Annotated in this window: 41 protein-coding genes (1 of these 41 running past the window's edge); 25 read left to right on the top strand and 16 right to left on the bottom strand. The window is 63.0% G+C overall.

The window, feature by feature from the left end; genetic code table 11:
• The 5 genes from mnmE to rpmH form a co-directional block, all read right to left on the bottom strand.
• On the bottom strand, positions 1 to 1,116 hold the 5' portion of the coding sequence (gene mnmE / locus ACVOLL_RS13775; RefSeq protein ID WP_481513407.1) for a tRNA uridine-5-carboxymethylaminomethyl(34) synthesis GTPase MnmE. Its footprint begins 234 nt before the window's first position; the window shows 1,116 of its 1,350 coding nt (coding positions 1–1,116); the start codon lies at positions 1,114 to 1,116; its stop codon lies beyond the left edge, outside the window.
• 3 nt (positions 1,117 to 1,119) lie between these two features.
• The gene (locus ACVOLL_RS13770) at positions 1,120 to 3,801 is read right to left on the bottom strand and encodes a polysaccharide deacetylase family protein (protein ID WP_481513406.1); all 2,682 of its coding nucleotides are present in this window, start codon (positions 3,799 to 3,801) and stop codon (positions 1,120 to 1,122) included.
• Between the two features lie 259 nt (positions 3,802 to 4,060).
• Complete coding sequence (gene yidC, locus ACVOLL_RS13765) at positions 4,061 to 5,770, bottom strand: membrane protein insertase YidC (RefSeq protein ID WP_481513405.1); 1,710 nt, start codon at positions 5,768 to 5,770, stop codon at positions 4,061 to 4,063.
• Positions 5,770 to 6,273, bottom strand: coding sequence for a ribonuclease P protein component (gene rnpA, locus ACVOLL_RS13760; RefSeq protein ID WP_481513404.1), 504 nt, complete (start codon positions 6,271 to 6,273; stop codon positions 5,770 to 5,772). The genes yidC and rnpA overlap by 1 nt, the downstream gene beginning before the upstream one ends.
• Complete coding sequence (gene rpmH / locus ACVOLL_RS13755) at positions 6,270 to 6,410, bottom strand: 50S ribosomal protein L34 (protein WP_006404565.1); 141 nt, start codon at positions 6,408 to 6,410, stop codon at positions 6,270 to 6,272. Before rpmH ends, rnpA begins: the two co-directional genes overlap by 4 nt.
• 252 nt (positions 6,411 to 6,662) lie before the next feature.
• Here rpmH and dnaA point away from each other — a divergent pair, with 252 nt between their 5' ends.
• The 11 genes from dnaA to ACVOLL_RS13700 all read left to right on the top strand — a co-directional run bounded on the left by dnaA (position 6,663) and on the right by ACVOLL_RS13700 (position 19,995).
• A complete protein-coding gene (gene dnaA, locus ACVOLL_RS13750; RefSeq protein WP_296247335.1) occupies positions 6,663 to 7,991 on the top strand; it encodes a chromosomal replication initiator protein DnaA in 1,329 nt (442 codons plus the stop codon).
• A gap of 367 nt (positions 7,992 to 8,358) precedes the next feature.
• On the top strand, positions 8,359 to 9,459 hold the full coding sequence (gene dnaN, locus ACVOLL_RS13745) for a DNA polymerase III subunit beta (RefSeq protein ID WP_057629944.1): 1,101 nt from the start codon (positions 8,359 to 8,361) through the stop codon (positions 9,457 to 9,459).
• Positions 9,460 to 10,686: 1,227 nt separating this feature from the next.
• Positions 10,687 to 11,787, top strand: a complete 1,101-nt coding sequence (recF, locus tag ACVOLL_RS13740) for a DNA replication/repair protein RecF (RefSeq protein ID WP_481513403.1) — start codon at positions 10,687 to 10,689, stop codon at positions 11,785 to 11,787.
• A 109-nt stretch (positions 11,788 to 11,896) separates the two neighbouring features.
• A complete protein-coding gene (gene gyrB, locus ACVOLL_RS13735) occupies positions 11,897 to 14,356 on the top strand; it encodes a DNA topoisomerase (ATP-hydrolyzing) subunit B (RefSeq protein ID WP_481513402.1) in 2,460 nt (819 codons plus the stop codon).
• Between the two features lie 73 nt (positions 14,357 to 14,429).
• Positions 14,430 to 15,263: a CPBP family intramembrane glutamic endopeptidase gene (locus ACVOLL_RS13730; protein WP_481513401.1), complete on the top strand. Its 834-nt coding sequence runs from the start codon at positions 14,430 to 14,432 to the stop codon at positions 15,261 to 15,263.
• Between the two features lie 71 nt (positions 15,264 to 15,334).
• Entirely contained in the window at positions 15,335 to 16,141 is an 807-nt protein-coding gene (locus tag ACVOLL_RS13725; RefSeq protein ID WP_481513400.1) for a M48 family metallopeptidase, read from the top strand.
• Between the two features lie 131 nt (positions 16,142 to 16,272).
• Positions 16,273 to 17,457, top strand: a complete 1,185-nt coding sequence (locus ACVOLL_RS13720) for a tetratricopeptide repeat protein (protein WP_481513399.1) — start codon at positions 16,273 to 16,275, stop codon at positions 17,455 to 17,457.
• 146 nt (positions 17,458 to 17,603) lie between these two features.
• On the top strand, positions 17,604 to 18,275 hold the full coding sequence (locus tag ACVOLL_RS13715) for an energy transducer TonB (RefSeq protein ID WP_481513398.1): 672 nt from the start codon (positions 17,604 to 17,606) through the stop codon (positions 18,273 to 18,275).
• Between the two features lie 86 nt (positions 18,276 to 18,361).
• Complete coding sequence (exbB, locus tag ACVOLL_RS13710; RefSeq protein WP_057629874.1) at positions 18,362 to 19,105, top strand: TonB-system energizer ExbB; 744 nt, start codon at positions 18,362 to 18,364, stop codon at positions 19,103 to 19,105.
• A 47-nt stretch (positions 19,106 to 19,152) separates the two neighbouring features.
• Positions 19,153 to 19,581, top strand: a complete 429-nt coding sequence (locus ACVOLL_RS13705) for an ExbD/TolR family protein (protein WP_057629873.1) — start codon at positions 19,153 to 19,155, stop codon at positions 19,579 to 19,581.
• A gap of 3 nt (positions 19,582 to 19,584) precedes the next feature.
• Positions 19,585 to 19,995 (top strand): ExbD/TolR family protein, encoded by a 411-nt coding sequence (locus ACVOLL_RS13700; protein WP_282268368.1) that lies wholly within the window; start codon positions 19,585 to 19,587, stop codon positions 19,993 to 19,995.
• 1,241 nt (positions 19,996 to 21,236) lie between these two features.
• Here the strand turns inward: ACVOLL_RS13700 and ACVOLL_RS13695 are convergent.
• From ACVOLL_RS13695 to cls, 3 genes are all read right to left on the bottom strand, one after another.
• Positions 21,237 to 22,004 carry a pyridoxine 5'-phosphate synthase gene (locus ACVOLL_RS13695; RefSeq protein WP_481513397.1) on the bottom strand — a complete coding sequence of 256 codons (768 nt, stop codon included), beginning with the start codon at positions 22,002 to 22,004 and terminating at the stop codon, positions 21,237 to 21,239.
• Complete coding sequence (locus tag ACVOLL_RS13690) at positions 22,001 to 22,315, bottom strand: hypothetical protein (RefSeq protein ID WP_481513396.1); 315 nt, start codon at positions 22,313 to 22,315, stop codon at positions 22,001 to 22,003. Before ACVOLL_RS13690 ends, ACVOLL_RS13695 begins: the two co-directional genes overlap by 4 nt.
• Before the next feature lie 178 nt (positions 22,316 to 22,493).
• Positions 22,494 to 23,954: a cardiolipin synthase gene (gene cls / locus ACVOLL_RS13685; protein WP_481513395.1), complete on the bottom strand. Its 1,461-nt coding sequence runs from the start codon at positions 23,952 to 23,954 to the stop codon at positions 22,494 to 22,496.
• A 254-nt stretch (positions 23,955 to 24,208) separates the two neighbouring features.
• On the opposite strand from cls, the gene ACVOLL_RS13680 reads away from it, so the two are divergent.
• From ACVOLL_RS13680 to ACVOLL_RS13655, 6 genes are all read left to right on the top strand, one after another.
• Entirely contained in the window at positions 24,209 to 24,724 is a 516-nt protein-coding gene (locus ACVOLL_RS13680) for a MarR family winged helix-turn-helix transcriptional regulator (RefSeq protein ID WP_296247358.1), read from the top strand.
• Positions 24,721 to 26,889, top strand: a complete 2,169-nt coding sequence (locus tag ACVOLL_RS13675; RefSeq protein ID WP_481513394.1) for an FUSC family protein — start codon at positions 24,721 to 24,723, stop codon at positions 26,887 to 26,889. Before ACVOLL_RS13680 ends, ACVOLL_RS13675 begins: the two co-directional genes overlap by 4 nt.
• On the top strand, positions 26,879 to 27,088 hold the full coding sequence (locus tag ACVOLL_RS13670; RefSeq protein ID WP_481513393.1) for a DUF1656 domain-containing protein: 210 nt from the start codon (positions 26,879 to 26,881) through the stop codon (positions 27,086 to 27,088). The genes ACVOLL_RS13675 and ACVOLL_RS13670 overlap by 11 nt, the downstream gene beginning before the upstream one ends.
• 14 nt (positions 27,089 to 27,102) lie before the next feature.
• A complete protein-coding gene (locus ACVOLL_RS13665) occupies positions 27,103 to 28,101 on the top strand; it encodes an HlyD family secretion protein (RefSeq protein WP_481513392.1) in 999 nt (332 codons plus the stop codon).
• A gap of 64 nt (positions 28,102 to 28,165) precedes the next feature.
• Positions 28,166 to 29,257 carry a PA0069 family radical SAM protein gene (locus ACVOLL_RS13660; protein ID WP_481513391.1) on the top strand — a complete coding sequence of 364 codons (1,092 nt, stop codon included), beginning with the start codon at positions 28,166 to 28,168 and terminating at the stop codon, positions 29,255 to 29,257.
• Between the two features lie 547 nt (positions 29,258 to 29,804).
• Positions 29,805 to 30,191, top strand: coding sequence for a hypothetical protein (locus ACVOLL_RS13655; RefSeq protein ID WP_481513390.1), 387 nt, complete (start codon positions 29,805 to 29,807; stop codon positions 30,189 to 30,191).
• A gap of 118 nt (positions 30,192 to 30,309) precedes the next feature.
• Here the strand turns inward: ACVOLL_RS13655 and ACVOLL_RS13650 are convergent, their stop codons facing one another.
• The 3 genes from ACVOLL_RS13650 to ACVOLL_RS13640 all read right to left on the bottom strand — a co-directional run bounded on the left by ACVOLL_RS13650 (position 30,310) and on the right by ACVOLL_RS13640 (position 32,960).
• Complete coding sequence (locus ACVOLL_RS13650) at positions 30,310 to 31,014, bottom strand: 2OG-Fe(II) oxygenase (protein ID WP_481513389.1); 705 nt, start codon at positions 31,012 to 31,014, stop codon at positions 30,310 to 30,312.
• The gene (locus ACVOLL_RS13645; protein WP_481513388.1) at positions 31,011 to 31,442 is read right to left on the bottom strand and encodes a nuclear transport factor 2 family protein; all 432 of its coding nucleotides are present in this window, start codon (positions 31,440 to 31,442) and stop codon (positions 31,011 to 31,013) included. Before ACVOLL_RS13645 ends, ACVOLL_RS13650 begins: the two co-directional genes overlap by 4 nt.
• A gap of 504 nt (positions 31,443 to 31,946) precedes the next feature.
• Positions 31,947 to 32,960, bottom strand: coding sequence for a class 1 fructose-bisphosphatase (locus tag ACVOLL_RS13640; RefSeq protein WP_481513387.1), 1,014 nt, complete (start codon positions 32,958 to 32,960; stop codon positions 31,947 to 31,949).
• Positions 32,961 to 33,247: 287 nt separating this feature from the next.
• Between ACVOLL_RS13640 and ACVOLL_RS13635 the strand changes: the two genes are divergently transcribed.
• Entirely contained in the window at positions 33,248 to 34,483 is a 1,236-nt protein-coding gene (locus ACVOLL_RS13635; protein WP_481513386.1) for an MgtC/SapB family protein, read from the top strand.
• Between the two features lie 298 nt (positions 34,484 to 34,781).
• Here the strand turns inward: ACVOLL_RS13635 and ACVOLL_RS13630 are convergent, their stop codons facing one another.
• Complete coding sequence (locus ACVOLL_RS13630) at positions 34,782 to 35,984, bottom strand: amino acid aminotransferase (protein WP_481513385.1); 1,203 nt, start codon at positions 35,982 to 35,984, stop codon at positions 34,782 to 34,784.
• A gap of 175 nt (positions 35,985 to 36,159) precedes the next feature.
• On the opposite strand from ACVOLL_RS13630, the gene ACVOLL_RS13625 reads away from it, so the two are divergent.
• Positions 36,160 to 38,280 (top strand): TonB-dependent receptor family protein, encoded by a 2,121-nt coding sequence (locus tag ACVOLL_RS13625; protein WP_481513384.1) that lies wholly within the window; start codon positions 36,160 to 36,162, stop codon positions 38,278 to 38,280.
• 268 nt (positions 38,281 to 38,548) lie between these two features.
• Entirely contained in the window at positions 38,549 to 38,872 is a 324-nt protein-coding gene (locus tag ACVOLL_RS13620; protein WP_481513419.1) for a hypothetical protein, read from the top strand.
• 388 nt (positions 38,873 to 39,260) lie between these two features.
• Here ACVOLL_RS13620 and adhP read toward each other — a convergent pair whose 3' ends face one another.
• On the bottom strand, positions 39,261 to 40,289 hold the full coding sequence (gene adhP, locus ACVOLL_RS13615) for an alcohol dehydrogenase AdhP (RefSeq protein ID WP_481513383.1): 1,029 nt from the start codon (positions 40,287 to 40,289) through the stop codon (positions 39,261 to 39,263).
• 109 nt (positions 40,290 to 40,398) lie between these two features.
• On the bottom strand, positions 40,399 to 41,928 hold the full coding sequence (gene adh / locus ACVOLL_RS13610) for an aldehyde dehydrogenase (protein ID WP_481513382.1): 1,530 nt from the start codon (positions 41,926 to 41,928) through the stop codon (positions 40,399 to 40,401).
• A 243-nt stretch (positions 41,929 to 42,171) separates the two neighbouring features.
• Between adh and ACVOLL_RS13605 the strand changes: the two genes are divergently transcribed.
• A complete protein-coding gene (locus ACVOLL_RS13605; RefSeq protein ID WP_481513381.1) occupies positions 42,172 to 44,031 on the top strand; it encodes a sigma-54-dependent Fis family transcriptional regulator in 1,860 nt (619 codons plus the stop codon).
• Positions 44,032 to 44,281: 250 nt separating this feature from the next.
• Here ACVOLL_RS13605 and eda read toward each other — a convergent pair whose 3' ends face one another.
• Together eda and ACVOLL_RS13595 are read right to left on the bottom strand one after the other, a co-directional pair.
• The gene (gene eda / locus ACVOLL_RS13600; RefSeq protein WP_481513380.1) at positions 44,282 to 44,920 is read right to left on the bottom strand and encodes a bifunctional 4-hydroxy-2-oxoglutarate aldolase/2-dehydro-3-deoxy-phosphogluconate aldolase; all 639 of its coding nucleotides are present in this window, start codon (positions 44,918 to 44,920) and stop codon (positions 44,282 to 44,284) included.
• A complete protein-coding gene (locus tag ACVOLL_RS13595; RefSeq protein ID WP_481513379.1) occupies positions 44,907 to 45,929 on the bottom strand; it encodes a sugar kinase in 1,023 nt (340 codons plus the stop codon). Before ACVOLL_RS13595 ends, eda begins: the two co-directional genes overlap by 14 nt.
• Positions 45,930 to 46,202: 273 nt before the next feature.
• On the opposite strand from ACVOLL_RS13595, the gene ACVOLL_RS13590 reads away from it, so the two are divergent.
• The 4 genes from ACVOLL_RS13590 (at position 46,203) to ACVOLL_RS13575 (ending at position 57,547) form a co-directional block, all read left to right on the top strand.
• Complete coding sequence (locus ACVOLL_RS13590) at positions 46,203 to 48,968, top strand: TonB-dependent receptor (RefSeq protein ID WP_481513378.1); 2,766 nt, start codon at positions 46,203 to 46,205, stop codon at positions 48,966 to 48,968.
• Positions 48,969 to 49,177: 209 nt separating this feature from the next.
• Positions 49,178 to 52,348, top strand: a complete 3,171-nt coding sequence (locus ACVOLL_RS13585; RefSeq protein WP_481513377.1) for a TonB-dependent receptor — start codon at positions 49,178 to 49,180, stop codon at positions 52,346 to 52,348.
• A 78-nt stretch (positions 52,349 to 52,426) separates the two neighbouring features.
• Entirely contained in the window at positions 52,427 to 53,512 is a 1,086-nt protein-coding gene (pelA, locus tag ACVOLL_RS13580; protein WP_481513376.1) for a pectate lyase, read from the top strand.
• A gap of 246 nt (positions 53,513 to 53,758) precedes the next feature.
• Entirely contained in the window at positions 53,759 to 57,547 is a 3,789-nt protein-coding gene (locus ACVOLL_RS13575; protein WP_481513375.1) for a LamG-like jellyroll fold domain-containing protein, read from the top strand.
• Positions 57,548 to 57,671 lie beyond the last annotated feature (124 nt).

The raw sequence follows: 57,671 nt of genomic DNA, 5'->3' as shown, positions 1-57,671 counted from the left end.
GTGGCTGGCGATCTCGCGCAGGCGTGCGTGCAGCTGCTCCAGGCCTTGGCCATTGGCAGCGGACAGGGCGATGCTGTCTTCGTCCAGCTCCTGCGGCCACTGCGGTAACAGGTCCGACTTGTTGTAGATCCACAGCTGGCGCGCGGCCTGCGCGGCGGCATCACCGATGGCTGCCCTGCCCGCTTCCGGATCGCGGGCATCGAGCACGACGATGGCCAGATCCGCCCGCTGCATCTCGGCGCGGGCGCGGCGCATGCCTTCGCGTTCGATGGCGTCGCCACCTTCGCGCAAGCCAGCGGTGTCGACCAGCTCCAACTCCAGGCCATCGATGCGGATGGTTTCGCGCAGAGTGTCGCGGGTGGTGCCGGCGATATCGGTGACGATCGCCCGTTCGCTGCCGGCGAGCGCATTGAGCAGCGAGCTCTTGCCGGCATTGGGCGGACCGATCAGCACCGCGTGCAGGCCATCGCGCAGCTTGCGGCCGCGTTCGGCGTCGATGCGCAGCTGGGCCAGCAAGGCCTTGGCCTGTTCGATGCCGGCGCGCACCTGCGCGCCGCCCAGCGTGTCCAGCGGCTCGTCGGCGAAGTCGATGGCGGCTTCAACATGGATGCGCAGCCGTACCAGTTGCTCGCCTACTTCTTCCACCCGGCGTGAGAACACGCCATCCAGTGAACGCCGCGCGGCACGCGCGGCGCGCACATCGCCAGCGGCGATGAGGTCGGCGATGGCTTCGGCCTGGGCCAGGTCGAGCTTGCCGTTGAGGAAGGCCCGCTCACTGAACTCACCGGGGCGGGCCTGACGCGCGCCCAGTTCGATACAACGGGCCAGCAGCTGTCGCAGCACCACCGGGCTGCCGTGGCCCTGCAGTTCCACCACGTCTTCGCCAGTAAAGCTGCGCGGACCGGGGAAATACAGGGCGATGCCGTCGTCGATGACTTCGCCTGCGTCATCGCGGAACCTGGCGTAATGGGCGTGGCGCGACTTGAGCTGCGGGCAACCCAGTGCAACCGCTATGCGCAGTGACTGCGGGCCGGACACACGCAGCATGCCAACGCCGCCAGCAGCGGCGCCGCTGGCGATGGCAACAATGGTCTGGCCTGTGGACAAGTCGCTCATGGCTTACAGCTTCTGCAGTTGTGCGCGGGCCTGGGCGGCGCCGCTGCCTTGCGGCTGCAGTTCCAGATAGGTGCCATAGGCCTGCTTGGCCTTCGCCTTGTCGCCGGCATTGAAGTAGGCGTCGCCAAGATTCAGATAGGCCACCGCGCGCGAGGGATCGATCTTCAAGGTGTTCTCCAGCCAACGTGCAGCTTCGGCGTAGCGCTGCTGGCGGTAGTAGACGAAGCCAAGATTGTTCGCCGCCTGGGCGAAATCCGGACGCAGCTTCAATGCCTCGGTGAACTGCACCGCGGCTTCGTCATAGCGCTTCTCGCGGTACAGCTGCAGGCCGCGGTCGTTGGCCTGCTGCGCGCGCTGTCGATCCGAGGTTGGCACCGCGGCCGGTACCACGAGGGTGCTCTTGCCACCCTGCAGATCGGCAACCGTTACCGGCGCTTCGGTCTTGCCTGCAGGCTTGGCCTCCTGCACGGCATCGACACGGCTGTTGAGGGCAATGGCGTCAGCCGAAAGCTGGCGGGTATCGGCGTTGAGGAATTCCTGGCTGTCCGGAACCTGGAACACGAACTCGCCGCCCTGCGAACCGGGCAGGCTGCCAAAGGCCGGGGTTTGTCGCGATACCGCCGACACCGCAGGCGCTACATACGCGGCCAACTCGGTGCCGGTGATCAGGCCATCGCCATTGAGATCGCCCTTGCCAGCCAAGGCCTGCAACAGCACCCAGGTGAATACCGAATGCCCGTTCGGGCCGCTGTCGGCGACCTGCTGGTCGGCACCGCCGGCAGTCAGCATCTGCCGCGCGCTGCGGCGTGCGTTCTCGCGCAGGAACGACGACGAACTGCCGCCGCCGCGAGTCAGCCCAAGGCCGCTGTAACAGGCATCCATCACGAACAGCACGTGCTTGGCCTGCATGCTCTCGGCGATGTTCTGGATGTCGGTCATCGCGATTGCATCGGTGGCGAATTCGTTCGGATCCGAATCCACCGGGATGATGTAGCCCAGATCGCGACCGGAGGCCAGCTGGCGGGTAGCGCCATGGCCGGCGAAGAACACGAACACGCGGTCGTTCTTGCCGGTGCGCTCATCGGCCAGGCGGTCGTGGAAGGCTGCCAGGATGTTGTTGCGGGTGGCCTGCTGGTTCTTCAGCACGATCACCTGCGAAGACGGGAAGCCGAACTGGCCGGTCAGCGTATCGGCGATGGACTGCGCGTCACGGCCGGCGTATTCGAGCTTGGGCCATTTGGCGTACTCATCGATGCCGATGACGATCGCCCAGGATTTTTCGTAGCCGGTGGTGACCGTGGTGTCGGCGACCGCACCCTTGCGCGCACGGCTGACGCTGAAATCACGGCCATTCCAGCCAGCGAACTGGTAGCCATCAGCGATCAGCTTGTCGAGGATCTGCGGCAGCGCCTTCACCGCGCGGTCGTGGATGTCATGGAACAGGATGATGCCGCGCTGCTCCTTCTGCACCTGGTCGACCACGCGCTGCACGATGGACTCGGGCACCGGGTCGGCCCAGTCCATCGAGTCGATGTTCCACATGATGGATTTCAGCCCGGCTTCGTTGAGCAGCTGCAGGCCTTCGGCGTTGCGCGCCCCATACGGAAAGCGGAACAGCGGCGCGCGCTTGGCATCCACGCCCTTGAGCAAGGTATCGGTATCGAGCACCTGCTGGCGCAGCGCATCGCCAGTGGTGCGCGAAAGCTGCGCGTGGGTCAGGCTGTGGTTGCCGACTGCATAGCCGTGCTCCATCAGGTTGCGGCTGATGCCAGCCATCGGCCCGAGCTTGACCTTGCCATCGGCCTCGACCGCACCGAGATTGCGGCCCACTTCAAAGAACACACCCGGCACGTCGTAGCGCTGCAGGATGGCGACAACCTCATCGGTGTACGCCTTGTGCGGGCCATCGTCGAACGTAAGCACGACGGTCTTGGCCGGCAGGTCACGGCCGAAGATCTCGCGGTCGCTGTCCTGCATCGACATCGGGTAGGGCTCGATCACGCCAAAGTCGCGCAGGATGGCGTCGCGCTTGTACAGCGTGTTGAGGTGGGCGACATAGTCGTCCCACTTTTCACGCTTGAGCTCGATCGCACGGGTGCGCTCGAAGCGGCTGAAGATGCGGGTCAGTTCCTGGTTGTAGTTGCGCTCGATCTCGTCGAGCGCGTCCAGGTCTTCGCCGATGCGCTGGTGCAGTTTCACTGCCGGCAGCGAGGAATCCGCGCCCGCGCGCTGATGCAGTTCGCGCAGTATTTCGCGGAAGGCCAGGCGATCGGCGTCGTAGAGCTCGGGCGAGGATTCGATGTAATCCAGCACCGTGCCCAGGGTAGCGAAGCGCTGCGGATTCGGGTCGCGCAGCAAGGCGTCGAACTGCGCGGCAATGGCCTGGCGCTGTTCCAAGCCGTCATGGAACAGCTGCTGGCCGATGCGACTGGAAGTCTGGCGGTCGGCTGGCGATTGCTGTGCCTCGTCGGCCAGCAACACAACGATGCGGCGGTGCCCGTCCAATTGTTTCTGCAATGCGGTCAACAGCGGCGCCGCCGCTGGATTGGCTGCGGCGGCAGCCTGCGCGCTGGCCTGGGTTGGCGTTGCGGTACCGGCCTCGTCCTTTTTGGAACAGCCAACAATCGTCAGCGCGGCAAGCAACACGGCAGGCAGGATCAGGCGGCGCGACAACGAACGGGGCATGGCAGGCTCGGGATGAAAGGGTGCAACAGGCGTGGTGATTCTAACGCCACAGGCGAAAAGGCCGGCTTGCGGCGAAATGCCGCCCCTTTTGTAGGAGCGGCGTAAGCCGCGAAGCTGGCCTTGCTGGAACACCGGGAAGCTGTGCGATCTGATGCTGCGTCGGCTTCGCGGCTTACACCGCTCCTACAAACAGCCGAACGACCTGTCTTGGCGTGGCCTCCCCCACATGCGAAAAGCCCGCCTTGCGGCGGGCTTTTGCTTACTTGGCTTCGATCACCTTGCTCGGCGCGTCTTCGCCGTGCTTCTTGATCATCCACCACTGCTGCAGCAGGCTCAGGCCGCCGTTGACCACCCAGTACAGGACCAGGCCGGACGGCATGAAGGCCATCATCACGCCGAATACCAACGGCATGAACTGCATCATCTTCTGCTGCATCGGATCCATGCCCACAGCCGGGGTCAGCTTCTGGGTGAACCACATCACCGCGATGTTGATGATCGGCAGGATGAAGTACGGGTCACGTGCGGTCAGATCCTGGATCCAGCCCAGCCACGGCGCCTGACGCAGTTCCACCGACTCCACCAGCACCCAGTACAGGGCGAAGAAGATCGGCATCTGGATCAGCAGCGGCAGGCAGCCACCCAGCGGATTGATCTTCTCCTTCTTGTACAGCTCCATCATTGCAGTCTGGAACTTCTGCTTGTCGTCGCCGTAGCGCTCCTTCAGCTGCGCGATACGCGGCTGGAACTTGCGCATCTTGGCCTGCGACTTGAACTGCGCATTGGCCAGCGGGAACAGCGCCATCTTCAACAGGATCACCAGACCGATGATGGCCCAGCCCCAGTTGCCGACCAGCTTGTGCACCTGGTTCATCACCCAGAACAAGCCCTGGCCGATGATGGCCATGATCGAGAAGCGGCTGTAATCGACCACGCGGTCCAGGCCCTTCACGTCTTCCTTGGCGATCTGGTTGACCAGCTTCGGGCCCACCCACAGGCGTGCCTCGGTGCTGACTTTCTGGCCCGGTGCCACGGTGAAGCCGGGGCCGCGGGTTTCGATCACGTTACGCGGACCGTTCTGCGACAGCAGGTACAGCGCCGACTGGTCAGCCTGCGGAATCCAGGCGGTGAAGAAATGGTGCTGCAGCATCGCCACCCAGCCACCACTGATGGTCTGGTTGATGGTGCCGTCTTCCAGGTAATCCTTGAATGCACGACGCTGGTAGCCATCAGCCGGGCTGAACCAGGTGGCGCCATTGAAGCTGAAGGAATCCGGATTGGTCATGCCCTTGGTGATCACCGGCGGCACGCGATCCAGCTTGCGGAACACATAGCCCTGCCACGGCGCGGTGCCGGTATTGACCACTTCGTCCTTCACACTGATGGCGTAATCACCACGCTTGAAGGTGTAGGTGCGGTGGATGCTGACGCCATTCGGGCCGTTCCATACGAACGGCACCTGCACTTCATTCTGGCCTTCAGCCAGGGCAACAGCGGTGACACCGGCGGCCGGCTGGAAACCATTGGCGCCGGGGACGGGCGAGTTGTTCTGGCTGGCCCAGCCAGCGGTGGCGCTGTACGGGTGTGCCTTGTCTTCGGTCAGCAGCTGCACCGGCGGGCTGCCGGCGGCCTTGGTCTGCGGGAAGTGCAGCAGATCGGCGTCAAGCACGCTGCGGCCGTCGAGCACCAGCTTCAGTACGTCGGTGGTGACGGTCACGCGCTGGGCGCTGGCAGCGGCTTCCATGCCCGGTGCGACGGCGGCAACCGGCGGTTGGCCCGGCACGGTGGCCTGCGGCACGTCGGCGGTGGCCGGTGCATGCAGATCGACGTCATTGGCGCCCGGCACGGCCGGCTGGGTGGTGGCCACGGTTGCCGGATCCGGTGCGGCCTTTTCGCGACCCCATTCCATCCACAGCAGCACGGCTACCATCAGCCAGGCAAAAATCAGGAATACACGGGTCTGGTTCATCAGCAGGCAGGCTCGGCTCGACCGGAGGAAGTGTCCGGTACGTTCAAAGGAAGAGGGGTGGGTGCGCCCTCGTGCGGCGGCATTGTGCCGCCCGCAGCCACAACGGGCAATGCGCCGGCACGGCGCAGCAGGCGCTCGAACGCCTCACGGATCTGTTGATTACTGGCGATCTTGGCCGCGGATCGGGCAACGATGACGTAATCGCCACCGCTCAGGCACGACCGTAGATGGCGTGTTGCATCCCGCAACACACGCTTGATACGGTTACGACCGACCGCACGCGTATCCACCTTGCGTGACACAGCCAAACCGAGTCGAGCAGGGGTATCCCCTTTCAACCAGTGGAGTGTCATCAAGGGATCGGATACACGGCGGGCGCCGTTGAAGACCGTTGTATATTCGGCACGCGTACGAACCCGCGCAGAGCGAGGGAATCGCTTGCGCGGGCAAGTACTGATCACGATCGGTGTTGCGATTGCCGCTTCACGCGGCAACGCAATCAAGCGCTGAGGACTTTGCGGCCCTTGGCGCGGCGACGCGACAGGATCTTGCGGCCGTCGGCGGTCTTCATACGAGCACGGAAACCGTGATCGCGCTTGCGCTTGAGGTTGCTGGGCTGGAACGTGCGCTTGGTGGCCATTGGGGCACCTGTATGAAGTGGACGGAAAGAACCGGAAATTCTATAGACCCTACCGGGGTCACGTCAAGTCTTGCTTGACAAAGCTATCCACAGGCCGGTGTACATCTTGTGGATGAGCCTGTGAATAAATCCGGGACAAGCATTCCCGCATCGGGCCTGCGGTGGTAGTCTGGGCCATCCACTTTCCCCCTTCCGGCCTGTGGCCCGGCGGCTTTCTGCGCCCGGCTGGCAAGCCTTTGACGACTATTGCTGATGGATGCCTGGACACGTTGTCTCGAACGTCTGGAGGCGGAATTTCCGCCCGAAGATGTCCACACCTGGTTGAAGCCGCTGCAGGCCGACCAACGCGCTGACAGCCTTGTGCTGTACGCGCCAAATGCCTTTATCGTTGACCAAGTGCGCGAACGCTACCTGCCGCGCATCGGTGAACTGCTGACCCATTTCGCCGGTTTCGGCGAGGTGATCCTGGAAATCGGCTCGCGTCCGCGTGCGCCGGAACCGGCCCCGCTGGTCGCCCCGAGCGCCAGTTATGTGCCGGCCGCGCCGGTGGTGCCGTTCAACGGCAACCTCGACGCCCACTACACCTTCACCAATTTCGTCGAAGGCCGCAGCAATCAGCTGGGTTTGGCAGCGGCATTCCAGGCGGCGCAAAAGCCGGGTGATCGTGCGCATAACCCCTTGCTGCTGTACGGCGGCACCGGTCTGGGTAAAACCCACTTGATGCTGGCGGCTGGCAATGCCATGCGCCAGGCCAATCCTGCGGCAAAAGTGCTGTACCTGCGTTCGGAACAGTTCTTCAGCGCGATGATCCGTGCGCTGCAGGAAAAGTCCATGGACCAGTTCAAGCGCCAGTTCCAGCAGGTCGATGCGCTGCTGATCGATGACATCCAGTTCTTCGCCGGCAAAGACCGCACCCAGGAAGAGTTTTTCCACACCTTCAACGCCTTGTTTGACGGCAAGCAGCAGATCATCCTGACCTGTGACCGCTACCCGCGCGAAGTGGAAGGCCTGGAAGCCCGCCTGAAATCGCGTCTGGCCTGGGGTTTGTCGGTGGCCATCGAGCCGCCTGACTTTGAAACCCGTGCTGCCATCGTGCTGGCCAAGGCCCGCGAACGCGGCGCCGAGATTCCGGACGACGTGGCGTTCCTGATCGCCAAGAAAATGCGCTCAAACGTGCGCGATCTGGAAGGTGCGCTCAATACGCTGACCGCCCGCGCCAATTTCACCGGCCGCGCGATCACCACCGAATTTGCCCAGGAAACCCTGCGCGACCTGCTGCGCGCCCAGCAACAGGCGATCAGCATTCCGAACATCCAGAAAACGGTTGCCGACTACTACGGCTTGCAGATCAAGGATCTGCTGTCCAAGCGGCGCACCCGTTCGCTGGCCCGACCGCGTCAGGTCGCCATGGCACTGACCAAGGAACTGACCGAACACAGCCTGCCGGAAATCGGCGATGCGTTTGCCGGCCGTGACCACACCACGGTGCTGCACGCCTGCCGACAGATCCGCACGTTGATGGAAACCGACGGCAAGTTGCGCGAAGACTGGGAAAAGCTGATCCGCAAGCTCAGCGAGTAAGCCCCGGCGCTGCCCTGTGGAAACGCTCATCGATGAAACAGGTGGGAAAACCATTGGGGCAGCAGGGTCTGGGCGGTAAGTGGAGCGAATGATGCACCGACGCCACTGCGGCGTCATCGCACAAAACGGTGCATGATTCGGGGGCAGGCTTGGGAGAAGTTGTGGATAAAATTGGTCGGCAAAACCGCGTCAAAATTATCCACAGGTTCACCCACCTGCTCAGCGTCAGTAATACATGGGTTTCAGCTTCAATAAAACATTTAAAAACAAACACTTAGGTGTGTTTTAAGCCAAATCTGGCTCTACCAGCACCACCAAGCTTTTGATTTAATCCACATCTTTTAAAAGCATAGGGGCACGAAACCACATGCGTTTCACACTGCAGCGCGAAGCCTTTCTCAAGCCGTTGGCCCAAGTCGTCAACGTGGTTGAACGCCGTCAGACCCTGCCGGTTCTGGCCAATTTCCTCGTCCAGGTTCAGGGCGGCCAGCTTTCGCTGACCGGTACCGACCTGGAAGTCGAAATGGTCTCCCGCATCGCGGTCGAAGATGCCCAGGACGGCGAAACCACGATCCCGGCGCGTAAGTTGTTCGAAATCATCCGCGCCCTGCCCGATGGCAGCCGCATCACGGTTTCGCAGACGGGCGACAAGATCACTGTCCAGGCCGGACGCAGCCGTTTCACTCTGGCGACCCTGCCGGCGAACGACTTCCCATCGGTTGACGAAGTTGAAGCCACCGAGCGCGTAGTCGTGCCGGAAGCCGCGCTGAAGGAACTGATCGAGCGCACTGCCTTCGCAATGGCGCAGCAGGACGTGCGCTATTACCTCAACGGCCTGCTGTTCGACCTGCGCGACAGCATCCTGCGCTGTGTCGCAACCGACGGCCACCGCCTGGCACTGTGCGAAACCGCGCTCGAAAACGATAACGGCGCCAAGCGCCAGATCATCGTGCCGCGCAAGGGCGTGACCGAATTGCAGCGTTTGCTGGAAGGCGGCGAGCGCGAGGTCGAGCTGGAAGTCGGCCGCAGCCACGTGCGCATGAAGCGCGACGATGTCACCTTCACCTCGAAGCTGATCGACGGCCGTTTCCCGGATTACGAAGCAGTGATTCCGATTGGTGCCGACCGCGAAGTGAAGGTTGAGCGCGAAACCCTGCGTGCTTCGCTGCAGCGTGCGGCAATTCTCTCCAACGAGAAGTACCGCGGCGTTCGCGTCGAAGTGACCCCGGGCCAGCTGAAGATCAGCGCACACAACCCGGAGCAGGAAGAAGCCCAGGAAGAAATCGAAGCCGATACCGTGGTCAGCGATCTGGCCATCGGCTTCAACGTGAACTACCTGCTCGATGCCCTGTCGGCACTGCGCGATGAGCACGTTGTCATCCAGCTGCGCGATTCCAACTCCTCGGCACTGGTGCGTGAAGCCAGCAGCGAGAAGTCGCGTCACGTGGTGATGCCGCTGCGTCTCTGACCAGCAGGTTCCACGTGGAACACGAAGAAGCCCGGCTTAGCGCCGGGCTTTTTTGTGGCTTGGATTCTGGCTGAGGTTCCACGTGGAACAGCCAGGAAGCCCCCGAAATCATTGGTTTCCGGGCTACAGGCTGTCCCTATCAACCAGCTTCCACAACGAAGCAGCGGAATTGCCCCAGATCTCCGGCCGCTATGACTTTCACGATGTCTTCCAGCTTCCTTCGTAGGCAACAAGTCCGGCACTGATCCCCGATGCCGGGTTCCAGTTCATGCCGATAAGCGTTGCCACTGCCTTCCAAGCACATGGGAATCCCAGCGCTGAAACTCTTGCCTGATCCGTTCGCGTCGGCGCTCACCGGGAGTCTTTGTTCCACAGAGCCTCATTGCTCCCCGGCTACATCTGCAGCCCTGACCGAACATGGCCGGGTTGAACCTCCCAGGCTGTGGCCGAGATCAAAGATCAGCAGCTCAACGTTCTCGATGTTTCGGAGGCTCCTGCCCGATCCAAAGGCAGCGCTATATCAACAGAGCAAGGCGAGCAATGAAATCTGTGAAATCCGGAAGTTGGGACCCAGACCAGTCGATCAGAATTCGAGAAATCTGGCCCCATTGCAGAGCCGCCGCAAAGGGCTGGCAAGCCTGCCGTGGCAGCGGGCTCAGATCGACATCGGATTTCTTGAAATCTGAATCCTGCAGCTGGATCCCAGCACCCAGAATTCAAAGATTCAGAGCTCTGGTTTTTCGCCCTTTCTGGGGGCCTGTTTTCTCAGCTCTATGCTTTAAATCTGAGAATAAATCAAAAGCTTGGTGGTGATGGTAGGAACAGATTTTATGTAAAACTACCTTAAGTACTTGTTTCTAATCGTCTTATTTACCTTGAAACCCCCTGTAAAACAGGGCTTCTAGCCTGTGGATATCTGTGGATAAGGTTGAAGAGGTCTCTCAAGGCCACTTTTATCCACAGATTGCCCAACTTATACACAGGGTTTGTACCCGGACCTATACAAGCCCCAAAAAGCATCGTGTTTTCGTGAAATCTGCAGAGCTGGTGTCCACGGCACTGGTCAGATTTGAAGAAATCAGACGATGTTCCACGTGACACCCAGCGCCGCTGTATCAGCGATCGCACTTGCCTGCTTATCGTGCTGCTCGAATGTGGTGGATGCTTTAAGCTGCGCATGGCCAGCCACGGCCCCCGTGCTGGCGTCGTGCTTTCTTTCGAGCGTCAATGCATATCGTCCGTGTTGCCTTGAACCGCGTGCGTCGGTTCGATTCGGTGGAACTGGCTCCCCGTCCTGGAATCAACCTGATTACCGGCGCCAATGGCGCGGGCAAAACCAGCGTGCTTGAAGCGCTGCACCTGATGGCCTATGGCCGCAGCTTCCGAGGCCGCGTTCGTGATGGGCTGGTGCAGAAAGGCGCCGAGAATCTGGACGTTTTTGTTGAATGGCAGGAACGCAGCGACGCAGAACTCGGCGTTTCAACGCGCCGGGCAGGGCTGCGGCACAGCGGACAGGCATGGAAAGGCCGTTTGGACGGCGAAGACGTGGCGCAATTGGGCAATCTTTGCGCTGCGTTGGCTGTGGTGACCTTCGAACCGGGCAGCCATGCCTTGGTCAGCGGTGGCAGCGAACCCCGTCGCCGCTTCATCGATTGGGGATTGTTCCACGTGGAACCTGACTTTCTTCCCCTATGGCGGCGCTACACCCGCGCCCTGAAACAGCGCAATGCGCTGTTGAAGATGGGTGCCCCCGGCAAGCAGTTGGATGCCTGGGATTGGGAGCTGGCCGAAGCTGGTACTCCCCTCACCTCTCGCCGCCAGCATTATCTGGAGCGGTTGCAGGATCGGGCGGTCGCAATCGCTGCGGATCTGGCCCCAGGCCTGCAATTGAGTGCCCTGGAACTGCAGCCGGGCTGGCGCCGACACGAAATGTCGCTGGGCGATGCCTTGCTGCTGGCCCGTGATCGCGACCGTAGCGCCGGCTATACCTCGGTGGGACCACATCGGGCCGACTGGAGCGTTGGTTTCACGCAGATTCCCGGCCGTGATGCGCTATCCCGTGGCCAAGCCAAGCTCACCGCCCTGGCCTGCTTGCTCGGGCAGGCCGATGATTACGCCAGCCAACGCGGCGAATGGCCGGTCATCGCCCTGGATGATCTGGGCTCGGAGCTGGACCGCAATCACCAGCAACGTGTGCTGCAATACCTGGCGGCAACGCCTGCACAGATTTTCATCACCGCCACCGAAACGCCGGTTGCGCTGGAAGCCGAACTAAGTCCAGCGGCTGTGTTCCACGTGGAACATGGCACCATCAATGCCGTAAGTTGAGCCTTCAGGGCGGAAATCCCCCCGGCAGGTATAATCGGAACGTCATCCCCTATCTCTCATGCCCGTTCCACGGAACGGCGCATGACCTGCGGAGCCTACGGCAAGCGCAATGAGCGAAGAACAGAACACCCCGGTCAACAACGGCAATTACGACGCCAACAGCATCACCGCATTGGAAGGCTTGGAGGCTGTTCGCAAGCGTCCCGGTATGTACATCGGCGACGTCCATGACGGCACTGGCCTGCACCACATGGTGTTCGAGGTTGTCGACAACTCCATCGACGAAGCCCTCGCTGGTCACGCCGACAATGTGTTGGTCACCATCCATGCCGATGGCTCGGTGTCGGTGGCCGATAACGGCCGCGGTATCCCGGTCGGCAAGCATGCGCAGATGAGCCAGAAGCTCGATCGCGAAGTCTCTGCTGCCGAAGTGGTGATGACCGTCCTGCACGCAGGCGGCAAGTTCGACGACAACAGCTACAAGGTTTCCGGTGGTTTGCACGGCGTCGGCGTCAGCGTGGTCAATGCGCTGTCGCAGAAGCTGATGCTGGACATCTACCAGGGCGGTTTCCACTACCAGCAGGAGTACGCCGACGGCGCAGCAGTAACACCGCTGAAGCAGCTGGAAACCAGTGATCGCCGCGGTACCGTGCTGCGTTTCTGGCCGTCGGTGACGGCGTTCCACGGCAACGTCGAATTCCACTACGAAATTCTGGCCCGTCGCCTGCGCGAACTGTCGTTCCTGAATTCCGGCGTCAACATCACCCTTGTGGATGAGCGTGGCGAAGGCCGTCGCGACGATTACCACTACGAAGGCGGTATCAAGAGCTTCGTGGAGCACCTGGCGCAGGTGAAGACCCCGCTGCATCCGAATGTGATCGCGGTAACCGGCGAAGCGAATGGCATCGTGGTCGAAGTTGCGTTGCAGTGGACCGATTCCTACCAGGAAACGATGTACTGCTTCACCAACAACATCCCGCAGAAGGACGGCGGTACCCACCTTGCCGGCTTCCGCGCCGCGCTGACCCGCACGCTCAACAACTACATCGAACAGAGCGGCATCGCCAAGCAGGCCAAGATCAGCTTCACCGGCGATGACATGCGCGAAGGCATGATCGCGGTGTTGTCGGTGAAGGTGCCGGACCCGAGCTTCTCCAGCCAGACCAAGGAAAAGCTGGTCAGCTCCGACGTCAAGCCGGCAGTGGAAAGCACCTTCGGCGCCAAGCTTGAAGAATTCCTGCAGGAAAACCCGAACGAAGCCAAGGCCATTGCCGGCAAGATCGTCGACGCAGCCCGTGCCCGCGAAGCCGCGCGCAAGGCCCGCGATCTGACCCGCCGCAAGGGCGCGCTGGATATCGCCGGCCTGCCGGGCAAGCTGGCCGATTGCCAGGAAAAGGATCCTGCGCTGTCCGAACTGTTCATCGTCGAGGGTGACTCGGCAGGTGGCTCGGCCAAACAGGGCCGCAACCGCAAGAACCAGGCGGTGCTGCCGCTGCGCGGCAAGATCCTCAACGTGGAACGTGCGCGCTTCGACCGCATGTTGGCCTCGGATCAGGTCGGTACGCTGATCACCGCACTGGGCACTGGCATTGGCCGCGACGAGTACAACCCGGACAAGCTGCGTTACCACAAGATCATCATCATGACCGACGCCGACGTCGACGGCGCGCACATCCGTACGCTGCTGTTGACGTTCTTCTACCGTCAGATGCCGGAGCTGATCGAGCGTGGTTTTGTGTATATCGGCCTGCCGCCGCTGTACAAGATCAAGCAGGGCAAGACCGAGTTGTACCTGAAGGATGACCCGGCGCTGGATGCCTACCTGGCCAATAACGCCGTGGAGAATGCAGCGCTGATTCCTGCTGTCGGCGAGCCGCCGATTGAAGGCGTCGCGCTGGAAAGGCTGTTGATGACCTACGCAGCCGCGCAAGAAACCATCAACCGCAATGCGCACCGCTACGACCGCAGCCTGCTGGAAGCGCTGGTCGATTTCACCCCGATGGACCTGGAGCATCTGCGCAGTGCCGGCGAAGGCGAAGGCCTGGATGCCTTGGCCAAGCGTCTGAACCAGGGCAGCCTGGGCACGCCGCGTTTCACCCTGGAGTTGCAGGAACCGAACGAACAGCGTCCTGCTGCAGTGTTGGTCACCCGTCGTCATATGGGCGAGGAACACATCCAGGTGCTGCCGCTGTCTGCATTTGAATCCGGTGAACTGCGTCAGCTGCACCAGGCCTCGCAGTTGTTGCACGGGCTGGTGCGCGAAGGCGCCACCATCAACCGCGGCAACAAGTCCTCGGAAATCACCGGTTTCGCGCAGGCACAGGCCTGGTTGATGGAAGAGGCCAAGAAGGGCCGCATGATCCAGCGCTTCAAGGGTCTGGGTGAAATGAACCCGGAACAGCTGTGGGATACCACAGTCAATCCGGACACCCGCCGTTTGTTGCAGGTCCGTATCGAAGACGCGGTGGAAGCCGATCAGATCTTCAGCACCTTGATGGGCGACGTGGTGGAACCGCGTCGTGATTTCATCGAGAGCAATGCGCTGAAGGTAACCAATCTGGATATCTGATCCAGCGCAACCGCCAATGTGGGCGCCGGCAACGGCGCCCACTTTCTATCCGAAGCCACGGCCCAGGTCCGCGATGTCCACTCTTCCCGACGTACCGCTCTCCCCGTCTTCCCCGTCTGTGTCCAAACCTGGTTCGCCGGTGCTCGGCTTTGCCCTGGATCTGCTGATCGGCATTGCCACGCTGCTGTTCCTGAGTGTGCTGGGTGGTTTGGTTTGGGCGTTATGGCGCGGCGTCGAGGTTGGCATGCAGGCTGCGCGCGATGGTGCTACCCCGGCGGCAGCAGAGCTGGCAAGCACATTGGGCACGCCCGGTGCCTTGCCGCAGATGCTGATTGCGCTGGTATCCACCGGTGGTGCAGCGCTGCTGCTGTACTTCCTGCGCCGTCGCGCCAGTCCCGCCGAGCGTGCGCAGTCGCATCAGGCCATACGTCGTGCGTCGACCTGGGGCTGGATCGCAGTCGTCGCTACCGGTGTTTTTCTGGGTAGTAGCGGGATTGGCTGGATCGCCAAGCAGATGGGCGTGGAGCCGGTGCCAACCAACCTGCTGTTGATGCAGCAGGCGTGGGCGCAATACCCATTGTTTCTGATCGTGTTCGCGGTAGTGCTGGCGCCGGCCTACGAAGAGTTGCTGTTCCGTCGCGTGTTGTTCGGGCGCCTGTGGGCCGCCAATCGCCCCTTGTTGGGCATCGTTCTCAGCAGCATGGCGTTTGCCTTGGTGCATGAAATTCCAGGCACCAGTCCCAACAGCTTCCCGGCGATGCTGCAGCTGTGGTTGATTTACGGCGGCATGGGCGCGGCTTTTGCTTGGGTATATCGCAAGACAGGAACGTTATGGGCCGCGGTAATTGCGCATGCTATGAACAATGCGATCGCGTTGGCCGCGATGGTGCTGTTCGGCACGCAATAAAGCTGCCAGCGGTTGACGAAAAATTAAGCAAGACACTCGCACACTGCAGAGGTGAACGAGGGGGATCCCGGATGAAAGCAGTTGGACTAGCCGTTGTTGCCGCGCTGTTGCTCAGCGCATGCGCCACCACAACCTCTCCAACCGGGCGGCGCCAGGTCATAGGCGGCGTTTCGCAGCAGCAGCTGGATCAACTCGGCGCGCAGGCCTTTGCTGAAACCAAGGCCAAACAAACCCTCAACCGCGATGCCAAGCAGAATGCCTACGTGCAATGCGTGGTCAATGCCCTGGTGGCGCAGTTGCCACAGCAGTACCGTGGCGTACGGTGGGAAACTGCTGTGTTCGTCGAAAAGGAACCCAATGCCTTTGCTCTGCCCGGCGGCAAGGTCGGGGTGAATACCGGCATCTTCACTGTGGCCAAGAACCAGGATCAGTTGGCTGCGGTGATCGGCCATGAAATCGGCCATGTGATCGCACGTCACCACGAAGAGCGGTTGACCCGCCAGCAGTACACGCAGGTAGGGCTGGGAATTGCGAGTGTTCTGGCCGGGGCAGCCTACGGCGATGCTGGCACCAGCGTAATCAATCAATTCGGTGGACTTGGCGCCCAAGGCCTGGTCCTGCTCCCCAATTCGCGCACGCAGGAAAGTGAGGCTGACGAACTGGGGCAACGTCTGATGGCACAGGCCGGGTTTGACCCCTCACAAGCGGTGAATCTATGGCAGAACATGATGGCAGTCAGCGGAAATCGCTCTCCGCAATGGCTTTCCACCCACCCAGACCCGGCCAACCGTATCCGTGAGTTGCAACGTGACACACCTGCGTTGGAGCCTGTATTTCAGCAGGCTAGGCGTTCTGGTGTAGTCCCACGCTGTGGTTAGTTGTAGGAAAATGCTGCAGTACACCATCAGAAGTGATTTCTCCGTCAAATAATTTCTGATACGTTTGCGTGCTCGGTCCCGTTCCGACAGTTTGAATTTCTACCGCCACGGCGGCCCCTTCGAGGTGAAACATGATCTTCCGCAGCCAAAAGCACGCCGTGCTCTCCATCCTCATCGCCACTGCATTGGGCGGTGTTGTCGTCGCTGACGCTGCGGCGCAGTCGCGCTCGTCCGAGCGTCGTGGCAACAAGGAAAGTGCCAAGGCTGAAGTGCTGTACCCGGAAGCCACCCGCGTGGACCCCAAGGGCAAGGCCTCCTCGAAGATGGGCAGCAAGCTCAACAAGTTGTTTGCTGCGTACAACAAGCAGGAATTCGCTGAAACCCGCACCCTGGCCGACGAAATCCTCGCCTCGCCGGATGCCAACGATTACGACAAGGCCGTCGCCAACCAGCTGGCGTCGCAGGGTGCCTACAACCTTGACGACAACGCCGCTGCCAAGCAGTACCTGCAACAGGCCATCGCGCTGAACCAGCTGGACAACAACGGCCACTTCCAGGCGATGTTGATGCTGGCCCAGCTGCAGCTGCAGGATGATCAGCTCGCGGAAGGCCTGGCCAACCTGGACAAGTACTTCGCCGAGTCCAAGTCGAACAAGCCGGAAGAGCTGATCATCAAGGGTCAGGCGCTATACCAGAGCGAAAAATACGCCGAAGCCATCCCGGTGCTGAAGGCGGCCATCGCTGCCTCGCCCGAGCCCAAGGACAACTGGAACCAGTTGCTGATGGCCTCCTACGCTGAAGCCGGCCAGACCGGTGAAGCCGTCAAGGAAGCCGAAGCACTGGCGGCCAAGAACCCGGCCGACAAGAAGGCCCAGCTCAACCTGGCCAGCATGTACATGCAGGCCGACCAGATGGACAAAGCTGCCGCAGTGATGGACAAGCTGCGCGCCGCCGGACAGCTCACCGAAGAGCGCGAGTACAAGCAGTTGTATTCGATCTACGCCAACACCGACAACAAGGAACGGGACGTCATTGCGGTGATCAACGAGGGTATCTCCAAGGGCATCCTCAAGCCGGACTACCAGACCTACCTGGCGCTGGCGCAGTCGTACTACTACACCGAGCAGGTGCCGCAGGCGATCGAAGCCTGGAGGAACGCGGCCCCCCTGTCCAAGGACGGTGAGACGTACCTGAATCTGGCCCGTGTTTTGCATGCGGAAGGCCGTATCCCCGAAGCAAAGCAGGCCGCGCGTGACGCACTGGCAAAGGGCATCAAAAACCCTGCCGATGCAAACAAAATCATCAACCTGAAGTAAGCAGGAATAACGCCTGAACGGCTGCATTTTTGATGCGCAGCTGGTCAGGATTGGTATAAGCTTGGAGGTTCCTGCGGTGTCATGCACCGCTGAATCAGGGGTGGCTTCACACCACCGCCCCGACCCCACTAAAGAGTTCTTGGCGCATGACGGAACAACTGGTCTTCCACCACAGGTATGACACCCAGAAAGAAACGGGCCTGAGCTGGCCGCGTATCGCGGGTATCGCATTTGTAATCGCACTGCATCTCGCAGCCCTGATGATGCTCCTGATTCCGGCCGTTGCCCCCAAGGCAGCTGCGGAGAAGGAACGCAACGTCATGGTGACGTTGGTCGACGCTCCGCCGCCGCCACCGCCGCCGCCGCCGCCGCCGCCGCCGCAGGACACCCCGCCGCCGCCGGTCAAGAACCTGGCGCCGCCGAAAACCACCGCGACGCCGCCGCCGCCGGAAGCACCGCCGATCGACGTGGCAGAGCCGCGCCCGACCGACGTGGTCACGCCGCCGTCGCCGCCTGCACCGCCGTCACCGCCGGTTGATATCCAGGCCAGCGTGGACATCTCGTCCAAGGCCATGAACCCGCCGCGTTACCCGCCGGCTGCATTCCGTGCCGGTATCCAGGGCGAGGTCATCCTGATCATTGATGTCGATGCCAGCGGCAACGTCACCAATGTGTCTGTCGAGAAGTCCAGCCGCAACCGCGACCTCGACCGAGCTGCAATGGAAGCGGCGCGTAAGTGGAAGTTCAACCCCGCCCAGAGCGGTGGATCGAAGGCAGCTGGTCGCGTCCGCGTCCCGGTCAACTTTGCGCTGAGCTGATCCATGGGGCGGCTTTGATAGCCGCCACCAGGTCAGGTCAACATTAGCTATACCCTTTAACACCACACACAACAAAGGTAAGCGTCATGCTGCAGGAAATTTTCATCGCCGCTGCTGCCGGGGGCAACGCAAACAACGCTCTCTCGCAGATGGGCTTCGAGCATCTGATCCACGAAATGACCACCAAGCCGGGCGACTTCGCCGTCTCCTGGGTTGTTCTGTTGACCCTGGTGATCATGTCGGCCATGTCCTGGTACTGGACCGTCATCAACATCTTCCGCACCGCTCGCCTGAAGTCGGCTGCTGATCGCGTGCCGTCGCAGTTCTGGGATGCCCCGAACGCACAGGACGCCATCCGCGCCATGGAAGAGCAGCCGGCTTCGGAGCCGTTCTCCAAGATCGCTCTGGACGCAGCCCAGGCTGCTGCCCACCACCAGCAGGCTGGTGCGTCGGAAACCCTGAGCCGTTCGGAATTCGTTGACCGCGCCCTGCGTCAGGCCGTGACCCGCGAATCCAACAAGCTGCAGGGCGGCATGATCCTGCTGGCCACCGTCGGTGCAACCGCTCCGTTCGTGGGTCTGCTGGGTACCGTGTGGGGCATCTACGGCGCGCTGATCAAGATCGGTGCAACCGGTTCGGCCTCGATCGACGCCGTTGCCGGCCCGGTGGGTGAAGCACTGATCATGACCGCCATCGGTCTGTTCGTGGCTATCCCGGCCGTGTTCGCCTTCAACTTCTTCAGCAAGATCAACAGCGCGACTGTCAGCAAGTTCGACACCTTCGCTCACGATCTGCACGACTTCTTCGCCACCGGTTCGCGCGTTCGCTAATCCGGCAGCTTAAGTAAGTCTTCGCAACGATATAGACGGAGCCCGTTATGGCTTTCAGTAGTGGTAACAGCAGCGGCCCAATGGCCGACATCAACGTCACTCCCCTCGTGGACGTGATGTTGGTGCTGCTGATCATCTTCATCATCACGGCTCCCCTGATGTCCCATAAGGTCAAGGTGGAGTTGCCGGAAGCCAACCTGATCCAGAACCCGGATACTGCGCCAGATCGCAAGAATCCGATTACGGTGGCGGTCAAGGAAGACGGCAAGCTCTACTGGAACGATGAAGAGGTCTCCAAGGAGACCTTGGAGTCACGTTTCGCGACCGCTGCACAGCAGACGCCGCAGCCGCCGTTGAATCTGCGTGGTGATAAAACCACCAAGATGAAGGTGATCAACGAGGTCACCAAGATCGCGCAGGGTCAGGGCATGCTGGATGTCGGTTTCGTTGCCACCAAAGACAAGCAGGGGCAATAAGACATGGCATTCAGTAGTGGTGGAAACAGGGGCCCTATGGCCGACATCAACGTCACGCCCCTCGTGGACGTGATGCTGGTGCTGCTGATCATCTTCATCGTTACCGCGCCGATCATGACGTACCCGATCGCCGTGGATCTGCCGCAGCGGGTTATCAACCCGCCGCCGCAGCTGCGTGAGCCGCCGCCGCCGATCGACCTTCGTGTCGACGCCAGCAACCAGGTTTACTGGAACAACAGTCCGGTGAACGTGGGCGACCTGCAGCAGAAGATGGAAGAAGAAGTACAGAAGGATCCGACCAACCAGCCGGAACTTCGCATCGAAGCAAGCCCGGATTCGGAGTACGACGTCATGGCCAAGATCCTGGCCCAGGCGAAGAACGCTCAGATGAAGAAGATTGGCTTCGTGCAGTAAGCAATACTGCAATACCAAGTCATGACGCGACTGGAAAACGCCCTCCTTGTGGGGGCGTTTTTTTTTGCCTTTTTTAGGCACTCCCCTGCTTATGGGGTAAGAGGAGCAGCTTGCAAACCATCGGTTTGCTATCCGCCGAACGCTTTGCGCCAGCGCAAGGGCCGCGCTGTGGGGAGAAGGGTTGATCGGAGCCGGTGTATTGGCCGGGCAGCTGTTTTTCCCGAGCCTTTTTCCAAATCAGATACAGAAACTCACGGATCTGTCGCCCAGCGCTGCGCGTATTTTTGCTTGGCACTGACAAGCGCCAAAGGCAATCCAGCGCAGTTCTTCAACAGGGTTCTGGCAGCGGAAAGTAGCCGGAGTCTTCTCCATAGCAGTGATTTATCCACAGTATCCTGTGGACAGCGTTGCGATATTGAAAGAGCTAAGGAAGGACCAGGATCAGCCTGTGGATTACTGTCGACGGCTTCACGTGGAAACCTTTCGGCTTTGATTCCGCGGCAGCGCCGAGCGCCGGCTTTGCACTGTGGATATCTCAGACGAAAGACAGGTTGCCGGCGCAGGTGAGCCTACCCTGCCCTCCTGACAGCGCCATGTGGATAAATGCTGCAACTGGTATCGACGCCGCGCGATCATAAGGAGCCGGGCGCTAGTTGCGTGGGCGGATTCGTCGGCCCACTACGTCCCCCAAGACGGCGGTGCCACTGTACACAAGTGCGGGCTCGTGGGTGTCAGGAAGAGCTGGTTTAGCCGCAGATGGACGAATATAAGTGCATTAAAGGACTAATTAAATGATTTTATTGGGCACTCCGAACCCGTCGGACAGGGAGCAGAAACCGGTAATCGGCACGGATGGATTGACCCAGCGGCAACCAGCAGCGGCGCGCGTCAATAGAGAGAGGCCGTTACAACACGTCGTACCGCAGCAGTTCAAAGGCCGGTTCGGCCTGTGGATAAGTTCGTCATCAGCAAGCGCCCGCGTTCGAAGAAGCACGCGGCGAGCTGCTGGCGAACTACGGTAAATAGCTTATCCACAACGCTGAGCGGTTCAGGCATATCCCTACGAAACGCTGTGGAAACGTATGTGGATAAGTGTGTGGATGTAATTTCACCGCCTGCTGCAAGAGCGGGTTCTGCGCGTTGCAGACGCTTTCGCCAGACGGGCCGGTATAGCTTGCTGGTAAATAAGCAGAGCGCGGCTGCTGCCAGCCGCTGCGCTTGTGAGCGAGCCGTTGCCCGGCTTACCCCTGCAGGCTCTCGGCTTCGGCAATGGCTGCCAGATAGCCCGCCACGCTTGCTTCCAGCCCGGTATACAGGGCTTCACTGATCAAGGCGTGGCCGATGGAGACTTCCAGTACGTTGGGGACGTGGGCCAGGAACGCGGCCAGATTGGCCTGCGACAGATCGTGGCCGGCGTTGACGCCCAAGCCAGCCGCTTGCGCGCGCCGGGCCGCGTCGGCAAACAACGCCAGGGATTCCCAAGGGTCACCTGCTGCATATGCTTCGGCGTAGGGGCCTGTGTATAACTCGACACGATCGGCACCGAGCACGGCGGCCTGGGCGATGTCGGGATTGCCGGCATCCACGAATAGACTGACCCGGCACCCATAGGATTTCAGCGTGGCGATCAACGGCCGCAGGCGCTCGCCGTCCCGCCCGAAGTCGAAACCGTGGTCGGAGGTGAGCTGGCCATCGCCGTCGGGCACCAGTGTTGCCTGAGCCGGACGCGTCTGCTCGCACAGCTCAAGCAGGCCGGGATAACCCTCGCGTGCCGGTGCGAATGGATTGCCTTCGATATTGAATTCCACCCCGTGCTGTTGGGTGAGTGCAGACAGCATCAGCACGTCGGCAGCGCGGATGTGTCGCTGGTCGGGACGCGGGTGCACGGTGATGCCATGGGCGCCTGCGCGCAAGCAGGTCATCGCAGCCCGCACCACATCCGGATCGTTGCCGCCGCGCGAATTACGCAGCACCGCGATCTTGTTGACGTTGACGCTGAGTACGGTCATGGCTGCGGCAGCTCGTGGTCGCCGGCAGTGCCTGATGAAGGCGCGGGTGTCTGCACAATCGGAGCAACCGGCGCCGCAGCTGCGGGTTCGGCCTTTGGCTGCAGCTGCGCGCGTAGCGCCTCCAGTTCAGCGGCATGCAAGGGGCGCGGTACCGAGCTCACACCGCCAAAGCGAGCGACGTACAGTCCCTTTGCCCATAGCAGCAGAAACAGCAACGCAGCCAGCATGGCCAGCACCAGCAGCCAGCTGTGAGTGGTGGAAAAGGCGAGCAGGAACGCGCCAAGCGCGAGCAATAGAAACAGCCAGTACATGACGATCTCCCTATCAGAGGCGTGCAGTGTAACGGCGCTGGTAGCGCTGGTTCCATGCTTGGACAGGGGTTTGCCCGCTGTACCGGACAGCCGGTAGGTTCAGCGAAACAAGCGGACTTTGTTCAGGATATTTCGGCCCGAATCAAACCATTGCAGCGCCTTGCCAGCCGTCCCTGCCCTATAGCAATGGCGACGCCAGCCGTGCAAACGCCTCCGGCAGTCGCTTGCGCCACAGTGAGCGGTCGCGGACAAGCTGCACCTCCTCGGCGCTGTCGAATTCTGCCCGCAGGATGGCTTCCAGCTCGCCGGTGAGCTTGAGGTCGGTGTACATCATCGACAGCTCGAAATTGAGCCGGAAGCTGCGGTGGTCGAAGTTGGCGGTGCCGACGATGCAGGTATCCTCATCGGCGATGAAGGCCTTGCTGTGCAGCATGCGCGGGCCGTATTCGAAGATGCGGACGCCGGCCTCCAGCAGCTCATCGAAATAGGAGCGCGCTGCCAGCGTTACGAATTTGGAATCGCTTTGTTTCGGAACCATCAGGCGCACGTCCAGGCCCCCGAGTGCGGCTGAGGTCAGCGCCATGCGCGCCGCCTCACCTGGAACGAAATACGGCGTCACCAGCCAGACGCGACGCTTGGCCTCCTGGATGGCGGCCACATGCAGGCGATGGATCGGCTCCCAGGCCGAATCCGGGCCGGATACCAGCACCTGTGCATCGATGCTGCCCTGCGCACGGGTAGGCACGTCGGCGGGGAACAGGTCCTCGCGCTCGAACAGCTCCGGGCCTTGCTCGGTGGCGTAGATCCAGTCTTCCAGGAACACCAGCTGCAGGCTGTGGACAACCTGGCCGCGGATACGCATATGCAGGTCGCGATAGGCATTGGGATTGCGGCTGTCGTCTTCCTCGTCGGTGACGTTGATGCCGCCAGTGAAGGCAACCTCGCCATCAACCACCACCAGCTTGCGGTGGGTGCGCATGTTCAGCCATGGCCGCTTCAAGGGCTTGAGCAGCTGGCGCGGATGGAACCAGGCCACTTCGGCGCCGGCATCGAGCAGCGGCCGCAGGAACTTCCTGCCGACTTTGGACGAACCCACCGCATCCAGCAGCAACCGGACCTTGATGCCGGCGCGGGCGCGTTCCACCAGCGCATCGCGCATGGCGGTGCCGGCATGGTCCGGTTCGAAGATGTAGTACTCCAGGTTGACGTGTCGGCGCGCCTTGCTGATCGCGTCGATGATGGCGGCATAGGTCGCCGCACCATCCAGCAACCAGTCGACATCGGTGGCGGTGTTCGGTGACAGCCCGGTGGTGGCCTGCCCTACCCGCGCCAGCTCGGTGCAGTTGGCATCGGGCGGACACACTGCGTCATAGGTGCTCATGCCCTCGCGCGAACGACCGCGGCGCAGGCGCTGGCGCACGATCTTCTGCGGTCCGAACAGGTAGAACACGAACAGGCCGATATACGGCAGCGCCGCCAGCGACAGGATCCAGCTCAGCGTGGCGACCGGCTCGCGCTTCTGCAGCACGATGTAGCAGGCCAGCACCAGCAGATAACTGAGGTAGGCGACGGCCAGGATCTGGGCGGCGTGGGGAATGCTGGACAGACTTGTCCACAGGGCTTGGAGGGCTTCGCGCATCCGCTGATTCTAGCCATCGCCGATGACGCCAGGGGCCGCTGCGCACCTTCCGGGCGGTGCACCCCGCGCCCCATTGTTGTGGGAGCGGCATCAGCCGCGAAGCCACTGCTGGATCCGGAAGCGCTCGGCAGCCATGGAATCGGGTATGCGCTGTGTGCGGCGGGATTGCCAGCTTCGCGGCTGACGCAGCTCCCACAAAGGCGAGCTCCAGTTTGTGCATTGCATCATTTAATACATAAATGTAATATACCGGGATGGATAAACCCATTCCCGCGGCCGGCGGCTACGCCAGCATCGACCAGAAGCTGGCGATCAGCAGTGCCCGCCACCCCGGTTTCCCGCGCGACCAGGCGATGCTGGCGCGGCTGATCAAGCTGGTGCACAAGCTGTTCTGCGACCACGGCAACCAGCTGATGCGCGAGTACGGCATCTCCCACCCGGAATACAACGTGCTGATGATGCTGGATGGTTCCGAGCAGGGCTTGAGTCCGTCGGAGATCAGCGAGGCCGCCAGTGAGAAGTCCTCCAACGTCACCCGCCTGATCGACCAGTTGCTGGCCAAGGGTCTGGTCAGCCGTGAGCCCAGCGACGAGGACCGGCGCAAGCTGGTGGTGCGCTTGAGCCCGGCCGGCGAGCAGCTGATCGAGCAGGTGATGCCGGCGGTGATCCAGCAGCTGCAGCGCTTCTTCAGCGGCGTCGAGCCGGCCGAACTGCGCCACACCGAAACCGTGCTGACCCGCATCCTGATGGGCCTGGAACAACAACCATGAGCACCCGACCGGCTGAGTACGCGCCGGGCGCGCCGAGCTCCCACGGCAACACCTGGCTGCACACCTTCGCCCAGGCCATGAGTGGCGAACGCGCGGTGTGGGCCTACATCGGCAAGGTGCTGGTGGCCTTGTACCTGTCCGGCTGGATCGCAATGCGGTTGGGCATGAGTTCGCCTGGCACGGCGATGATCACCGTGCTGGTGGTGATGAACCGCAATACCGCCATGGTGCTGGCCAAGGCCTTCTATCGCGGCGTTGGTACCGTGGTGGGCTGTGCGATGGCGGTGCTGATGGTGTCGCTGTTCCCACAAAGCCCGGTCGCCCTGGTGACGGTGATGGCGCTGTGGGCCGGTTTCTGTGCCGGTGGCTCGGTATGGAGCCGTGGCATGGCCTCGTACGGTTTCGTGCTGTCCGGTTACACCGTGGCGATGATCGTATTCCCGGTGCTCAACCACCCGCAGAACATCCTCAACAGCGCGCTGGAGCGCACCGGCGAAGTGCTGCTCGGCATGGCGGTGACCAGCGTGGTGTTCGACGTGCTGTGGCCAAACCGCCTGCGTGCCGGCCTGCGCGCAGCCGATGACGGCAACCTCAACGACTTCCTTGGTTTCGTCGCCGATGCGATCGGCGGCCGCCTGCACGGCTTTGAAGTGATCGAGCGCACCCAGAGCCGGGTGGTGCAAGGCGCGATCAACTTCGAAGATCTGCGTGCCATGGCGTGGTTCGATGACCCGATCCTGCGCAGCAACAACGGCCAGCTGAAGCTGATCAACCAGCATTTCATGGCGGCCACCTCGCGCTTCCAGGCACTGCACCACCATATCGATCGCCTGCGTCGCAGCAAGGACGAGGCTTTGCTCACGCCGATACGGGCAAGCCTGAAGCCGCTGTCGCAGCTGCTCGACGACAGCGCGCTACGCGATGATGTACCGGCCCTGGCCAAGGCCTTGCAGCATTGGTGTGGACAACTCGACGGCGTGTTTGCCCGCGAAAGGCGCGCATTGCCGATGGACCTGCAACCTGGCTTCGACGCCAGCACCTTGCTGGTGCGTCGTTTCGCCGAAGAGCTGCAGGCCTATCTGGGCGCCAAGGCACGCATGGAAACCGGCAACGGCCGCCTGCGCGCGCGTGCGCCACGGTTGAGCAAAGTGCGCTTCACCCGGGCCAACGACTGGTATGCGATTGCCCTGGCCGGCGTGCGTTGCTTCGTGGTGATGCTGGCCTTGTCGCTGCTGTGGTTGAGCAGCAGCTGGAACCAGGGCGGGCTGGCGGTATTCGGCATGGCAGCGCTGGTGGCGATGTCTTCAGCTGCACCAGACCCGCTGTGGGTGGTGCGCCGCGCCACCATTGGCCATGTCATAGCGCCGTTCTTCGCGGTGCCTGGCTTCATTGCGATGGCATTGGGATCGGACTTCCCGATGCTGGTGCTGCTGACCCTGCCATCGATGATCGCCTCGCTGTACATCTCCACGCGGCCGCGTTTCGCGGTAACCGGCATGGCCTTGAACGTCGGCATCCTGGTCTCGTGGAACATGGGCCCGCATTTCCACCCCAGCGCACAGACCTATCTGGACAACTCGCTGACACTGGCAGTTGGTGCTTTCATCGCCACCGGTGTGTTCATGCTGGTGCCGGGCTTGCCCGGCAGCAAACAACGCCAGCGACGCCTGCTGGAGCGCCTGCGTGCGCAGGTGCAGTTGGCGGTAAGCGCACCGCTGCCCGGGCTGCTGCCGAAGTTCGAAAGCGTCAGCCGCGAACTGTTCCAGCAGGTTGCCAGTCGCACCGCGCCGGGTAGTCGGCCATCACGGCAATTGTTCGAGTGGGCCTTGCTGGTGCACGAAGCCGGACATTGCGCGATCGATCTGCGCCATGACCTTGCCGAGCAACAACTTCCAGCCACGCTGCACGCACAGATTGAGAAGGCGCTGGCGCTGCTGGGCCAGCTTTACCGCGAACCGCAGGCACGCACCCTGCGCGATGCCAAGGCCAGCGTGCAGGCCGCACTGAGTGAGCTGACCGGTCCGCAACCGCAGGCGCTGCGCGCCGTGCGCGATCACCTTTACCTGCTGCAGATGAGTTTGGACGACAGCGCCTCGGTGCTGGCCGCCTATGTGCAGCGCTCGCGCCGCCAGCAACGCCTGAAGGAGGCCCGCCATGCCGTTTGAAGTATCCATCGGCGACATCTATTTCCCCGGCTCGCTGGTGCTGGTGGTGCTGTTGTTGCCGGTGTTCGGCCTGCTGGATTACGGCCTGGGCCGGGTTGGCCTGTACCGCCGCGCGCTGCACCCCTCACTGGTGCGCGTTGCCCTGTTTGCCAGCGTTTACTGCCTCGCCTTGTTGTTGTTCCTGCCGCACTTTTCCTGATTGAGGATGTACCGATGAAAACCGCCAGCCTGATACGAGGCGGTGTCACCACGGTGGTGGTACTGCTGGCCGCAGTGCTTGCCTATGTGGTCTGGCACCAATACATGCTCAGCCCGTGGACGCGCGATGCGCGCCTGCGTGCGGAGGTGGTGCGCATTGCGCCGGACGTGTCCGGCCTGGTCACCGAAGTGGCCGTGCACGACAACCAACTGGTCAAGCAAGGCGAGCTGCTGTTCGTCATCGACCGCGACCGCTATGCACTGGCGGTAGCCAAGGCCGAAGCCGATCTGCAGGCGGCCGAAGCCGCTGCGCGCGCTGCTGGCGCGTCGATCTCAGCGGCGAGTGCTGGTGCCAGTGCCAGCCAGGCCGAGTTCCGTATGCGCCAGGAACAGGCACAGCGCCGCGCCCAGCTCGACGGCATCGTCTCGCGCGAATCACAGGCCGATGCCCGTGCCGTTGCGCAGGCCGCACAGGCCAGCTGGAAGCAGGCACAGGCCAGCGCGCATGCCGCCAGCGCTGGTAGTCAGCAAGCCAGCGCCGCCCTGCAACAGGCGCGGGTGACGCTGCAGCAGGCGCAGCTGGAATTGGCCCGCACCGAAGTGCGCGCAAGCGCCGACGGCACCATCACCAACCTCGACGTACGCGTGGGCGACTACGCCGCCGCCGGTCAGGCGCGGATGGCGCTGGTCGCCAGCGAAGGCATGTGGGTCTACGGCTACTTCGAGGAAACCAAGCTCCCCAAGATCCATCGCGGAGACCTTGTGGATATCCGCCTGATGGCCGGCGGCGTGCACCTGCAGGGCAAGGTCGAAGGCATTGCCACCGGCATCGCCGATGCGGCAGGCCCCACCAGCAGCAACCTGCTGGCCGAAGTGGAGCCCACCTTCAACTGGGTGCGGCTGGCGCAGCGCGTGCCGGTGCGGGTCAGCATCGATCCGCAGTCGGTACCGGCCGATGCCGTGCTCAGCGCCGGCATGAGCGCCACTTTGGTGATCAAGCCCAAGGCCGGCTGAAGCGCGATCCGGATGAATGCGGGGCGTCGCAGATCCTGCGACAACCGCGCGTTAGCGTAGGCGCATGCCTACCCCGATCAAGGGCCGCGGTGCCAGCACCTACCTGCCCGGCCGTTTCGAAACCCAGATCAGCGAAGCCGTCGATGACGGCTGGGCGGTCGATGAGAGCGAGGAATTCGCTGCCGCCCGGCTGCGCACCGATGTGCGCCCGGAAACCGCGCGCAGCATCATCAGCCGTAACAACTCGCCGGACGTGGGCTTCAGCCAATCGGTCAATCCGTATCGCGGCTGCGAGCACGGTTGTTCCTACTGTTTCGCACGGCCGACGCATGCCTATCTGAATCTGTCGCCGGGGCTGGATTTCGAAACCAAGATCTTCGCCAAGACCAACGCAGCCGAGGTCCTGCGGCGTGAGCTGTCCAAGCCCGGCTACGTACCGCAGCCTATTGCCTTGGGCATCAACACCGATGCCTACCAGCCCATCGAACGCAAGCTCGGCATTACCCGCCAGCTGATCGAGGTGATGCAGGAAACCCGGCATCCGTTTTCGCTGATCACCAAGAACGCGCTGGTCGAGCGCGACATGGATCTGCTCGCGCCCTTGGCCGAACAGCAACTGGTCAGCGTGCATTTTTCGGTGACTTCGCTGGACCCGCATCTGTCAGCCAAACTCGAACCGCGCGCATCTGCTCCGCATGCTCGGCTGCGCGCAATGCGCAGGTTGAGCGATGCCGGCATTCCGGTCGGCGTGATGGTGGCGCCAGTGATTCCGTGGATCAACGACGCCGAACTGGAATCGGTGCTGGAGGCCTCACGCGATGCTGGTGCCAGCAGTGCCGGTTACGTGCTGTTGCGCCTGCCCTACGAAGTGGCGCCGCTGTTCCGCGATTGGCTGGATGCGCATTACCCACAGCGCGCGGAGCACGTGATGAGCACCATCAACCAGCTGCGCGGTGGCAAGGACTACGACAGCCAGTTCGGCAAGCGCATGCGTGGCGATGGCGTGTATGCCGATCTGCTGGCAAACCGTTTCAAGCTGGCCAGCAAGCGACTGGGTTTCAATGCATCGCGCCAGCAATGGCCTTGGTTGGACTGCAGCAAGTTCATTGCACCGTTGCCGCCGAAGAAGCCCTCGCTGCAGGGCGAGTTGTTCTAGACGAGTTACGTTCTTCCTTCAACAACCACATACGAATCTGGGGTGTGCGAGGTTGGGACAACTCCCGTTGTGAACCAGTCGCGGCGTTGCTAGGTTCGCCATCAGGTGGATAGGACAGTGCAATGTTCAAGAAGAACGTAGATTCCAAAAGCGCTTTCGGTATCGCGGATCCATTGAAGCGAGAGTTCATGGCAGGGTTCTGCATTGGTGTAGTCGTTGGCTTGGGACTGGCAAAATTAGTCGGGCTCTTTGCTTAGCAGTGCGCCAGCCAGCTGTGCACGGAAGGCCTCCTGCTGAGGTGAGCTGTTCCAGCAGCACTGTAGTACCCAGCCATGCTCGGCATTGCACAGTGTCGCTTGTGTAGGAGCGGCGTAAGCCGCGAAACCGGCAGCAATGAAATTGCAGGTATCCCGACCTCGGATCGATTGTCAGCTTCGCGGCTTACGCCGCTCCTACAAGGCATTGCTGGTAGAGCTCCAGCGGAACATGGCTCTGCTCTACATGAGGTGAGCTACGCTATCGCCTGAATTTCGTGGGCCAAGAATCCATGCGCAGGCAATACCACTTCCGTCAGAGCAAGGCAGGTTTGTTGGCCTGGGACGTGCACCGTTTGATTGCTCTGAGCCGTGATCTGCCCGTCTCGAAGATTGCACTATCAGCAATCAGTGAGCTGGACGAAGCCTATTGGTGGGACGCTGACGCATCACCACCGACATGCAGGCAAGTGATCGAGCACATGCAACTGGTGAACGCCGCGAACCTGCAATATCCGATCATCCTCTGCCCGCAGGGACGGGTGATGGATGGCATGCATCGCGTGGCCAAGGCAGTGCTGCTTGGGAAGGAAGATATCGCGGCGGTACGCTTGCTTGAGCTGCCTCAGCCCGATCATGTTGGTGTTGACCCCGACGATCTCTGCTACGACGACGTTTGAGATGTGTTTCTCATTGTAGTGCCGAGCCATGCTCGGCAGAGGTCTTACCGGTAAAAGCCCCAGCGGAGCACGGCTCCGCTCTACCCAAGAACGAGCTCCCCCGCAGGAGCGGTTGGAACTAGCCATCCTCGCCATACAAACGCTGCGCCGACTGGAACAAGATCCAACTCGTCGCAATGAACTTATCCCCACCCTGCGGCCGATTGCCGCGATGGGTATGGGTGAATGCCGTAGGCGCGATCAATAGGCTGCCAGTACGTGGCACCACCTTGCGCTGCTGGAACAGGAATTCGGTCTCGCCATCGTCGAAGCCGTCATTGAGGTACAGCGTCCACAGCAGGTGCCGGTGCAGGGTTTCACCGCCAGGGTCGCGCGGGAAAAGCTCGCAGTGCCAGTAGGGATAGCCGCCCTCGCCCGCCGTATACCACTGCAGGTTGATTGCACCCGGACGCAGACAGGTACGCGCAAGTTCGGATAGCGCGGCATCATCCATGGCGGCGAAATCATCCGCACTCAGTCGTCGCGCCTGGCCTTCCGCATCGGGCACCTGCAGCATCAACGGCGAAATCAAAACCTGTGGATAACGCCGCAGGTAATGCAGCATGCCGTTGAACACTGCCTGCTGCAGGCGCTGCTCGACATCGCGCCAGCCGTCGTTGCCACTGATGCGCAGGTCGTGGCTGCGTTTGAGTTCGGGGAACACGCCACTGCCGACCTGGCCGGGTTTGAGCTGGGTGCTGCGACGCAGGCGCTCTACGATGGCCGCGCAATCTGCAGCAGTCAGAGCGTTGTCATAGACCTCGATGAAGTCGGGCACGCTCATTGCGTGGCCTCTGCCAGCCGCGAGGAATGCGAGGCCAGCATCTGCCATTGGCCATCGCGCAGCAGCCAGACGCGGGTGAAGCGGAACCTGCCCTCCCAGGGTTTGCCATCGCTGATGGCGGCCTGCACGCTGGTGCCGGTGATTACGGCGGTGTTGCCATGCTGGCGAACCTGCACGTCTTCGTTGTCGATGCGGGTGTTGCGGCGCTGGCGGGTTGCCAATTCGTGCAGGTAGTCGGCCTTGTGTTGTACGCGGCCGTCGGAATGGGTGAGCAGCCAGTCTTCAGCAAGCAAAGGAGCAAGAGCCTTGGCATCACCTTGCAGGCGCAGCTGGTTCCATGCCGTATCGGCTTGTTCCAGCGTTGCCGGTGTTTGTGCCCAGGCCCAGCCGGGAGCCAGCAACATCAACAGCAGAATCCATGTGCGCATCGACGGTATCTCCGGAGAGCTACCGCCGATGGTGGCGCGAACCGCCCCGCATGTGTAGTGCCGAGCCATGCTCGGCAGGGGCTTTCCCGGCAATGCCTGAAAGGCCCCAAAAACCAACCCCTCCCCAACCCTCCCCTTGCCTGCGGCAAAGGGAGGGAGCAGAAGCGCAGTGCCGAGCCATGCTCGGCAGGGGCTTTCCCGGCAATGCCTGAAAGGCCTCAAAAACCAACCCCTCCCCAACCCTCCCCTTGCCTGCGGCAAAGGGAGGGAGCAGAAGCGTAGTGCCGAGCCATGCTCGGCAGGGGCTTTCCCGGCAACGCCTGAAAGGCCTCAAAAACCAACCCCTCCCCAACCCTCCCCTTGCCTGCGGCAAAGGGAGGGAGCAGAAGCGTAGTGCCGAGCCATGTTCGGCAGAGGCTTTCCCGGCAATGCCTGAAAGGCCTCAAAAACCAACCCCTCCCCAGCCCTCCCCTTGGCCTGCGGCCAAAGGGAGGGAGCAGAAGCTCAGCCCTGCAGGTCGTGCTCGCGGTGGTAGCGGGTGGCTTCGGCGACTTCGTTCTTCGAGCCGAGGAACACAGGCACGCGCTGGTGCAGCTGGGTCGGGGCGATGTCGAGGATGCGCTCGCGGCCATCGGTGGCGGCGCCGCCGGCCTGCTCTACCAGCAGCGACATCGGGTTGGCTTCGTACATCAGGCGCAGCTTGCCGGCCTTGGATGGGTCCTTCTTGTCCCACGGGTAGATGAAGATGCCGCCGCGGGTCAGGATGCGATGCACGTCGGCCACCATCGAGGCGATCCAGCGCATGTTGAAGTCCTTGCTGCGCACGCCGTCCTTGCCGGCCAGCAGGTCAGCAACATAGCCCTGCATCGGTGCTTCCCAGTGGCGCTGGTTGGACATGTTGATGGCAAATTCCTTGGTGTCCGCCGGCACCTGCATGCCGCGCTGGGTCAGCACGAACTCGCCGGTTTCACGGTCCAGGGTGAAGGCGTGGGTGCCATGGCCCACGGTCAGGACCAGCATGGTGCTGGGCCCGTAGATGCAGTAACCAGCGGCGACCTGCTGGGTGCCCGGCTGCAGGAAGTGCTCGTCGCCCGGCTTATCCACACCCTTGGGCGAGCGCAGCACCGAGAAGATGGTGCCGACCGAGACGTTCACATCGATGTTGGAGCTGCCATCCAGCGGATCGAACAGCAGCAGGAAGTCGCCCAACGGGTATTCCGACGGCACCGGCTGGCTGTGGTCCATTTCCTCGGAAGCGCAGGCGGCCAGGTGGCCACCCCAGGCGTTGGCTTCGAGCAGGATCTCGTTGGAGATCACGTCCAGCTTCTTCTGCGCCTCACCCTGTACGTTGCCGGTGCCGGCATCGCCCAGCACGCCGCCCAGGGCGCCCTTGCTGACGGCGATCGAGATGCTGGTGCAGGCGCGGGCGACCACGGCCACCAGCTGGCGCAGGTCGGCGTTGATGCGCTTGGCATGCTGTTCTTCGATCAGGAAACGGGTCAGCGACGTACGGGACATGGACGGCAACTACCTTCAGACGAAAGGGGCGCTATTGTCGCGGCTGGCTCCACTTTTAGCGAGCCGCGGCCAGACTTTGTCTTTCTGTGGACAAATCTGGACAGCGCCTGCCAGCCGGTGCGTTGCGCAGTTGCATTGGCGAGGAAAAGCCCCGTCATGGCGGGCGCAGTCGGGTTATCCACAAGCGTTTGGGGATAATTCCATGACGGAATGAGATGTGGATAAGTCCGTGGGTATTGGCTTTATCCACAGGCCTCGTACCATTCAGGGCCTTGCTGGAGAACACGATGGATTGGAACCAGGCCACACACGGTTTGCTGACCGCGCTGGGCATCGGCTTGCTGATCGGCGCGGTGCGCGAGCGCCAGCACGGCGGGCGCAAGAGCTTGCAGGCCGGTGTTCGTACGCATGCGCTGTCGGCTTTGTTGGGTGCGGCCGCGCTGATGCTGGGCCAGGCGGTATTTGTGGTCGCGCTACTGGCAGTGGCTGCGCTGGCATGGACCAGCTACCGCGTCACTTCGCGTGAAGATCCCGGTCTGACCGGCGAAATCGCCCTGTTGATAACTGTGCTGCTGGGCGGCTTGGGCATGCAGCAGCAGGCGCTGGCCGCTGCGCTGGGTGTGGTGGTGGCGATCCTGCTGTGGGCCAAGGCGCCATTGGCGCGGCTGAGCCGAGAAGTGATCAGCGACCAGGAAGTGCGTGACGCCCTGTTGCTGGCCGCCTGCGCGCTGGTGGTGCTGCCGATGCTGCCCGACAGCGCGGTCGATCCCTGGGGCGTGCTGGTGCCGTCCAAGCTGTGGCAGATCGTGGTGCTGGTGATGGGCGTGGGCATGCTCGGCCATATCGCGCTGCGGGCGGTGGGCGCGCGCTGGGGCTTGCCAGTGGCCGGGTTCTTTTCGGGCTTCGCCTCCTCGACCGCGGCTGTGGCCGGGTTTGGCCGCAGCAGCCGCGCCGCGCCGGCCCTGGTGATGCCGTCGGTGGCGGCTGCGTTGCTGGCGAATCTTGCCTCGTTGCTGTTATTTGCTGCCGTTATCGGCACGAGTTCGGCGACGTTGTTGAAGGCGACGGCATGGCCGCTGGCGGCAGCGTGCCTGGTTCTGCTGTTGTGCTCGGCGCTGGGGTTGCGCCATGTGGCCGATGAAGTGGTGCCGCAGGGGCCGGCCAGCAAGGCCTTTCAGTTGAAACATGCCTTGCTGATCGCGCTGGTGATTGCGGTGGTGCTGCTGTTGTCCGAAGGGCTGCGGCAGTTGTTCGGGCAGGCCGGTGCCCTGGCTGGGGCGACGATTGCCGCATTGGGTGAGTTGCACGCGGCGGCGGCGAGTATTGCTGGGCTTACTGCGTCTGGTGGCCTGGAATTGGCGCAGGCGCGTTGGGGTGTGGTGGCGCTGCTGGCCTCGGCGTCATTGGCCAAATCGGTGCTGGCGTTTGCCAGTGGTGGTGGGCGCTACGGCGCTGGCGTGGCGATTGGGCTTGGGGCGATGGTGGTGACTGCGGTGGTGGTTACCTGGGTGGTGCCGGGGTAGCTGCTGGATATCCACAGGGGGTTGTGGATAAGGCTTTGGAAAAGCAGGAGCTGGAGCAACGGCACCCCTCCCCAACCCTCCCCTGCGCTTCGCGCAAGGGAGGGGGTAAAAGCTGCAGTTTGCGATATGGCGAGGGCTGCAGCCATTGCCCCCTCCCTTTGCCGCAGGCAAGGGGAGGGTTGGGGAGGGGTGCTTTAAATCTCCAAAGCCTTTATTCCACAGCCTTATCCACAACCCTCAAGCCACAAAAAAGCCCGGGTTTCCCCGGGCTTTTCATCACATCAGCAGCAACGATGCATCAGCCGCGGCTGACGTCGTAAACCGCCTTTGCCACGTAATCCAGGTTGTTCTGGCTCAGTGCGGCAACGCAGATGCGGCCGGTGCCGACGGCGTAGATGCCGTAGTCGTCACGCAGCTTGTCCACCTGTGCCTTGCTCAGGCCCGAGTAGGAGAACATGCCGGCCTGCTGCTGGATGAAGCCGAATTCCGGCGCGCCCAGGGCGGCCAGCTTCTGCACCATGCCGGCACGCAGGGCGTGGATGCGCTCGCGCATTTCGGTCAGCTCGGCTTCCCACACGCCACGCAGCTCGCCACTGTTCAGCACGCCGGCGACAAGCGCGGCGCCGTGGGTAGACGGGCTGGAGTAGATGGTGCGGATGATGCGCTTGACCTGCGACTGCACGGCCTTGGTCGAGGTCGCATCCGGGCCCACCACCGACAATGCACCGACGCGCTCGCCGTACAGCGAGAACGACTTGGAGTACGAATTGGCGACGATGAAGCTGTCGATGCCGGCGTCGGCGACGATGCGCACGGCCTGGCCATCCTGGGTGATGCCCTTGTCGAAGCCCTGGTAGGCCATGTCGATGAAGGGGAACAGCTGACGGTCCTTCATCAGCGCGGCAACCTGCTTCCACTGCTCGGTGCTCAGGTCGGCACCGGTCGGGTTGTGGCAGCAGGCGTGCAGCAGCACCACGGTACCCGGCTGCAGCTTCTGCAGGTCGGCCAGCATGCCGGCGAAGTCCAGGCCGTGTGCGGCGTTGTCGTAATAGGTGTAATCGACCACGTCAAAACCGGCGGCGCCGAACACGGCGCGGTGGTTTTCCCAGCTCGGGTTGCTGATGGCGATGGTGGCGTGCGGCAGCAGGCGCTTCAGCAGATCCGCACCGACGCGCAGCGCACCGCTGCCGCCAACGGTCTGCGAGGTCGCGACGCGGCCGGCGGCCAGCAGGTCCGAAGCTTCGCCGAACACCAGCTTCTGGGTGGCCTGGGTGTAGGCCGGCAGGCCATCGATGGGCAGGTAACCGCGCGGTTTGGCCTCGGCGGCCAGCGTCTGCTCGATCTGCTTGACGGCGCGCAGCAGCGGAATGCGGCCGCTTTCGTCGTAGTAGATGCCCACGCCAAGATTGACCTTGGTGGTGCGGCTGTCAGCGTTGTAAGCCTCGGTCAGACCCAGAATCGGGTCACCAGGTACCTGTTCCACGTTTGCAAAGAAGGACACGGCGATACTCGTATCAGTGGCGGGGAGTGGGGGTGTTCGGCGCGGGATGCAGCAACGACGCGCTCAGAACCGCATCATCCTAACAGGGCTGGAGCCCGCTGGCCGTAGGGTTTCAGCTGGAACTTCAGCGCGCGGGGCAATGACGTTGCCTGCGTGGATCGGAGATGATGGCCGGATGCGTACCTGTAATCGGTTTTTCGTGTTCTCGGGGCTTTTGCTGGCGTGGCCGGCGATGGCCGACGAGTTGCCCGCCACCACCCTGGATCGGGTGCAGGTCCAGGCGGCCAAGGTCCACGCGGTGGATGATTTCGACCTGCCCGCCGCCAGCACCACGTTGGCGCTGGACGCCGACGGCAATGGCCGTGGCGCGCAGGTATCCGAAGTGCTGGGCGCCGTGCCCGGCTTGCTGGCGCGGGATCGTCAAAACTACGCACAGGACACCCAGCTGTCGCTGCGCGGCTTTGGCGCGCGCTCCACCTTCGGTGTGCGCGGGGTGCGGCTGCTGGTCGACGGGGTGCCGGCGACCATGCCCGATGGCCAGGGCCAGCTCTCGCACTTCAACGTATTTGGCGCCGACCGGGTGGAGGTGCTGCGCGGGCCGTTCTCGGCGCTGTACGGCAACTCCTCCGGCGGCGTGTTGCAGCTGTGGAGCGCGGACGGGCAGGACGGCGATCCGTGGCGGCTGCGCAGCAGCCTTGGCAGCAACAACACTTCCAGCACCGGTGTGCAGCTCAAGGGCCTGGCCGGGGCCATGCATTACAACGTGGCGGCCAACCATTTCCGTACCGATGGCTGGCGTGCACACAGCGCGGCCCGCCGTGAATCGGTGAATGCGCGGTTGGGTTTTGATCTGGCGGCAGGCCAGCGGCTGGAGCTGCTGTTCAACGGCTTCGATTCGCCGCACGCGCAGGACCCCTTGGGGCTGAGTCGCGAACAGGTGCGCGAGAACCCGCGCCAGGCCACCGCCGTGGCCAGCCAGTACAACACCCGCAAGTCGGTGCGGCAGACCCAGCTCGGGGCGGTCTATAGCGCCGAGCGTGGCCAGCAGACCTGGCGGCTGATGGGCTATGCCGGGCAGCGCGCGGTGGAGCAGTTCCTGGCGATCCCGCCGGGGCCGCAGAACAGTCCCCTGCATTCGGGCGGGGTGATCGATCTGGACAGCGATTACGGCGGCGTGGACGCGCGCTGGGCCTGGCATGGGCAACTGGCGGGCAAGCCGCTGGAGCTGGTGATTGGTGCAAACGCTGATCGCCAGCAGCAGCACCGCACCGGTTACGAGAACTTCATCGGCAGCACCCTGGGCATCAAGGGCCGGCTGCGCCGCGACCAGAACGACCGCGTGCAGAACATTGATCAGTTCGCGCAGGCCTGGTGGCAGTTGAGCCCGCGCTGGTCAGCATTGCTTGGTGCGCGCCACAGCGAGGTGCAGTTCCGTTCGCGCGACCGCTACATCACCGCCAGCAACCCCGACGACAACGGCCGCCGTGACTACTCGGCGACTACGCCGGTGGCCGGCCTGGTATTCCGCGCCAGCGACGATCTGCGTCTGTACGCCTCGGCCGGGCGCGGCTTTGAAACGCCGACCTTCAACGAGCTGGGTTATCGCGCCGATGGCGGCGCCGGCCTGGCCTTGGATCTAGCGGCCGGTAGCACGCGCAACTACGAGATTGGCAGCAAATGGCGTGCGCAGAGCGGTGCGCGCGTAGAGCTGGCGCTGTTCCGTGCCGACAGCGAGGACGAGCTGGCGGTAGCCACCAACAGCGGTGGCCGCAGCAGCTACCGCAACATCGGCGCGACCCGGCGGCAAGGTGTTGAGCTGAGCTGGCAGCAGCCGATTGCCGCCGACCAGCAACTGCAGCTGGCCTACACCTGGTTGCAGGCCAGCGTGCGCGAGGCCTACCTGACGTGTACCGGCCTGCCCTCGCCCTGCACCCAACCCAGCAATCTGGTGGCGACGGGTACCCGGTTGCCGGGCGTGCCGCGCCAGCAGTTGTTCGCGCGCTGGCAATGGCAGCCGGGACCATGGAAGTGGGCGGCTGAAGTGGTGGCTGCCAGCGACATCGGCGTGAACGATCTGGGCAGCGCCAACGCAGCCGGTTATGGCCTGTTGAACCTGGAGATGGCGCGGCAATGGCGCACATCACGCGGGCCGCTGCGCGCCTTCGCCCGTGTGGACAACCTGCTGGACCAGCGCTACGTCGGCTCGGTGATCGTCAACGACGGCAACCAGCGCTATTACGAACCGGGCCCGGAGCGCGGCTTCACGATGGGCCTGCAGTGGCAATGGGCGCGTTGAGCGGCGTCACCGCAAGCTGAGCGCGCGCACTTGGCCCCCTCCCTTTCGCGTAGCGAAGGGGAGGGTTGGGGAGGGGTGCTTTTGCTCCTGCCCTTGCTTTTGCCGTTGCGCCAACCATCGCAACAAGCATCTAAACACCCCGCTCACCCCCACCTAACAGCCCCGGGCGTATCTGTGAGCGCCCAACAGGGAGGGTTGTGCCATGTACCGCCCCGATCGCATCGAACACCCCATTGCACCAACCTTGTTTGGTGCCGATCCCAAGGTGATGCGGCGTGGCCGGCTAAGGCGCAATCAACATGCTGCCGACGAAGTGGCGCAGGATTTCGTCCAGTACAGCCTGGATGACTATGCGCGGCGCCGGCGTGGCGCCCGCGGTTGGCTGGATCTGCAACCGGCCTATGCATTCGCGCTGGCAACACACGCAGCGGATTGGCCGCGCGGCAGCGGCGACACCGACGTGGAACTTGCCGAGCATTGGGAGCAGGCACGCGGCGGCTCGCGATTGCGCTGGGAGCAGGTACGGGACCTGGTCGAAGACGCATGGCTGGCGCTGGACCGCATGCCGGTGGCAGCGGTGCACACACGCTAGGCAAGAAGGTGCGGAGGCTTTTGTGGGAGCGGCGTCAGCCGCGAAGCTGGCGATGCCTGGTTAGCAATTGATATGCAATCTGATGGTGCATGAGCTTTTGTGGCGTTGCCGCACCCTCTCCTGCCTTCGGCACGCAGCTGTTTTGTAGGAGCGGCGTCAGCCGCGAAGCTGGCAATGCGTCGCTACCGATTGGTATGCAACCTGATTGTGCGTGAGCCTAGCGGCTTCGCCGCCTCCCCTCTCCTGCCTTCGGCATCCTCTCCCGCAAGGGGAGAGGAGAAAAGCCACAGCCACAGCCAAAGCCAAAGCCAAAGCCAAAGCCAAAGCCCTCAAAAGCAACCCGACCAGCACACCCCGGGGGAGGTGCGGATGTGCTGGCCGGCTGCGGTCAGGCGTTGAAGTCCAGAACCACGCGACCTTCAATTGCACCTTCATGCATGCGCTTGAAGACCTCGTTGATGTTCTCCAGCTTGTCAGTGCTCACCGTCGCAGCCACCTTGCCTTCGGCAGCGAACTGCAGCGATTCCTGCAGGTCCAGGCGGGTGCCGACGATGGAGCCGCGAACGGTGATGCCATTTAGCACCATGCCGAAGATGTCCAGCGGGAAGTCACCCGGTGGCAGGCCGTTCAACGACACCGTGCCGCCACGTCGCACCATGCCCAGTGCCTGCTCGAAGGCCTTGGGCGATACCGCCGTCACCAGGGCGCCATGCGCGCCGCCGATTTCCTTCTTCAGGAAGGCAGCCGGGTCGGTGTTGCGGGCATTGACGGTGATGCTGGCGCCCAGGCGCTTGGCCAGGGCCAGCTTGTTGTCGTCGATATCCACCGCGGCCACGTTCAAGCCCATCGCCTTGGCGTACTGCACCGCCATGTGGCCGAGGCCACCGATACCTGAGATCGCCACCCAGTCACCGGGCTTGGTGTCGGTGACCTTCAAGCCCTTGTAGACTGTGACGCCCGCGCACAGGATCGGCGCGATCTCGACGAAGCCCACTTCCTTGGGCAACAGGCCGACGTAGTTGGCATTGGCCAGCGCGTACTCGGCGAAGCCACCGTTCACCGAATAACCGCTGTTCTGCTGCGCTTCGCACAGGGTTTCCCAGCCGCCCAGACAGTGCTCGCAATAGCCGCAGGCCGAATACAGCCATGGAATGCCGACGCGGTCGCCTTCCTTGATGTGGGTAACGCCCGCACCGACGGCAACCACGTGGCCGACGCCTTCATGGCCGGGAATGAACGGGGGATTCGGCTTCACCGGCCAGTCGCCTTCAGCGGCGTGCAGGTCGGTATGGCAGACGCCACAGGCCTCGATCTTGACCAGGATGTCGCCGGCGGCCGGGCGCGGCACGGTTACTTCTTCAATCACCAGCGGCTTGCCGAATGCGCGGACTACGGCCGCCTTCATCGTCTTGTCCATCAATGGATCTCCTTTGCGGGGGATAAGTCCAGCTTCGCGCCAAGCGTGGCCTGGCGCCTTGATCCAGATCACGCCCGGCCAGTGCCGACCGGGCGCATCCGGGCTTGGTTCAGAAGAAGCCCAGCTTTTTCGGCGAATAGCTGACCAGCAGGTTCTTGGTCTGCTGGTAGTGGTCGAGCATCATCTTGTGGTTTTCGCGGCCGATGCCCGACTGCTTGTAGCCGCCAAACGCGGCATGTGCCGGATAGGCGTGATAGCAGTTGGTCCACACCCGCCCTGCCTGTATCGCACGACCCATGCGGTACAGGCGTGAAGCGTCGCGGCTCCACAGGCCGGCACCGAGGCCGTACAAGGTGTCGTTGGCGATCTCCAGCGCTTCTTCTTCGGTCTTGAAGGTGGTCACCGATACCACCGGCCCGAAGATCTCCTCCTGGAAAACGCGCATCTTGTTGTGGCCCTTGAACACCGTCGGTTTCACATAGAAGCCATCGGCCAGGTCGCCGCCTAGCTGGTTCTGCTCGCCACCGATCAGCACTTCGGCACCTTCGGCCTTGCCGATCTCGATGTAGGACAGGATCTTCTGCAACTGCTCCTGCGAGGCCTGCGCACCCACCATGGTGTTCGGATCCAGCGGGTTGCCCTGCTTGATCGCGGCTACCCGTGCGAGTGCGCGCTCGATGAATTTCTCGTAGATCGATTCCTGGATCAGCACCCGCGACGGACAGGTGCAGACCTCACCCTGGTTGAAGGCGAACATCACGAAGCCCTCCACCGCCTTGTCGAGGAAATCATCGTCCTCGGCCATCACGTCGGCGAAGAAGATGTTCGGCGACTTGCCCCCCAGCTCCAGCGTCACCGGAATCAGGTTCTGGCTGGCGTACTGCATGATCAGCCGGCCGGTGCTGGTCTCGCCGGTGAAGGCGATCTTGGAGATGCGCGGGCTGCTGGCCAGTGGCTTGCCCGCTTCCAGGCCGAAGCCGTTGACGATGTTGAGCACGCCCGGCGGCAGCAGGTCGCCAATCACTTCCATCAATACCAGGATCGAGGCCGGGGTCTGTTCGGCCGGCTTCAGCACCACGCAGTTGCCAGCGGCCAGTGCCGGTGCCAGCTTCCACGCCGCCATCAGCAACGGGAAGTTCCATGGAATGATCTGCCCGACCACGCCCAGCGGCTCGTGGAAGTGATAGGCCACGGTGTCGTTGTCGATCTGCGACAGGCTGCCTTCCTGCGCGCGCAGGGCACCGGCGAAATAGCGGAAGTGGTCGGCCATCAACGGCACGTCGGCGTTGAGGGTCTCGCGGATCGGCTTGCCGTTGTCCCAGGTTTCGGCATGGGCGATCAGCTCGAGGTTCTCCTCGATGCGGTCGGCGATGCGGTTGAGGATGTTGGCGCGCTCGGTGGTGGAACGTTTGCCCCAGGCATCCTTGGCGGCGTGGGCGGCATCCAGCGCCAGCTCCACGTCCTCGGCGTTGGAGCGTGCCACCTGGGTGAACACCTTGCCGGTAATCGGCGTGGTGTTGTCGAAATACTGGCCACTGCGCGGGGCCACCCATTCACCGCCGATGTAGTTGCCGTAGCGGGCTTTGAACAGGGACTGCGGGTCGGTGGCATGCGGTTTGGCGGACAGGACTGCGTTCATCTGTGGAATCTCCGGTTCAGCGGTGTGTGGGCCGCGTGTGTGGCGGTGGCTACAACAGGCGCAAGAGCGATGCCAAGTTCCGCCTGTTGCGTTGCGGCACGATGAAACGTCATTGATTGCTGAGATGCGGTGGTGGATTTGCTGCACTGCGAAACCACAGGTGATTGCAGCGCCCGCTCCGGTGTGGTGTTAATCGGAACAGTGGTTTGAACAGCTGTCGCAAAATGCGACACAGGAGCGCTCATGGCACTGGCACTGCAGCATCGCGTGGGCAACGCCCGCCGCTCGTTCTTCGAGCGCGGCACCACGCCCGTGGGCACCGTGCCCGACACTATCCTGCAGTCGTGGCGGCGCTGCCAGCGCAGCGGCCTGCTGGTGGATGCCGAACCCGCGCTGGAACCCCTGCCCGGTCACAACCTGCGTGAACTGCGCGAGCGCCATGAGCGTCTATGGCGGCTGGCGCGCGCCGAGCTGGACGGACTGGCCGCACATACCGCCAGCACCGGCAGCATTGTGCTGCTGACCGACGAGAGCGGCTGGATCCTCAATGCCGAGGGCAGCGCCGGCTTCCTCGACAAGGCCGGGCGGGTGGCCTTGATGCCAGGCGTGTGCTGGAGCGAATCGGCGGTGGGCACCAATGCCATCGGCACCGCGATCGTGGAAGGCCGCGCGGTGGAAGTGCGCGGCGGCGAGCACTACTTCGCCCCGCACGGCATCCTCAGCTGCTCGGCCATGCCCATCCACGATCCACACGGGCAACTGGCCGGTGTACTCGACATCAGCGGGCCGGCCAGCGTGCAGCAGATGCATGCGATGGGCCTGGCGCGGTTGGCCGCCAATCGTATCGAGCACCGCTTCTTCGAGAACGGTATTGGCGACTGCGAACTGCTGCGCCTGCACCACGACCGCACCTTGCTGGGCACCGCAGGTGAAGCCGTGCTCGGCTTCCGCAATGGCCGCCTGGTGGCAGCGAATGGTGTAGGCCTGCACCTGTTCGGTCTGGAACGTGGCGACATCGGCCGCGCGTCGTATGAAGCACTGTTCGAGATGCCGTTGTCGCGGATGCGCGACGAAGGCATGTTGCAGGATCGCAGTGGTCGCGTGCTGCATGGCCAGCTGGATGCGCCAGTACCCGCATCGCGCACACGGGCAACCAGCGCTGCGCAACCACTGGCGCGGCCATTGCCAAGTACCGTCGCTGCACCTGCAGTGGTGTTCGATGCAGGCCAGCGCGATCAGCTGTTGCGTGCTGGCCGCGTTCTGGAAGCAGGCCTGCCGGTGTTGCTGCAGGGCGAAACCGGCACCGGCAAGGAAGTGGCGGCACGCGCGCTGCACGCGCAGGGCAGCCGCAGCAGCAAGCCCTTCGTCGCGGTGAACTGTGCGGCGTTGCCAGAAGGTCTGATCGAAGCCGAATTGTTCGGTTACGAGGAAGGCGCCTTCACCGGCGCACGTCGACAAGGCAGCCAGGGCCTGCTGCGGCAGGCGCAGGGTGGCGTGTTGTTCCTCGACGAAATCGGTGACATGCCGCTGGCCTTGCAGCCGCGCCTGCTGCGCGTGCTGCAGGACCGCGAGCTGTCACCGCTGGGCGGCGGAAAGCCAGTCAAGCTGGATTTCATGCTGATCTGCGCCACCCACTGCGACCTGCAGCAGGCGATGGACGAAGGTGGTTTCCGGTCGGATCTGTACTACCGCATTGCCGATCACGTGATGCGGCTGTCGCCACTGCGTGAGGCACAAGATCGCACGCAACTGCTGCAGGCGATGTGGCAGCCCTTGGCGCAAGGCCGTGTGTTGAGCGTGGACGCGGAGCATTCTTTGGTCGCGTATGACTGGCCGGGCAATCTGCGCCAGCTCGCGGCCTGTCTGCGGACCCTGGTGGCGCTGACCGAGCCGGGTGCGGTGATTGATAGGGAGCTGCTGCCGGAGTATCTGCATCAGGCTGCGCGACGTGTTGCTGCTGCGCCGGTGGTGGATGGCAGCCTGCAGGAACTGGCTTTGGATGTGATGCGGCAGACCTTGGTGGCCTGCGATGGGAATGTGAGTCTGGCGGCAAAAAAGCTGGGGGTTAACCGCAGTACCTTGTATCGGCGGTTGAAGCTCTAAAGCTGAGCAACAGCAACAGCAACAGCAACAGCAACAGCAACAGCAGCAACGGCACCCCTCCCCGGCCCTCCCCTGCGCGTTGCGCAAGGGAGGGGGTGGTTCGTGCGGCCTGCAGCATTCCGCGTAATTGCAGCTTCAGCCCCCTCCCTTTGCCGAAGGCAAGGGGAGGGTTGGGGAGGGGTAGGCTTTTGATCTTGATCTTGATCTTGATCTTGATCCAATCCCCAATCCCCAATCCCCAATCCCAGCATCAACCCGGCAAAACCGCCGCAGCCCGCGCCAGTTTCTCAATCCCCGCCCAATCACGCGCCTGCAACAGCTCACGCGTGGTCAGCCACGAACCACCCACGCACAGCACATTCGGCAGATGCAGGAACTGCGAGGCGGTCTGCGCGCTGATACCGCCGGTCGGGCAGAACCGCACATCACCAAACGGGCCATTCCAGGCCGACAGCATGCCCACGCCGCCAGCCTGCACGGCCGGGAAGAACTTGAACGTATCCAGTCCGTGCTCCAAACCGCGCATCAGCTCGGACGAGGTCGCCACACCCGGCAGGAACGGCAGGTCGGTATCGCGCGCCGCCGCATACAACGTGTCGGTGGCGCCAGGTGACACCGCAAAACGGCCACCCACTGACTTGAGCTTCTCCATCTGCGCCGGCGTCAGCACGGTGCCGGCACCGACGACCGCGTCCGGCACGGCCTCGACCATGGCCTTGATCGCATCCATCGCGTTTGCGGTGCGCAAGGTCACCTCGATCACCGGCAGGCCGCCGTTGAACAGTGCCTGCGCGACCTGCACCGCATCGTCGACATTGTCGGGGGTGAACACCGGAATCACCGGTGCCAGTTTGAGCACTGCGCGTACGCGCGGATCAGCGCCGGACATCGAACTTTCCTTCGCCCATCAGGGCCATGACGTCGGCAACGCCGACTGGGTTGAAATCACCGGGAATGGAATGCTTCAGGCAGCCAGCGGCCAGGCCGAAGCGGATCGTGGTTTCCGCATCCATGCTTTCGATCAGGCCGTGCAGTACGCCGGCCGCGAATGCGTCACCACCGCCGATGCGATCGACGATATCGGTCAGCTCTTCGGCTGGCGCCAATGCACGGGTGCCGTCACGGCCGAGCAGCATCGCGCCCAGCGAATGGTGGCCGACGCTGTGCGCGGTGCGCTGCGTGCAGGCCATGTACTGCAGGCGCGGGAAGGCGGCGAATGCCATCGCTGCCGCGGCATCGACGCGCGCCTGCGGTTCGGGCTGGTTGAACTCGCCGCCCAGCACCACGCCGATGTCGCGGTAGTCGGCAAACACGATGTGTGCGCAGTCGAACAGGTCGCGCAGGATCGCCTTGGCATCGCCGCCCCAGCGTTCCCACAACTTGGGCCGGAAGTTGCCGTCGAAGGACACCTTGATGCCGCGCTCGTTGGCGGCGCGTGCGGCGGCCAGGGTCGCTTGTGCGGCTTCCAGGCCGAGCGCCGGGCTGACCCCGGACAGGTGCAGCCACTGCGCGCCCTGCAGCAGCGCAGGCCAGTCGTAGCTGTCGGCACTGGCGCTGGCGAAGGCCGAGTCGGCGCGGTCATAGACCACTTCGCTGGGCCGGTGGCCGGCGCCGGTGGTCAGGAAGTACAGGCCCATGCGGCCGTCGCTGCGGCGCACGCGCGAGGTGTCCACGCCGTGGCGGCGCAGTTCACCGGCCACCGCTGCACCCAGCGGGTTGTCGGCAACCACGCTGATCATCGCCACATCGTGGCCGAAGTGCGCCAGCGACACGCCGACATTGGCCTCGGCACCGCCGGCATGCACGTCCAGCGTGGGCGACTGCAGCAGCAGTTGATTGCCGGGCGCGCCCAGGCGCAGCAGCAGCTCACCAAAACAGACAACACGGGGGGAAATCATCGCCATTCCTGTCTCCTCGTCGATCGGCGCGCATCATGGCACGGTTGATTGACTATCGGTGTCATTCGGTCGCCACTGTCCCTTCGGCTGCCCGTGTTACCGTCCTCCAATGTCCTTCAGACAATGGTTTCCGCCCTGTTCGCTCCCTGTTGCAGTGCAAGATGCTCCCTCTTCACGCAGCTGCTACTTTCCGTTTTGACCAGCGGTGTCATCCGACGGAAAGCACAAGCCGGAGCCACTGCATCGAATGCAAACCTTGGAGAGGGGAAGCACATGAATCCACGTAATTCGCAGAAAAAGACACCGGTTACCTTGCTCGCATTGGGAATCAGTTTGGCCCTGCAGGCTGGCGTTGCCATGGCCCAGGACGCAGCTGCGCCGGCCACCGGCGGCACCGCCGCCACCGAACTGGACGCGGTGACCGTCACCGGCTACCGCGCCAGCGTGGAGAAAGCGCTGGACATCAAGCGAGGCGAAGCCGGCGTTGTCGATGCCATCGTCGCCGAGGACATCGGCAAATTCCCCGACAGCAACCTTGCCGAGTCGCTGCAGCGCATTCCTGGTGTGGTGATCACCCGTGATGGCGGCGAAGGCCGCAATATCTCGGTGCGTGGCCTGGGCCCGGACTTCACCCGCGTGCGTATCAACGGTCTGGAAGCACTGAGCACGGTCGGCAGCAGTGACGGCCAGGGCGGCACCAACCGCGGCCGTGGTTTCGACTTCAACGTATTCGCTGCCGATCTGTTCACCCAGCTGATCGCGCGCAAGACCGCATCGGCCGACGTTGAAGAAGGTTCGCTCGGCGCCACCGTCGACCTGCGCACTGCGCGCCCGTTCGACTATGACGGCCTGACCATCGTCAGCAATGTGCAGGCCTCGTACAACGATGCCTCCGAGTCGGCGATGCCGCGCTTTGCCGGCTTGATCGCCAACAGCTGGGCCGATGGCAAGTTCGGTGCACTGCTGTCGGTTGCTTACTCCGAGCGTGAGACCGTGGAAGAAGGTAGCGGTACCGTGCGCTGGGCCGGTGGCACCACCAATGGTGGCTTCAATGCCGCCTCGCCGTTCAAGGATGCCTTGAAGGCAGATGTATATTCGCCGCGCTTCCCGCGCTACACGCTGATGGAGCACGACCAGAAGCGTCTGGGCGTGACCGGTGCGCTGCAGTTCAAGCCCAGCGACCGCACCACCTTCAGCCTGGATGCGCTGTACTCCAAGATCGATGCCAAGCGCGATGAGAAGTACATCGAAGCCAACGGTCTGAGCAAATCCGATGCACTGGGCAAGCGTGAGATCGTCGTCAAGAACGGTGAAGTGCGTAACGGCGCGCTGGTCTATGCGGAAATGGATAACGTCGATATCCGCGCTGAGAACCGCCACGACGAATGGACCACTGATTTCTACCAGATCAGCCTCGACGGCGAGCACCGTTTGACCGACAACTTCACCATCACCGGCAAGGTAGGTACCTCGCGCTCCAAGCACGAGAACCCGATCCAGGCCACCATCATGATGGACAAGCTCAACGTTGACGGTTACAGCTACGACTACCGTGGCAACCCGAACAAGCCGGTCTTCAACTACGGCGTCAGCCCGACCGATCCCACCGGTTGGACGTTGTCCACCATCCGCCTGCGTGAGAACTACGTCACCAACGATTTCGACACCGGGCAATTGGAGTTCTCGTGGGTGATTGGCCCGTCTTTCACTCTGGAAGGCGGCGTGCAGGCCAAGAACTTCAGTTTCGACTCGATGGAGCGTCGCCGCGTCGGCAATGAAACCGCCGTGCCAACCTTCAACGGCAGCAAGATCGTGCCGGTCAACATGACCGAGCTGGCCAGCCTCAACGGCATGTCCGGTTCGCCGGGCAAGTGGGTGGTGCCGAACTTCAATGGCATCGTCAATGAATTTGATGTGCTCAGCGGCGAAGGCATCTATGCCTTGGTGGACTATGCAGCCAGCATCCGCAGTGTGCAGGAGCAGGACCGCGGCGGTTGGCTGATGGGCAAGTTCGGTTTCGACATCGGTTCGGTGCCGGTCAGCGGCAATATCGGTGCGCGCTACGTCAGGACCAAGCAGACCTCCAGTGGTGTCGCCTCGGCCAGTGGCACGCCTGTCAACACCACGGTCAGCCGTGAGTACAACGACTTCCTGCCGTCCTTGAACCTGGTGGCGGAAATCACCCCGGACTTCCTGATCCGCTTTGGTGCGGCCAAGGTGATGTCGCGTCCGGGTCTGGGCAGCCTGACTCCAGGTGTGAACGTCAGCGTCAGCGGCAGTGCGCGTACCGTCAGTGGCGGTAACCCGATGTTGGACCCGGTGCGTGCCAAGACCGCCGATCTTGGCTTTGAGTGGTACTTCGAAGAAGGTGCGATGCTTGGTGTCGGCCTGTTCTACAAGAAACTGGAGAGCTTCATCCAGCCGACCAAGGAAAGCCGTGTGTACTCAAGCAGTGGCCTGCCGGCCAGCCTGCTCGACAACCTCAACGCCACTGTCGATGACGAGTTCGTGTTCAGTACCCCGGTCAACACTCCCGGCGGCGATCTGACCGGTGTGGAAATCAACTACACCCAGCCGTTCACTTTCCTGCCGGGCAAGTGGGCCAACTTCGGCACACAACTGAATTACACCTACGTCGAGTCGAAGATCCAGTACGTGACTGCCGGTGGTGTCATGGCGCAGAAGGACGACCTGACCGGTCTGTCGCGCAACGCTTGGAACGCCACCTTGTTCTATGAAGGCACGAGCTGGTCCGGCCGCGTGTCGGCGACCAACCGCGACGATTACCTGATTCTGGTACCGGGCACCGAAGCTGGCTTCGACAGCAAGGGTCTGGGTGTGCACGGCCAGAGCGGCACCACCTTCGTTGATGCGTCCATCCACTACCGCATCAGCGACCAGCTGGAGATCAGCCTGGAAGGCGCCAACCTGACCAACGAAGCACAGGAATCGTGGGTGTCCAACCCGTCGGTATCGTTGCCGCTGGAATACAGCGAAACCGGCCGCCAGTTCACCCTGGGCCTGCGTTACAAGTTCTGATAGCCGCACTTTGGCAGGGGTCGGATCGCATTCTCTCCGCAGATCCGCCCCTGCTTTTTCATCCTCCGCAGGCCATGGTCATGCCATGGCCTGACGGCTGTCCACGTGCGGCCGCAACGGCCCGACAGCACGTCTGAAGTGCTCGCCAGGGATATCCCCACACCCCTCCCAGTTCGCTTGATTCCCCGTCCGGGGAAGGAGCCCACCGCATGGATCGTAAGCGCCGTTTTGGAAAGACACCGGTTACCTTGTTGGCAACCGCCATTGCTTCGGTATTGACCGCTCCCCTCGCCTTCGCCCAGTCCGCACCTGCGGCCGCCGAGGCCACCCAGCTCGATGCAGTGAATGTCACTGGCTACCGCCAGAGCCTGCAGAAATCGCTGGACGAAAAGCGTTACACCACCGAACAGGTGGACGCGATCTTCGCCGAGGACATCGGCAAATTCCCCGACCAGAATCTCGCCGAGTCGCTGCAGCGCATCGCCGGTGTATCGATTGATCGCGAAGGCGGCGAAGGCCAGCGCATCTCGATCCGTGGCTTGGGCGCGGACTTCACCCGCGTGCGCCTCAACGGCCTGGAAGCATTGGCCACCGCCGGCAACGGCAGCAGCGGCGTCAACCGCAGCCGCGGCTTCGATTTCAATACCTTCGCCTCCGAGCTGTTCAGCCAGGTCAAGGTCAACAAGACACAGTCGGCGCAGATGGACGAAGGTTCGCTGGGTTCAACCGTCGATCTGCGTGGCTCGCGACCGTTTGATTTCGCCGGTTTCCAGGCCTCGGCATCGGCGCAGGCCGGTTACGGCGAGCTGTCGGAAAAGTTTGATCCGCGTTTCTCCGGCCTGATCAGCAACACCTGGGCCGATGGCCGCTTCGGCGCCTTACTGTCGGGCTCGTACAGCAAGCGCACCGTCTACGAGGAAGGCTACAACCCGGTGCGTTGGGAACACGGCAACCACCGCAACTCCAACCAGTCCACTGCGGCCAACAACGGCACCTACGGCTTCTGTACGCCGGTGGGCTACAACCCGCAGACGCCACGCAACCCGGCCTCCAACGAAACCGCAGCCGGCAGCGGCAGCCAGGCCAACCAGGACCGCAACAATGGCTGGGGCAGCTACGGCATCAGCAAGACCCATTGCGGCAATGGTCTGCCGCGCCCGGCCAATACGCCGGAGAACATCGCCGCCTACGAGACCGCGACCAATGCCTGGATTCCGCGCTATCCGCGCTATGTCCGCACCGCGCATGAAATCGAGCGGCTGGGTGTAACCGGCGCGTTCCAGTTCCGCGTCTCCGATGACACCTTGCTCAGCTTCGATGCGATGTACTCGAAGCTGGACAAGGATCAGCGCGAAGATTCCATCGGCGCCAACCTGCACCGTGCCGCCAACCTCGGTGGCAAGACCCAGATCGTGGTGCGCGAGGCCGAGGTGGACGCGCAGAACCGGCTGATCTACGGCGTGTTCGACAATGTCGATTTCCGCACCGAGTCCAGCCTGATCGAGGAATCGACCACCTTCCAGCAGTACAGCCTGAACCTCGAGCATCACTTCAACGACGCGGTGAAGATGGAGGCCGTGCTCGGCCACTCCAGCTCGGACTATGAGCGCCCGGTGTTCTCTCTGGTGAGCTTCGACAACAGCAATGTCGATGGCTTCGTGATGGACATGCGCAACGGCGGTGACATGCCGAACATGACCTTGCCGTTCGCCCTGAACGACCCGGCGGCATGGTCGTGGCTGGGCTACGGTGCGGTGCCGGTCAACAGCAACGGCACCGCGCGCGGCAGCAACATCAGTGAAGTGCGCTTGAACCCGAGCTACGTCAACAACGCCTTCGATACCGCCAAGATCGACCTGCAGTTCAACATCAATCCAACCTTCACCCTGCGTACCGGCCTTGCCTACAAGGACTACGACATGGAGTCGGAGGAATACCGCCACATCAGTTACGGCCGGCTGGCCCAGGCCCTGCCGGCAGGTGTCACTGTGGGTGACCTGAGCACCACGCTGACCGGCTTCGGCAAGAACCTGTCCGGCAATGTGCCGAACGGTTGGTTGATACCGGACTTCGGCAAGATCGCCGAACTGCTCAACATCAACTGCAATTGCGATACCGGCGTGCAGGGCGGGGATTACCGCTTGGCTGGTGTTGGTCACTTCGGTGCTTCCAACAACAATTTCGAGGTCAACGAGCGCAGCCTCGGCGGCTACCTGCAGTTGGACTTCAACACCGAGCTGTGGGACCGCGCCTTCCGCGGCAATCTCGGCGTGCGCGTGGTCAACACCCAGATCAACGCCTCGGGCTGGGCGCCGTGCAACGCAGCTACATCGGGCAACAACTCGGCCAACTGCGAATCGTTCTTCGGTGTGGCCAGCGCGACGGCTGCAGCCGGTGAACGCTCGCTGGTGCGCTCGGTGGTCAACCACAGCTACCAGGACGTGTTGCCGTCACTGAACCTGGCCTGGGACGTGGCCGAGAACGTGGTGCTGCGTTTCGGCGCGGCCAAGACCATGGCGCGTCCGACCCTTGCCTACCTGTCACCCAGCGTCAGCGGTGGCCCCACCGGCTACTTCGATGACGGCCGCGTGTTCGCGATCAACCTTGGCAATCCCAAGCTGGATCCGTTCCGCTCGACCAACTACGACCTGAGCGCGGAGTGGTACTTCGGTGATGGCGGCCTGCTGTCGGCGGCACTGTTCTACAAGGACATCGACAGCTATGTGCAGCGCACCCGCCTGCTGACCACCTGGGGTGACATGGGCTACTCGCTGGACCTGTTGCCGGCTGGCTTCACCGCCGACACCGTGTTCAACGTGCAGAGCTACTACAACACCCCGGGCGGCCCGCTGAAGGGCTACGAGTTGAGCTACCAGCAGCCGTTTACCTTCCTGCCAGGCATCTGGAGCAAGTTCGGCATCCAGCTCAACTACACGCATGTCGAGTCGAGCATCAAATACATGTTCAGCTCGGCCGGCAACAGCAATACCAGTATCACCACCACCTTCACCGACAACGACCTGGTCAACCTGTCGCCGAATTCGTACAACGCCACTTTGTACTATGACGATGGCAAGTTCAGCGCCCGTGTTTCCACCAGCTACCGCGACGGCTACATCGGCGAGATCCTCAGCCAGGAAAGCGTCTGGGACCTGGACGGCAACCAGTTCGCAACACCGGATGTGACCGGCAAGAACAGCGTGCGCAACGTCGACTTCAACATGTCGTACAAGGTCAACAAGAAGTTGTCGCTGACTTTCGAGGCAATCAACCTGCTCGATACGCCGGATGAACGCTACGTGGACTCCGCGCGGCAGATGGCCGACCGCTACACCGTTACCGGTCGCCAGTATTACGTCGGCGCACGCTATAAGTTCTGAGATGAGACAGGCGCACGGCCAATGCAGTAACACCGGGATGCCAGCACGCTGGCGTCCCGGTGCACGCAGGAGGATGCGATGAGGCGTTTATGGTTGTCGACCGCGCTGTTGATCAGCGTGGGCTGGAGCTTCCCGGCGGCGCATGCGGCGGTGCCGCGCACCGAAGCAGAGGCCGAGAACATGCTGCTGCTGCAGACCGCTTCCGGCGGTTGGTCCAAGCAGTACCAGGGCAAGGCGGTGGACTACCTGCGGGTATTCAGCGCCGACGAGCGCGCAGCGTTGCAGGCCCCGGATCGGCTGGATGACGCCAACATCGACAACAAGTCGACCACGCTTGAGATCCGCCATCTGCTGCAGGTATGGAAAGACACCGGCAACGCGGCATACCTGGGCGCCGCACGGCGTGGCGTGGACTATCTGCTGGCCGCGCAGTACGCCAATGGCGGCTGGCCGCAGTACTACCCCGAGCGCTCGCTGTACCGGCACCAGATCACCTTCAACGACGACGCGATGACCCGCGTGCTGGATCTGCTGCAGGACATCGCCGAAGGCGCGCCCGCGGTTGCGGGCTTGCCGCCGGACTATGCAGGCAAGGCCAACGCCGCGTTGCAGCGCGGCCTGCAGAATGTGCTGGCAACGCAGGTGCGAATGGATGGCCGGCTTTCCATCTGGGCCGCGCAATACGACGAGGTCAGCCTGCAACCGGCCAAGGCGCGTTCCTACGAGCTGCCATCGCTGGCGGTATCCGAGTCGGTGGGCGTGCTGCGGCTGTTGATGCGCCAGCCCGAACCGAGCCCGCAGACCATCGAAGCCATCGAGGCAGGTCTGCAGTGGCTGCAGGCCAATGCCTTGCTGGACCTGGCGATGCGCAAGGTCGAGGCACCGGAGCAGCCCAGTGCCAAGGACGTGCTTGTAGAACCTTTGGCAGGCGCACGGTTGTGGGCACGCTTCTACGATCTGCAACAGGGGCGGCCGATGTTCGTCAACCGCGAGGGTGAGCGTGTGGCGCGCTTCGCGGATATTCCGAACGAGCGCCGGGTAGGTTATGCCTGGTATGGCGTGTGGCCGGAGCAGTTGCTGGAACGGGAGTGGCCGAAGTGGGCGCAGCGGCATGGGCGAGAGCAACCCTCTCCCCAACCCCTCGCCGGGAGGGAGAGGGGCTAGCTGTTCCCTTCTCCCTCCGGGAGAAGGTGGCCCGAAGGGCCGGATGAGGGTGAGGGCGAAGCCCACGCAATCCTGCATTGCGGATGTGCTCGACCCTCTCCCCAACCCCCGCTCCGCGCCCCGGCCCTCGCGCCAGCGCAAGGGCGTTCGTAGCGGCGCGAACCTTTGGTTCGCGAGCGCCCCTTCTCACCCCGGAGGGAGAGGGGCTTAAGCAAGGCAGTCAACCGATTTGGAACGAGTTAGACAATGAACCAGAAAACCGTGTTGCGTCCCACCCACCTCGCCTGCGTACTGGGCCTGCTGTTGGCACCGTTGAGCGCGGCCGCGCAGTCGCCGGAGCTGTTGTTCCGCGTATCGGCGGACAAGGGCTTCGTTGCTGACAGCGCAGGTGGCGATGCCACCCCGAACTTCCAGGACAAGGTAAGCCTTGTCGACGATGGCGCGCATGGTCGCGCCATCCAGTGGCAGGACGACGGCGTGCTGTCGTGGAATGCGCCCGGCAACATCCAGGCCGAGCGCGGCACCCTGTCCTTCTTCTGGCGCTCGCGTTATGCGGTGGGCGAAGCACCGTTCGTGATCTTCCGCGTCGGCTACGCCGACCACAGCAGTTGGGACATGGCCTGGCTGCGCATCGACTGGAATGGGCACGGCTTCGATGCCTTCGTAACCGATGCCAACCTGGCCCGCACACGCGTCTCGTTCAAGCTCGACAAGAACCCTTCGCCCGAGCAATGGCAACACATCGCCTTTGCCTGGGACGAAGACAAGGGCGTCAAGTTGTTCATTGATGGCCGTGAGGTCGCACAGGCGGCAACCACCGGCGACTACGACGCAGCGCTGGACCAGCTCGGCCTCGCCGGCCGGGTGATGGCGCCCTACCAGGTGCAGAGCCGCTACAACTTCCTGCGTGGCAGTGACTTTGACGAGATCCGCGTCTATGACCGCATGCTCGATGCTGCCGGTGTCGCTGCACTTGCCCGCAATGCCGAGCCGCGCAGCGCCGAGAGCGGCAGCGCCTCGCAACGCGCCTGGTGGCACCGCTATGGCTGGGAAGGTGCTGCACCGCCGGCACTGAGCGCGCAGACCACAAGCATCCGCAAGGTCGAGTTCGCCGATGTGAAGGACAAGCTGCAGTGGATGTGGAAAGGCACCGATGGGATTGCCGAAACCACCTGGCCGGGCGTCTATAACCGCTCGCGCCTGCCGGGGCGCAATGATTACTTCCAGCTGCCGGACTGGAACACCTATGTGGAAGGTGGCCAGCAGCTGGACCTGACGGTTCCCGAAGGCGAACACATCAATCGCATCGAGATCCGCGGTGCCGCCTACGGCGAGCTGAAGGGCTCGGCCGGCACCCTGTTCAAGCGTCCGCAAGGCGTGGTGCGCAGCGTGGACAGCTTCACCGACCAGGTCGGCGGCACGCTGCACTTCCACAACACCGCGCAGGAAACGCCGATCCAGGAAATCTGGGGCTATCAGGTCAGCGACGCGGCCGAGCCGGAAGGCACGGTCAAACAGCGTTACCAGATCGACAGCAGCGTGCTGCCGGACTACACCAATATCGCAAGCCTGCGCGACTACATCGACGGCCGCTTCGCGCCGGATGAGCGCAGTACGGTGATGGCGCTGCCCAAGGGCGCAGGCTCGCGCAAGCGCGCTGCCGACAGCCTGCCGGCCAAGCCGATGCCGATCGTGCACGTACTCATTCCGTCCGGCGTCGGCGATGCACCGGCCGCGCAGCCACTGATCCGCAGCTGGGCGCACAGTTGGGAGAACATGTACGACGGCCTGGATGGTGTGGCGATCGATATCCCAGCGTTGGATCTGCCGGCGACGCATGACGGTCTGATCCCGCTGAACATCCGCATCAAGGACCCGATCTGGCCGGCGCGCGACATGATCGACGTTTCGGTGTCGGTGAAGCCGGGCGAAGCACGCACGCTGTGGCTGGACCTGCGCGACCGCATCCTCACCGCCGACAGCCTGTGGATCTCGGTGGCCTCGGCCGCGCCCGGCTTCAATGCCGCATCGCTGGATGGCGCCGAAGTGCGGCTGGTGTTCAAGGAACGCAAGGAGGCGATCAAGCAGCACGTCGCCGACCGCTTCAACCAGGTGCGCGACAACTGGGGCTTCCTGGTAGAGGAGCACACCACTTCCAAGCGCCAGCGGCTGTACTCGCGCGTCTATGCTGATCTGAGTGATCTGCTGCGGGTCGATCCAGACCATGAACTGGGCCGCTTGTATTGGAATTACATCAGCTACAACAGCCAGGGCAAGCCAGCGTTCGAGCAGCCGCAGGCACCGAAGGGCGTGCCGCTATGGGCGTTCCGCCAGGTTGAAGACCTGAAGTACGCGCGTCGCTTCATTGACTGGTGGATTGAGAACCGGCAGGTCGCTTACGGCGATTTCGGCGGCGGCATTTCCGATGACAGCGACCTGACCCAACAGTGGCCGGGACTGGCACTGATGGGCGTGGAGCCCGAGCGCCTGAACCGCTCGCTGACAGCGCTCTCCGACGCGGTTTACCGCAACGGCATGTTCTCCAACGGCCTGAGCACCATCGAGACCGATGAGCTGCACGCCTACGAGGAAGGCATCAACGCCAACAGCGCGATGCTCTACCTCAACTGGGGCGATCCGCTCACCGTCGAGCGCCTGATGGAGACGGTGAAGGCCTTCGACGAACGCATCATCCTGCGCAACCCGCAGGGCAACCTGCTGTTCTCCAGCAACTGGTTTGGTGGCAACAAGGTTTACCGCGAGCCGAACTGGCAGTGGCAGAAACCGTATTCGTTCCCGGCGCTGCACCCGGCCTTCCTGATCGGCGAGTACAACGCCGATCCCACCGGTCGCAAGCTGGTTACCGGTCTGGCTGACGGCTATCTGGCCCACGCTTACAAAGACGACAAGGGCCGTTTCACCCTGCCCAACGAGATCAACTGGGCCACCGGCAAGACCCGTGGTGGCGAGTTGAACCAGGGCTCGGGCAGTGGCGATGTGATGCACACCTTCTGGGCTGCGTGGCGCTGGACTGGCGATGCCAAGTACCTGCAGGCGCTGGACTACCGGGTGGTGCGCGGCGGGCCTGGCGTGCTGTCCAACCTCGGCGAGAACTACGTCGATGTGCTGGGCAGGCAGCAGGACTGGGGCAAGCAGCTGGTGGCCGACGCCGACAAGGGCGGCAGCGGCTTCGCCGCGATCAGCGCCTGGCAGCAGACCGGCGACAAGAAGTACCTGGAAGCGCTGCACGCCGACGGCATCCAGGCCAAGGCGCAGCGCGAGTACATGAACACCGAAGGCCACTGGTGGAGCGACCGCGTCGAAGCCCCGAGCGAGTTCCTGCAGCGCCTGCGCCTGGGCGGCATCGGCCTGAAGCGCAACCAGAGCTGGCCGGGTCATACCGTCAGCTGGCAGTTCGCCCAGCCTGAGGGTGCCGAGCAGGTCGCCTTGCTGGTGCATGCGCCGTCACGTGAGCGCTTCAAGGTGATTGCTTACAACCTTGGCAGCACGCCGTTGGACGCGACCATGACCGGCTGGAACATCGCCGCCGGCACCTGGCGGATCCGCAGTGGCGTGGATCGTGATGGCGATGATGTGATCGACGGCAAGGCGGAGGTTCGCGAGGTGTTGCTGGAGAAGAGCGTCGGTACGCAATTGCGGTTTGCATCCAAGCAGAACCAGGTATTCGAGTTCGAGCTGGTGACGCCGGGTACGCCGGTGGAAACGCGCGCGGACCTGGGCATTGGCCGTGGTGATCTGAAGATCGACGGTGAGCGCGTGCTGTTGACCGTGCACAGCCTTGGGCATGTCGGGACTGGCGCTGGTTATGCGGTGCTGGAAGATGCGCGCGGTCGTGAGGTCGCTCGGGTTGCGGTGCCTGCATTGGAAGCGCCGTTGGATCTGTCGCCGCGGACGACGACGGTGGAGCTGCAGATGCCGGCCGGGTTCAAGCGTGAGGGCGCGAGCGTGCGGGTTGGTCTGGAAGGGGATGGGGCTGAGGTGACCAAGCTCAATAACCGGCTGCCGCTGCAGTGATTGTTCAAGTCCCTCTCCCGAAGGGAGAGGGACTTTGCTGACTGTAGTGCCCGCCCGCCGCCAGGCGACGCGTGTCGGCGTAGGCAAGAAGCGCACCGGCGGGGCGCCTCACCGCACGAGGATG

The organism is Stenotrophomonas sp. STEN035 (genome assembly GCF_056759935.1).
This window is presented reverse-complemented; position numbering and strand designations above follow the sequence as displayed.

Excerpts from the sequence above, each read along its gene's own strand:
- ACVOLL_RS13590 (WP_481513378.1), top strand. The coding sequence starts at position 46,203 with ATGAATCCACGTAATTCGCAGAAAAAGACACCGGTTACCTTGCTCGCA.
- rpmH (WP_006404565.1), bottom strand. The coding sequence starts at position 6,410 with ATGGCCACCAAGCGCACGTTCCAGCCCAGCAACCTCAAGCGCAAGCGC.
- ACVOLL_RS13690 (WP_481513396.1), bottom strand. The coding sequence starts at position 22,315 with ATGTACTGGCTGTTTCTATTGCTCGCGCTTGGCGCGTTCCTGCTCGCC.
- ACVOLL_RS13725 (WP_481513400.1), top strand. The coding sequence starts at position 15,335 with ATGAAAGCAGTTGGACTAGCCGTTGTTGCCGCGCTGTTGCTCAGCGCA.
- recF (WP_481513403.1), top strand. The coding sequence starts at position 10,687 with ATGCATATCGTCCGTGTTGCCTTGAACCGCGTGCGTCGGTTCGATTCG.
- ACVOLL_RS13595 (WP_481513379.1), bottom strand. The coding sequence starts at position 45,929 with ATGATTTCCCCCCGTGTTGTCTGTTTTGGTGAGCTGCTGCTGCGCCTG.
- ACVOLL_RS13640 (WP_481513387.1), bottom strand. The coding sequence starts at position 32,960 with ATGTCCCGTACGTCGCTGACCCGTTTCCTGATCGAAGAACAGCATGCC.
- cls (WP_481513395.1), bottom strand. The coding sequence starts at position 23,954 with ATGCGCGAAGCCCTCCAAGCCCTGTGGACAAGTCTGTCCAGCATTCCC.
- yidC (WP_481513405.1), bottom strand. The coding sequence starts at position 5,770 with ATGAACCAGACCCGTGTATTCCTGATTTTTGCCTGGCTGATGGTAGCC.
- ACVOLL_RS13660 (WP_481513391.1), top strand. The coding sequence starts at position 28,166 with ATGCCTACCCCGATCAAGGGCCGCGGTGCCAGCACCTACCTGCCCGGC.
- ACVOLL_RS13680 (WP_296247358.1), top strand. The coding sequence starts at position 24,209 with ATGGATAAACCCATTCCCGCGGCCGGCGGCTACGCCAGCATCGACCAG.
- ACVOLL_RS13770 (WP_481513406.1), bottom strand. The coding sequence starts at position 3,801 with ATGCCCCGTTCGTTGTCGCGCCGCCTGATCCTGCCTGCCGTGTTGCTT.
- adh (WP_481513382.1), bottom strand. The coding sequence starts at position 41,928 with ATGAACGCAGTCCTGTCCGCCAAACCGCATGCCACCGACCCGCAGTCC.
- ACVOLL_RS13635 (WP_481513386.1), top strand. The coding sequence starts at position 33,248 with ATGGATTGGAACCAGGCCACACACGGTTTGCTGACCGCGCTGGGCATC.
- adhP (WP_481513383.1), bottom strand. The coding sequence starts at position 40,289 with ATGGACAAGACGATGAAGGCGGCCGTAGTCCGCGCATTCGGCAAGCCG.
- ACVOLL_RS13715 (WP_481513398.1), top strand. The coding sequence starts at position 17,604 with ATGACGGAACAACTGGTCTTCCACCACAGGTATGACACCCAGAAAGAA.
- ACVOLL_RS13695 (WP_481513397.1), bottom strand. The coding sequence starts at position 22,004 with ATGACCGTACTCAGCGTCAACGTCAACAAGATCGCGGTGCTGCGTAAT.
- ACVOLL_RS13645 (WP_481513388.1), bottom strand. The coding sequence starts at position 31,442 with ATGCGCACATGGATTCTGCTGTTGATGTTGCTGGCTCCCGGCTGGGCC.
- ACVOLL_RS13665 (WP_481513392.1), top strand. The coding sequence starts at position 27,103 with ATGAAAACCGCCAGCCTGATACGAGGCGGTGTCACCACGGTGGTGGTA.
- ACVOLL_RS13620 (WP_481513419.1), top strand. The coding sequence starts at position 38,549 with ATGCGGCGTGGCCGGCTAAGGCGCAATCAACATGCTGCCGACGAAGTG.
- eda (WP_481513380.1), bottom strand. The coding sequence starts at position 44,920 with ATGTCCGGCGCTGATCCGCGCGTACGCGCAGTGCTCAAACTGGCACCG.
- ACVOLL_RS13720 (WP_481513399.1), top strand. The coding sequence starts at position 16,273 with ATGATCTTCCGCAGCCAAAAGCACGCCGTGCTCTCCATCCTCATCGCC.
- ACVOLL_RS13650 (WP_481513389.1), bottom strand. The coding sequence starts at position 31,014 with ATGAGCGTGCCCGACTTCATCGAGGTCTATGACAACGCTCTGACTGCT.
- ACVOLL_RS13675 (WP_481513394.1), top strand. The coding sequence starts at position 24,721 with ATGAGCACCCGACCGGCTGAGTACGCGCCGGGCGCGCCGAGCTCCCAC.
- ACVOLL_RS13670 (WP_481513393.1), top strand. The coding sequence starts at position 26,879 with ATGCCGTTTGAAGTATCCATCGGCGACATCTATTTCCCCGGCTCGCTG.
- gyrB (WP_481513402.1), top strand. The coding sequence starts at position 11,897 with ATGAGCGAAGAACAGAACACCCCGGTCAACAACGGCAATTACGACGCC.
- ACVOLL_RS13700 (WP_282268368.1), top strand. The coding sequence starts at position 19,585 with ATGGCATTCAGTAGTGGTGGAAACAGGGGCCCTATGGCCGACATCAAC.
- ACVOLL_RS13705 (WP_057629873.1), top strand. The coding sequence starts at position 19,153 with ATGGCTTTCAGTAGTGGTAACAGCAGCGGCCCAATGGCCGACATCAAC.
- exbB (WP_057629874.1), top strand. The coding sequence starts at position 18,362 with ATGCTGCAGGAAATTTTCATCGCCGCTGCTGCCGGGGGCAACGCAAAC.
- ACVOLL_RS13585 (WP_481513377.1), top strand. The coding sequence starts at position 49,178 with ATGGATCGTAAGCGCCGTTTTGGAAAGACACCGGTTACCTTGTTGGCA.
- ACVOLL_RS13730 (WP_481513401.1), top strand. The coding sequence starts at position 14,430 with ATGTCCACTCTTCCCGACGTACCGCTCTCCCCGTCTTCCCCGTCTGTG.
- ACVOLL_RS13625 (WP_481513384.1), top strand. The coding sequence starts at position 36,160 with ATGCGTACCTGTAATCGGTTTTTCGTGTTCTCGGGGCTTTTGCTGGCG.
- dnaN (WP_057629944.1), top strand. The coding sequence starts at position 8,359 with ATGCGTTTCACACTGCAGCGCGAAGCCTTTCTCAAGCCGTTGGCCCAA.
- ACVOLL_RS13575 (WP_481513375.1), top strand. The coding sequence starts at position 53,759 with ATGAACCAGAAAACCGTGTTGCGTCCCACCCACCTCGCCTGCGTACTG.
- ACVOLL_RS13655 (WP_481513390.1), top strand. The coding sequence starts at position 29,805 with ATGCGCAGGCAATACCACTTCCGTCAGAGCAAGGCAGGTTTGTTGGCC.
- ACVOLL_RS13605 (WP_481513381.1), top strand. The coding sequence starts at position 42,172 with ATGGCACTGGCACTGCAGCATCGCGTGGGCAACGCCCGCCGCTCGTTC.
- pelA (WP_481513376.1), top strand. The coding sequence starts at position 52,427 with ATGAGGCGTTTATGGTTGTCGACCGCGCTGTTGATCAGCGTGGGCTGG.
- dnaA (WP_296247335.1), top strand. The coding sequence starts at position 6,663 with ATGGATGCCTGGACACGTTGTCTCGAACGTCTGGAGGCGGAATTTCCG.